Raw genomic sequence first — 57009 nt, forward strand, 5'->3', positions numbered from 1 at the left:
GGGGGGGGGGGGGGGGGGGTGGGGGGGGGGGGGGGGGGGGGGGGGGGGGGGGGGGCGGGGGGCGGGGCCCCGCCCCCCCCCCCGCCCTGCGGGACGACTGCCCACAGCAAGGGGCTATTTCAAGCCCCTCCGGCGCTTGAGGAGCGGGGTCCGGGGCGGAGCCCCGAGGCGGGGTGCAGGGGCGCAGCCCCGCGGGGGTCCGGGGGCAGAGCCCCCGAGGGGGTGCAGGGGGCGGAGCCCCCGCTCGGGGTCCGGGGCGGAGCCCCGGGAGCGTGACCTCCCTACCCCCACCCCCGGAGGGTTTGGGGAAGGGGCGGGGTGGGGTCAGAGCAGCCCCAGCCGCATCGCGCTGGTCACCGCCGCCGTCCGGTCATCCACCCCCAACTTCCCGAAGATCCGCACCACATGCGTCTTCACCGTCGACTCCGCGACGAACAACCGCCGCCCGATCTCCGCGTTCGTGCACCCCTCGGCCGCCAGCCGCAACACCGCCACCTCCCGCTCGGACAACCGCGGCCGCTCCGGCTTCGTACGGAGCTGGTCGACCAGCCGGGCCGCGACCGAGGGCGCCAGAACCGTCTCGCCCCGCGCCGCCGCCCGTACCGCCTGGGCCAGTTCGCCCCGCGCCAGGTCCTTGAGCAGATAGCCCGCCGCCCCCGCCTCCACCGCCCGCAGAATGTCCCGGTCCGTTTCGTACGTCGTCAGGACGATCACCCGGCACGGGAGGTCCGCCGCGGTCAGCCGGCCGATGGACTCCACCCCGTCGCCGCCGGGCATGCGCAGGTCCATCAGCACGATGTCCGGCCGGAGCTCCGCGCACAGCGCCTCGGCCTGCGGGCCGTCGGACGCGTCGGCCACCACCTCCAGATCGGGCTCGGCGGCGAGCATCCCGCGCAGGCCCTCCCGTACCACCGGGTGGTCGTCGGCGAGCAGGATGCGGATCACGGAGAACTCCTCAACGGCGTTGCGGGGACGGGAAGTCGGACGGTGACCGTGGTGCCGCCGCCCGGCGCGCTGCGGACCTCCGCGGTGCCGCCCACCTCGGCGGCGCGGGCCCGCAGCCCGGCGAGGCCGTACCCGGTGCGCGGCGCCGAGGTCGAAGCCGCCGCCCTCGTCCCGTACGGAGACGGTCAGCGCGGCCCGGCCGTATGCGAGGGCCAGCCGCACCGGGGCTCCGGGGCCCGCGTGCCTGCGGGCGTTGGACAGGGCCTCCTGGCAGGAGCGCAGGGCCACCACTTCGAGTCCGGCGGGCAACTCCCGTACGGCGCCCGTGACTTCGAGCCCGGCCGGGGGATCGTGCCGGGCCGCGAGACGGCGTACCGCATCGGGAAGGGAGGTCCCGTCCAGGTCGGCGGGGGTGCCGCCGGCGACCAGGGCGCGGGCCTCGGCGAGGTTCTGGCGGGCGGTGGACTCCATCAGGTCGAGATGGCGGCGGGCCAGCGGAACGTCGTGGTCCAGTTCCGACTGGACGGCCTGCACCAGCATCAGGACGCTGGTGAAGCCCTGGGCGAGGGTGTCGTGGATCTCCCTCGACATCCGCTCCCGCTCGGCGAGCGCGCCGCGTTCCGCCGAGAGCCGGGCCACCTCCTCCCGGCTCGCCTCCAACTCGCCGATCAGGGACGCCCGTTCCCTGCTCTGCTCGATGATCCGGATGATCCAGGCGCCGAAGAAGCCGGAGAAGGCCAGCGTCGCCACCGCGAAGACCGCGTTGAAGAAGACCAGGTGCGCGCCGGGCCGCCAGATCAGCGCCCAGCCCGCGACGGGGACGACGTTGACGATCGCCATCGTGATCAGCGCGCGGCGCAGCGGCAGGAGCATGAAGCAGGGCGGTGCGAGCGCGAAGGCGATGAGCCGGGTCTCGCCGACCAGGAAGGCGGGCGGCAGGAAGATCACCACCGAGGCGATGACGTAGCGCAGCGACTGCCGCTCGTCGGCGCCGTCGCTGAGCATCGCCGGACGCCCGGCCCGCAGGTACCAGGGGATCAGCAGCGACATCAGCGCCACCGCGGTGATCCGGTACCCCAGCGCCGGGACGTCGGTGCCGAGCACGAACACCGCGGTCGTCAGCCACACCACCGCGAAGTACGCGTCCCACGGCAGGAACGAGCGGTCCCACACGTGGGTGTCGCGCGCTCCCGCCGCCCGTGCGAACCCGGTCAGCCGTCGCTGCGGCTCTTCCACCTGAAGGTCAGCACGCACAGCAGCAATCCTCCAATGCACCAGGCGCCGAGGACCAGCGCGATCCGTCCGAATTCCCAGTTCCCCGCCTGTTCGAGCACCGCGGCGGACTGCGGCAGGAACACCCCCCTGAAGCCCTGGCACATCCACTTCAGCGGGAAGAGCGCGCTGATGTCGAGCAGCCAGTTCGGCACGGTGCCCACCGGGATGTAGACGCCGGAGATGAACTGGAGGACCAGGAAGGGCAGTACGACCACCGAGCTCGCGCTCCTGCCCGACTTGGGCAGGCTGCTGATCGCGATGCCGAGCAGCGCGCAGCCGGTGATGCCGAGGACGAAGATCCAGGAGAAGTCCAGCCACTTCGTCGCGGTCGACGGCAGATCGAGCCCGAACAGGGTGGAGCCGAACAGCAGCAGCACGCCCGTCTCGGCGACACCGGTGGCGAGCACCAGCCAGACCTTGCCGAGGAAGTACGCGGTCGGCGGCATCGGTGTGCCGCGCAGCCGGCGCAGCACCTTCTCGTCCCGCTCGATGGCTATGGAGATGCCGAGCGACTGGAAGCTGACCGACATGATGCCCGCCGCGATCATGCCGGCGGCGTAGAGCTGCGAGGCGGTGATCCCGGCGTCCTTGACCTGGCTGCTGAAGATCGACGCGAACAGGGCGAGGAAGACGACCGGGAAGGCGAAGCTGAAGATCACCTGGTCCCGCTGGCGGACGAACTGCCTGATCTCCAGGGCGCCGCGGCTCAGGCCGAGCGACCAGGTGCCCGGCAGCCGGGGTTTTGCGGTGCGGGACGGGGCGAGCGTGCGGGTGGCGGTCATCGCGCTTCCTCCTGCTGTGGGCCGAGCTGCCCGGTGAGCCGCAGATAGACGTCCTCCAGGGTGGGGCGGCCGACCCTGAGGCCCGGGATCTCGCCGTCGAATCGGTGCATGAGCGCGGCGACGGTGCGGGTCGGGGTCTCGGTGCGCACGCTGCGGGCCGAGCCGTCGGGCTCGGTCCACTCGACGGTGGCGCCGGTGCCGAAGCGCTGCCGCAGCTGGGCGGGTTCGCCCTCGGCGACGACCTTCCCGCCCGCGATCACCGCGAGCCGGTCGGCGAGCGCCTCCGCCTCCTCCAGGTAGTGCGTGGTGAGGACGATGGTGGTGCCCTCGTCGGCGAGCAGCCGGATCAGCTCCCAGAACTGACGGCGGGCCGCCGGGTCGAAGCCGGTCGTCGGCTCGTCCAGGAGCAGCAGCTCCGGGTCGCCGATCACGCCGAGCGCCACGTCGAGCCGCCGCCGCTGGCCGCCCGAGAGGCTCTTGATCCGGGCATCGGCCTTCTTCTCCAGGCCGACCAGCGCGATGACCCGCTCGGGATCGCGCGGCGCCGGATAGTAGCGGGCGAAGTGGTGCACGCTCTCGCGGACCGTGAGCTCGGCGGGCGCCGACTCGTCCTGCCACACGATGCCGACCCGCGAGCGCCAGGCCCGCCCGGCGGTCGCCGGATCCGCGCCGAGTACGCAGACCTCGCCGCCGTCCCGGTCGCGATGGCCCTGCAAGATCTCCACCGTGGTGCTCTTGCCCGCCCCGTTGGGGCCGAGGATGCCGAAGACCTCTCCGCGCCGGATGCCGAGGTCCAGTCCGTCGACCGCGGTGACCTCGCCGTACTGCTTGCGAAGTCCGCGTACGTCAACCGCCAGTTCTGTCATGGCAAAGAGCGTCCCGCGGTACCGGCGGCTCCGGCACCCTCGTGCGTACCTCCTTATGTCCATCGAACGGTGGACAGCGCCCCGGGTGCGGCAGAATGAGGCTGCCCAGCAGGCCGAAACGATGACGGGATGACGGACCGGCGCTATGACCACAACAGTTGACGACGTCTCCTCCGACTCCGACCACCGGGAGGTGAGCACCAGGGGGACGATCGGCGGCACCCGCGCCTTCGCCTGGCTGCTCGTGATCACCGGCGCGGCCGGACTGCTCGCGGCCTGGGTCATCACCCTCGACAAGTTCAAGCTCCTAGAGAACCCGAACTTCGTGCCGGGCTGCAGCCTCAACCCGGTGGTGTCCTGCGGCAACATCATGAAGAGCCATCAGGCAGCGGCCTTCGGCTTCCCGAACCCGATGCTGGGCCTGGTCGCGTACGGCATCGTCATCTGCGTCGGCATGAGCCTGCTGGCGGGCGGCCGCTTCCGCCGCTGGTACTGGCTGACCTTCAACGCGGGCACGCTGTTCGGCGTCTGCTTCGTCAGCTGGCTCCAGTTCGAGTCGCTGTACCGGATCAACTCGCTGTGCCTGTGGTGCTGCCTGGCGTGGGTCGCCACCATCCTCATGTTCTGGTACGTGACGTCCTTCACCCTCCGCAAGGGCCTGCTGCCCGCGCCGCGCTGGGCGAAGAACTTCCTGTCCGAGTTCACCTGGGTGCTGCCGGTGCTGCACATCGGGATCATCGGGATGCTGATCCTGACCCGCTGGTGGGACTTCTGGACCAGCTGACCGGCGGTTTCGCAGCGCCGAGGGCGTTGTCAGTGCGGTGACATAGGGTTCTTGACGTGGAACCCGACCTGTTCACCGCAGCCGCAGAGGACCGCCAGGAGAAAGACCCGGCGGGCAGCCCTCTGGCCGTACGGATGCGCCCGCGCACCCTGGACGAGGTGGTCGGCCAGCAGCACCTCCTGAAGCAGGGCTCGCCGCTGCGGCGGCTGGTGGGGGAGGGCGCCGGCGGGCCCGCCGGTCCGTCCTCGGTGATCCTGTGGGGCCCGCCTGGCACCGGAAAGACGACGCTCGCGTACGTGGTGTCGAAGGCCACGAACAAGCGGTTCGTGGAGCTCTCCGCGATCACCGCCGGGGTGAAGGAGGTCCGCGCGGTCATCGACGGCGCGCGCCGGGCCATCGGCGGCTTCGGCAAGGAGACCGTCCTCTTCCTGGACGAGATCCACCGCTTCTCCAAGGCCCAGCAGGACTCGCTGCTCCCGGCCGTCGAGAACCGCTGGGTCACCCTGATCGCGGCGACCACGGAGAACCCGTACTTCTCGGTGATCTCCCCCCTCCTGTCCCGCTCCCTCCTGCTCACCCTCGAACCGCTGACGGACGACGATCTGCGGGCCCTGGTGCGGCGGGCGCTCACGGAGGAGCGAGGTCTCGGCGAGGCGGTCACCCTGCCCGCCGACGCCGAGGCGCACCTGCTGCGCATCGCGGGCGGCGACGCGCGCCGGGCGCTGACCGCGCTTGAGGCCGCGGCCGGTTCGGCCATCGCCAAGTCCGAGCCGGAGATCACCCTCCAGACCGTCGAGGAGACCGTCGACCGGGCCGCGGTGAACTACGACAAGGGCGGCGACCAGCACTACGACGTGGCGAGCGCGCTGATCAAGTCGATCCGCGGCTCCGACGTCGACGCGGCGCTGCACTACCTGGCGCGGATGATCGAAGCGGGCGAGGATCCCCGCTTCATCGCCCGGCGCCTGATCATCTCCGCGAGCGAGGACATCGGCCTGGCCGACCCTACGGCGCTGCCGACGGCGGTGGCCGCGGCCCAGGCCGTCGCCCTCATCGGCTTCCCCGAGGCGGCCCTGACCCTGAGCCACGCCACCATCGCGCTGGCGCTCGCCCCGAAGTCCAACTCCGCGACGACCGCGATCGCCGCCGCGATGGAGGACGTACGCAAGGGCCTGGCAGGCCCCGTCCCGCCGCACCTGCGCGACGGCCACTACAAGGGCGCGGCCAGACTGGGCCACGCGCAGGGGTACGTCTACCCGCACGACGTACCGGGCGCGATCGCGGCCCAGCAGTACGCCCCGGAGGCGGTGGCGGACAAGCGCTACTACGAACCGACGCGCTACGGAGCCGAGGCGCGGTACGCGGACGTGGTGGAGAAGGTACGGGAGCGCCTGGGCCGGGCCCAGGAGTAGCCCCGGGCCCGCGGGGGCCACGCCCTGTCGCCCTAGGGGGTGTCCGCCGCCGCGAAGAGCTGGTGCATCGCACGGCGCAGGGCCGTGATGTCGCCCACCGGCTCGGGGAAGTCGAAGCGCGCGTCGAAGGTGTGGCCGTCGGCTCCGGTGAAGCGGACCCGCAGGCCGAACCGGTCGAGCGCCAGCGGGGTGACCCGGGCCACGTCCTTCCGCTCCACCACGGAGCACAGCCGCCGCAGCTGCTCGCCGTGCGCCGAGTCGAGATGCTGGAGCAGCTCGGTCTCGTGCCGTACCAGCGGATCGGGCTCGGCCGCGGCGAACTCCTCGGCCTCCACCGCGCTCGCGCCCCACAGGTCGTCCACGTACGCCTCGCCGATTTCGAGGCGCAGCGTCGTGCGTCCCGGCCCCGCCCGGCCGGGCACCCGGGTCAGCCATCCGGAGATCCACGCGCGGCCCCGGATGCGGTGGGGGACGGACACCGGAGCCACGTCCGTGATCTCCAGAACCGCCGGGACCTCGTCGTCCTGCGCGTGGGCGGCGGCCCGTACGGCCGGGGCGTCGGCGGGGACGACGAGGAAGAGGTCGCCGTCCGGGCCGACGCTGTGGACGTCGGTCATCAGCTGCTCGGGACGGGCCCCTGCAAGGCCGGGAATGAGCAGCGCCGACGAGCAGGTACTATGTACGAGAGTTCGTGTGCGCTCGGCTGCTGACGGCATCCGTGCGATTTCAAGTCCGCTGGGACGCGGCTGACCACGATCTGATCGGACCTCCGTCACGTGCCCGGCTCCAGGGGAGCCGGTGGAGTCGACTCCTCCCGAGGGAGCAGGGTCGGCCTTCTTCGTGCTGTCCGTGATGTGACTGGTGTTCCCCGGACGCGACATGCGATCTCCTTGAGTAAGGTGAGCCTAACCTAACCCAACCATGGAGGTTTGGAGAACGTGCCTAACCAGTCGCGTCCCAAGGTCAAGAAGTCTCGTGCGCTCGGCATCGCGCTGACGCCGAAGGCCGTCAAGTACTTCGAGGCCCGCCCCTACCCGCCGGGCGAGCACGGCCGTGGCCGCAAGCAGAACTCGGACTACAAGGTCCGTCTGCTCGAAAAGCAGCGTCTGCGCGCCCAGTACGACATCAGCGAGCGCCAGATGGCGCGTGCCTACGACCGCGCCAAGAAGGCCGAGGGCAAGACGGGCGAGGCGCTGGTCGTCGAGCTTGAGCGCCGCCTCGACGCCCTGGTTCTGCGTTCGGGCATCGCCCGCACCATCTACCAGGCCCGCCAGATGGTCGTGCACGGTCACATCCAGGTCAACGGTGGCAAGGTCGACAAGCCGTCGTTCCGCGTCCGTCCCGACGACGTCGTGACCGTCCGTGAGCGCAGCCGCGAGAAGGTCCCCTTCCAGGTTGCCCGCGAGGGTGGCTACGCCGGCGAGGGCGAGACCCCGCGCTACCTCCAGGTGAACCTGAAGGCCCTGGCCTTCCGCCTGGACCGCGACCCGAACCGCAAGGAAATCCCGGTCATCTGCGACGAGCAGCTCGTCGTCGAGTACTACGCCCGCTGATCCGGACGCAGTACCGGAGCCTCAGCGCTTCAGCCCGCCGTCCCCCCGCTCCGCACGGAGCGGGAGGCGGCGGGCTTCCGCATGTCCGGGCCCCTCGTGCGGCGGCGCCCCGGAGGCCCGCGCCGCGCGCGCCGGAGCCAACTCCCGTACGCCGCCGCCCTCGTGGCCCAGCGCTCGCGCCACCGCCGCGGCCGTATCGAGCCGGGCGCCGCGCCGCCGGTGCTCCAGGTACACCGTGTCCCCGAGCCGCTCCCTGGTCCGCTCCTCGCACAGCACATGGGCCGCGTAGAAGTACGCCGAGCCGAACAGCGGCAGACCCACCGACGGCCAGATCCGCTCGGCGGCCCCTTGCAGCACGGCCGCCTCCACCGGATCCCCGGCGTCCACCGCGACCAGCGCCAGCATCTCCAGGGTGAGCACCGTGCCCACCAGATCGTGGAAGGCGTGGTTGACGGCAAGGGTCTCCCGGAGCAACCTCCGCGCGCGCTCGCCCTCCCCGCCGTGCCAGGCCGCGTACGCCAGGACGTACAGCGCATAGGCGCGGGCCCAGCGCTCCCCGTGGTCCTCGCAGGCCGCCACGGCCTCCTCGCAGAGCGACACCGCTTCGTCGAGCCGGCCCCGGAAGCCCGCCGCCATCGCCAGCTCGATCCGGCACATCAGGACATTGCTGCTGAGCTCGCCGACCTCCTCGTAGCCGGCCAGCGCCGCGCGCAGCAGTTCCTCGGCGCGCGGCAGGTCGTCGGTGACCAGGGCCAGACAGCCGGTGCGGTGCACCGCGTACGCCGCGGCCACCGCGTCGCCGCCCGCCTCGGCCCCCTCGCGGCACTCGTGCAGCGCGGCGATCGCCGCCACCGCGTCGCCCTGGAGCACCGCCACATGGCCGAGCACCCACAGTGCCTTGAGGCGTGAACTGTCGTACTCGCTCTCGGCCTCCAGGGCGTTCGCGAGCCAGTGCCGACCCTCCGAAAGACGCCCGCAGCCGACCCAGTAGAACCAGAGCGTGCCCGCCAGGTACTGCGCCAGGTGCGCGTCCTGCGCACACTGCAGCGAGAAGTCCATCGCGGCCCGCAGATTGGGGAGTTCGCGCTCCACGCGCGCAGCGACCTCCGCCTGGCGTGGGCTGAACCAGTCCAGCTCGCACCAGGTGGCCAGACCCAGGTACCAGTCGCGGTGGCGCCGGTGCAGCCGGTCCGCGTCGCCCGTCGCCGCCAGCCACTCGGCACCGTACTCGCGCACCGTGTCGAGCAGCCGGTAGCGGACGCCGTCCGGGGCGTCCTCGCGCACCACCACCGACTGGTCGACCAGCTCGCCCAGCACGTCGAGCACCTCCTCCTGCGGCAGATCGGGGCTCACGCAGATGTACTCGACGGCCTCCAGGTCGAAGGGCCCGGCGAACACCGAGAGCCGGGCCCACAGCAGCCGCTGCTCCGGGGTGCACAGCTCATGGCTCCAGCCGATGGTCGTCCGCAGCGTCTGGTGGCGCGGCAGCACACCCCGGCCGCCGCCGGCCAGAGCCGGAACCGGTCGTCGATCCGGCGCAGCAACTGCTCCACCGAGAGCGCCCCGAGCCGTCCGGCCGCCAGTTCGAGGGCCAGCGGAATCCCGTCCAGGCGGCGGCACAGCTCGGCGGCCGCCGCCTCGTGCCCGCCGGTCGGCCGCTCGCCCGCCCGGCCCTCGGCGGCGCGGTCGCAGAAGAGCCGTAACGCGTCCTCGTCGTTCAGCGGCGCCAGCGCGAGCACCTGCTCGCCCTCGATCCTCAGCGGCAGCCGCCCCGCGGCGAGCACCCGCAGCCCGGGAGCGCCCCGCAGCAGGTCCCGTACGAGGCCGGCGCAGGCGTCCACCAGCTGCTCGAACCCGTCCACCACCAGCAGGAGTTGACGGTGCGCGAGGTGGTCCAGCAGCACCTCGCGCGGCGCTCTCGCGGTGTGGTCGGTCAGGCCGAGGGCCTCGGCGACGGCGTGGTCGAGCAGGCCCGGGTCGCTCAGCGCGGACAGCTCGACCAGTCGTACGCCGTCGAAGTACCGTTCCTGCTCAGCCAGGGCGGCCGCGGCCCGCAGCGCGAAACGCGTCTTGCCGACCCCGCCGACGCCGGTCACCGTGACCATGCGCGCTGCGGAGAGCAGTCGGTCCAGCCGGGCCAGTTCATGATCCCGGCCGACGAAGCGGTTCAACTCGGCGGGCAGATGGGAGCGCATGGAACACGCAGCGTACTCAGGGGTGTGCACTGCGTACAATCCGCTTGCCCGAGCCCGGCCGCGGCGGCCCGGAACGCGGTACGGGAAGCCACCCCCGGCGCGATAGGGTCGGAGGACGACTTTTTTCGAGTTCCGACGGGTTGCGGGGAGCGGTGCAAGTGTCCGGTGGAGAGGTGGCCGGGATCCTGGTGGCCGTCTTCTGGGCGATCCTGGTGTCCTTCCTCGCGGTCGTTCTCGTGAGGCTGGCCCAGACGCTCAGGGCGACGACCAAGCTGGTCGCGGACGTGACCGAGCAGGCGGTCCCGCTGCTCGCGGACGCCTCCACCGCGGTGCGCTCCGCACAGACCCAGCTCGCCCGGGTCGACGCCATCGCCTCGGACGTCCAGGAGGTCACCTCCAACGCGTCCGCGCTCTCCACCACGGTCGCCTCCACCTTCGGCGGACCGCTGGTGAAGGTGGCGGCCTTCGGGTACGGGGTGCGCCGGGCGATCGGGCGCAAGGGTGCCGCCCCGGCCGATGTGCCCGAGGGACCGAGCCGCCGTCAACGAGGCAATGACGCCAGTCACACCGTGATCGTCGGGCGGACCGTGCCGTCCGCGCGGCGGTCGAAGCGAAAGGGCTGACGCTGCGATGTTCCGCCGTACGTTCTGGTTCACCGCGGGCGCGGCCGCCGGCGTCTGGGCCACCACCAAGGTCAACCGGAAGCTGAAACAGCTCACCCCGGAGAGCCTGGCCGCGCGCACCGCCGACAAGGCGGTCGAGGCCGGCCACCGGCTCAAGGACTTCGCCCTCGACATCAAGTCCGGCATGGCGCAGCGCGAGGCCGAACTCAACGACGTCCTGGGCATCGGCGAGAGCGAGCCGCGCGAACTCCCCGCGCAGCGCCGCCTCGTCGCCATCGAGACCACGAAACAGCAGTACACCAAGCATTCGTACAACCGGAATGAGGACCACTGATGGAGTCGGCCGAGATTCGCCGCCGCTGGCTGAGCTTCTTCGAGGAGCGCGGGCACACCGTCGTCCCTTCGGCGTCGCTCATCGCGGACGACCCGACTCTGCTGCTCGTCAACGCGGGCATGGTCCCCTTCAAGCCGTACTTCCTCGGTGAGACCAAGCCGCCCGCGCCGCGCGCCACCAGCGTGCAGAAGTGCGTGCGCACCCCGGACATCGAAGAGGTCGGCAAGACCACCCGGCACGGCACGTTCTTCCAGATGTGCGGCAACTTCTCCTTCGGCGACTACTTCAAGGAAGGCGCCATCAGTTACGCCTGGGAGCTGCTCACCAGCCCCGTGGCGGACGGCGGCTTCGGCCTGGAGCCGGAGAAGCTCTGGATCACCGTCTACCTCGACGACGACGAGGCCGAGCAGATCTGGCGCGAGAAGATCGGCGTGCCGGCCGAGCGCATCCAGCGCCTGGGCAAGAAGGACAACTTCTGGTCCATGGGCGTGCCCGGACCGTGCGGACCCTGCTCCGAGATCAACTACGACCGCGGCCCCGAGTTCGGCGTCGAGGGCGGCCCGGCCGTCAACGACGAGCGGTACGTGGAGATCTGGAACCTGGTCTTCATGCAGTACGAGCGCGGCGCCGGCGAGGGCAAGGAGGACTTCCCGATCCTCGGTGACCTGCCGTCGAAGAACATCGACACGGGTCTCGGTCTCGAACGCCTCGCGATGATCCTGCAGGGCGTGCAGAACATGTACGAGACCGACACCCTGCGCGTCGTCATGGACAAGGCCACCGAGCTGACGGGCGTCCGCTACGGCGACAAGCACGAGTCCGACGTCTCGATGCGCGTCGTCGCCGACCACATCCGTACGTCCGTGATGCTCATCGGCGACGGCGTGACCCCCGGCAACGAGGGCCGCGGCTACGTGCTGCGCCGCATCATGCGCCGCGCCATCCGCAACATGCGGCTGATGGGCGCCACGGGTCCGGTCGTCCAGGACCTGGTCGACGTCGTGATCAACACGATGGGCCAGCAGTACCCGGAGCTCGTCACCGACCGCAAGCGCATCGAGACCGTGGCCGGCGCCGAGGAGGCCGCCTTCCTCAAGGCCCTGCGCGGCGGCACCAACATCCTCGACACCGCCATCACCGAGACCAAGGCCACCGGTGGCACGGTGCTGGCCGGCGACAAGGCGTTCCTGCTCCACGACACCTGGGGCTTCCCGATCGACCTCACCCTGGAGATGGCCGCCGAACAGGGCCTCTCGGTGGACGAGGACGGCTTCCGCCGTCTGATGAAGCAGCAGCGCGACCAGGCCAAGGCCGACGCCAAGGCCAAGAAGACCGGTCACGCCGACGTGTCCGCCTACCGCGAGGTGGCCGACCGGTCCGGCGAGACCGACTTCACCGGCTACACCCACACCGGGAACGAGTCGACCATCGTCGGCCTGCTGGTCGACGGCGTGCCCTCGCCGGCCGCCACCGAGGGCGACGAGGTGGAGGTCGTCCTCGACCGCACCCCGTTCTACGCCGAGGGCGGCGGCCAGCTCGCCGACCAGGGCCGGATCAAGCTCGACACCGGCGCGGTCATCGAGATCCGCGACGTGCAGAAGCCGGTTCCCGGCGTCCACGTCCACAAGGGTGTCGTGCAGGTCGGCGAGGTGACGGTCGGCGCGTCCGCGTACGCCGCCATCGACACCAAGCGCCGCCGCGCCATCGCCCGCGCCCACTCCGCCACGCACCTCACCCACCAGGCGCTGCGCGACGCGCTCGGCCCGACGGCCGCCCAGGCCGGCTCCGAGAACTCGCCGGGCCGCTTCCGCTTCGACTTCGGTTCGCCCGCCGCCGTTCCCGGCACGGTCCTCACCGACGTCGAGCAGAAGATCAACGAGGTCCTGGCCCGCGAGCTGGACGTGCAGGCCGAGGTCATGTCGATCGACGAGGCCAAGAAGCAGGGCGCCATCGCCGAGTTCGGCGAGAAGTACGGCGAGCGGGTCCGCGTCGTGACCATCGGCGACTTCTCCAAGGAGCTGTGCGGCGGCACCCACGTCCACAACACCGCCCAGCTGGGTCTGGTGAAGCTGCTCGGCGAGTCGTCCATCGGCTCCGGCGTGCGCCGCATCGAGGCCCTGGTCGGCGTCGACGCGTACAACTTCCTGGCCCGCGAGCACACGGTCGTCGCCCAGCTCCAGGAGCTGGTCAAGGGCCGCCCCGAGGAGCTCCCGGAGAAGATCTCCAACATGCTCGGCAAGCTGAAGGACGCCGAGAAGGAGATCGAGAAGTTCCGCGCCGAGAAGGTGCTCCAGGCCGCCGCCGGTCTCGTGGAGTCCGCCAGGGACGTACGCGGTACGGCGCTGGTCACCGGCCAGGTGCCGGACGGCACTTCCGCCGACGACCTGCGCAAGCTGGTCCTCGACGTGCGCGGCCGGATCCCCGGGGACCGCCCGGCGGTGGTGGCCCTGTTCACCACGGCCAACGGCCGCCCGCTGACCGTCATCGCCACCAACGAGGCCGCCCGCGAGCGCGGACTCAAGGCCGGTGAGCTGGTCCGTACCGCCGCCAAGACCCTCGGCGGCGGCGGTGGCGGCAAGCCGGACGTCGCGCAGGGCGGCGGCCAGAACGCGGACGCGATCGGCGACGCCATCGACGCCGTCGAGCGCCAGGTCGCCGAGACCGCCTGATGCGACGAGGACGCCGACTGGCGATCGATGTCGGCGACGCCCGGATCGGGGTCGCCTCGTGCGACCCCGACGGGGTGCTCGCCACGCCGGTGGAGACCGTGCCGGGACGCGATGTCCCGGCCGCCCACCGGCGGCTGCGGCAGCTCGTCGCGGAGTACGAACCGCTCGAAGTGGTCGTCGGGCTGCCCCGCTCCCTCAACGGGGGCGAGGGCCCGGCGGCGGCCAAAGTCCGCGTGTTCGCCCAGGAGTTGGCGCGCGGCATCGCGCCGGTCGGGGTGCGTCTCGTGGACGAACGGATGACGACGGTGACGGCGAGTCAGGGGCTGCGCGCCTCCGGCGTGAAGTCCAAGAAGGGCAGGTCCGTGATTGACCAGGCCGCCGCAGTGATCATCCTTCAGAACGCGCTGGAGGCCGAACGGGTGTCGGGCAACGCCCCCGGCGAAGGCGTCGAAGTGGTTATCTGATCGCGATACGGTAACGTTCCGCGCGATGCGGAGGCATTCGAACAGTCGCCGCACAGTAAAAGAGGCGGACCGTCCGGATGCCTCGCGGCTCTAGGGGACCGATGACTGAGTATGGCCGGGGCGCAGGCTCCGAACCGTGGCACCCAGAGGATCCCCTCTACGGGGACCAGGGGTGGGGAGGGCAGCAGGCTGCCTCCGGTCAGGCTCCGCACGGCGGCGGGCAGCAACCGCCGCAGCAGTACCACCCGCAGCAGCCGCAGGACCAGTACGCGCAGCATCCGCAGGGCCAGTACGTTCCCCAGCCGCACTACGCCGAGCAGCCCCAGCAGGGCTACCCGCAGCAGCAGTACCCGGCGCAGCAGCAGTACCCGGACCGGTACGCACAGCAGCAACAGCAGCCCCAGCAGCAGTACAACGGGGGCTGGGACACCGGCCAGCAGGCCGCCATGCCGTACGCGGGCCCGCAGCCCGATGCCTACCCCAACGGCTATGCGGGCGAGGGCCATGACTTCTACGGCACGCCCGAGGCCTATCCGCCGCCGCAGCCGCCGGGCCAGCGGCAGGCGCCCACCGTGCCTGAGGTCCCCGAGCAGGGCCAGGAGTGGAACGCGGAGCCGGAGCCGCAGGAGGAGAACCACCCGTTCTTCACCGGCGTTGACGACAGCGAACGTGATGACGGCGATCCGGGCTCCGGCGGCAGCACCGGGGACGGCGGCGGCCGCGACCGGCGCGGCAAGACCAAGAAGAAGGGCAAGAGCGGACGCGCCTGCCTGGTTCTGACGGTCATCTTCGCCCTCGGTGTGGGCGGGGTCGGCTATTTCGGCTACGAGTTCTACCAGAGCAAGTTCGGCGCGGCCCCCGACTACGCGGGCGCGGGCACCGGCGAGACGGTCACCGTAGAGATCCCGACGGGTGCGGGCGGCTCCGAGATCGGCCAGCTCCTCAAGCAGGCCGGTGTCGTCAAGAGCATCGACGCCTTCGTCCAGGCCCAGAACGACAACCCCAAGGGCAAGACGATCCAGGCCGGCGCCTACACCCTGCAGAAGGGCATGTCCGCCGCCAACGCGGTCGCCCTGATGCTCAACCCGAGCAGCCGCAACGCGCTCATCATTCCCGAAGGCAAACGCAACGCCTGGGTCTACCAGCAGATCGACCAGCGGCTCGGCGTCCCCGACGGCACGACCAAGGACGTCGCGTTCAAGAGCGCCGACAGCCTGGGCCTGCCCGACTGGGCCAAGGGCCACAAGAACGTCAAGGACCCGCTGGAAGGCTTCCTGTACCCGGCGAGCTACCCCGTCGCCAAGGGCATGAAGCCCGCGGACGTACTGACGAAGATGGTCAACCGGGCCAGCTCCGAGTACGGCAAGCAGGACCTGGCCGCCGAGGCCAGGAAGCTCGGTGTGGACGGCCCCTGGCAGGTCATCACCGTCGCCAGCCTCGTGCAGGCGGAGGGCAAGACGCCCGACGACTTCCAGAAGATGGCCGAGGTCGTCTACAACCGCCTCAAGCCGTCCAACACCCAGACCAACCAGAAGCTCCAGTTCGACTCGGCGTACAACTACCTCACCGGCAAGAGCAACATCAAGATCAGCGAGTCCGAGATCAACAGCAACCCGGACCCGTACAACACCTACCGGCAGCGGGGCCTCACCCCGGGGCCGATCGGCAACCCGGGCAGCGAGGCGCTGGCCGCCACGCTCAACCCGACCACGGACGGCTGGCTGTACTTCGTGGCCGTCGACGGCGAGCACAAGACCGAATTCGCCAAGACCTACAGCGAGTTCCTCCAGCTCAAGGGGAAGTTCAATGGCCATACCGGCCAGTAGCGGGGCGCGCAGGGCGGCTGTCCTCGGCTCGCCCATCGCGCACTCGCTCTCCCCGGTCCTGCACCGGGCCGCCTATGCCGAACTCGGCCTCGGCCACTGGTCGTACGACCGTTTCGACGTGGACGAGGCCGGGCTCCCCGGCTTCGTCGCGGAGCTCGACGCGTCCTGGGCGGGGCTCTCGCTCACGATGCCGCTGAAGCGGGCGATCATCCCGCTGCTCGACGGGATCAGCGCCACCGCGGCCTCGGTCGAGGCGGTCAACACCGTCGTCTTCACCGACGACGGCCGTCGCCTCGGCGACAACACCGACATCCCCGGCATGATCGCGGCCCTGGGCGAACGCGGCGTGCGCACGGTCGGGTCCGCCGCCGTGCTCGGCGCGGGCGCGACCGCCTCCTCGGCGCTCGCCGCGCTCGCGCGCATCTGCACCGGTCCGGTCACGGCGTACGTGCGCAGCGAGGCGCGGGCCGAGGAGATGCGCGGCTGGGGCGAACGGCTGGAAGTCGACGTCCGCACCGCCGACTGGTCGCGGGCGGCGGAAGCCTTCGAGGCGCCGCTCGTCATCGCCACCACCCCGGCCGGCACCACCGACGCCCTGGCCGCGGCCGTACCCGAACACCCCGGCACCCTCTTCGACGTGCTGTACGAACCGTGGCCGACCGCGCTCGCGGCCGCCTGGGCCGGGCGCGGGGGAGCCGTCGTCGGCGGCCTCGACCTCCTGGTGCACCAGGCGGTGCTCCAGGTCGAGCAGATGACGGGCTGTGCGGCGGCCCCGCTCGACGCCATGCGCAAGGCGGGCGAAGCGGCTCTGGCCGCCCGTTAGCGACTCCTGAGCCGTTTTCGAGTCCGTCTGGTGGACCTCCGGCCGGGTCATCGGTCCGGACATGGGAGGATCAGGGGTGGCGGGCCAGGGCCGCGCACCCGGTCGCGCCGTCGCAGTTCCAGGCGCGAGCATGAGGAGCACCGTTGAGCAGGTTGCGCTGGCTGACCGCTGGGGAGTCCCACGGACCCGCACTTGTCGCGACGCTGGAGGGTCTTCCCGCCGGCGTGCCGATCACCACGGAGATGGTGGCCGACCACCTGGCCCGGCGGCGGCTCGGCTATGGACGCGGCGCCCGCATGAAGTTCGAGCGCGACGAGGTGACCTTCCTCGGCGGCGTGCGGCACGGTCTCACCATGGGCTCGCCCGTCGCGGTCATGGTGGGGAACACCGAATGGCCCAAGTGGGAGCAGGTCATGTCGGCCGATCCCGTGGCCCCGGAGATCCTCGCCGAGCTGGCCCGCAACGCCCCGCTGACCCGGCCCCGCCCCGGCCACGCCGACCTCGCGGGCATGCAGAAGTACGGCTTCGACGAGGCCCGGCCGATCCTGGAGCGCGCCAGCGCCCGGGAGACCGCCGCCCGCGTCGCACTCGGCGCCGTGGCCCGCTCCTACCTCAAGGAGACGGCCGGCATCGAGATCGTCTCGCACGTCGTGGAGCTGGCCGCCGCCAAGGCCCCGTACGGCGTGTACCCGACCCCCGCCGACGTCGAGAAGCTCGACGCCGACCCGGTGCGCTGCCTGGACGCGGACGCGTCGAAGGCGATGGTCGCCGAGATCGACCAGGCCCACAAGGACGGCGACACCCTCGGCGGTGTGGTCGAGGTGCTCGCGTACGGAGTGCCGGTCGGCCTCGGTTCGCACGTGCACTGGGACCGCCGTCTCGACGCGCGTCTCGCCGCCGCCCTCATGGGCATCCAGGCCATCAAGGGTGTCGAGGTCGGCGACGGCTTCGACCTGGCCCGGGTGCCCGGCTCGCAGGCCCACGACGAGATCGTCCAGACGCCCGAGGGCGTCAAGCGCACCTCCGGCCGCTCCGGCGGCACCGAGGGCGGCCTCACCACCGGTGAACTGCTGCGCGTACGGGCCGCGATGAAGCCCATCGCGACCGTGCCCCGCGCGCTCGCCACCATCGACGTCGCCACCGGCGAGACCGCCAAGGCGCACCACCAGCGCTCCGACGTGTGCGCCGTACCGGCCGCCGGCATCGTCGCCGAGGCCATGGTCGCGCTCGTCCTCGCGGACGCGGTCGCCGAGAAGTTCGGCGGCGACAGCGTGCCCGAGACCCGCCGCAACGTCCGCTCGTACCTCGACAACCTGCAGATCCGGTGAGCACCGGACCGCTGGTCGTGCTGGTCGGGCCGATGGGCTCCGGCAAGTCCACCGTGGGCGCGCTGCTCGCCGAGCGGCTCGGCGCGCCCTACCGGGACACCGACGCCGACATCGTGGCCGCCCAGGGCCGGGAGATCTCGGACATCTTCATCGAGGACGGCGAGCCGCACTTCCGCGACCTCGAACGGGAGGCGGTACGAGCCGCGCTCGCCGAGCACACGGGCGTGCTGTCCCTCGGCGGCGGCGCGATCCTCGACGAGTCGACGCGCGCGCTGCTCGCGCCGCTCCCCGTCGTCTATCTGTCGATGGACGTGGAGGAAGCGGTCAGGCGCGTCGGCCTGAACACCGCCCGGCCGCTGCTCGCCGTCAACCCGCGCCGGCAGTGGCGCGAGCTGATGGACGCGCGGCGCCATCTGTACACCGAAGTCGCCCGTGCGGTCGTCGCGACCGACGAGCGCACCCCCGAAGAGGTCGCCCAGGCGGTCCTCGACGCACTGGAGTTGAAGGACGCATGACGGAGCAGGCACCCACCCGGATCCAGGTCGGCGGCACTGCCGGGACGGAGCCGTACGAAGTGCTCGTCGGCCGGCAGCTGCTGGGCGAACTGCCCGGACTGATCGGCGACAAGGCGAAGCGGATCGCGATCATCCACCCGGAGGCCCTGGCCGGCACCGGTGACGCGATCCGCGAGGACCTCGCGGCCGAGGGCTACGAGGTCATCGCCATCCAGGTGCCGAACGCCGAGGAGGCCAAGACCGCCGAGGTCGCCGCCTACTGCTGGAAGGCGCTCGGCCAGTCCGGCTTCACCCGCACCGACGCCGTCATCGGCGTGGGCGGCGGCGCCACCACCGACCTGGCCGGTTTCGTCGCCGCGACCTGGCTGCGCGGCGTGCGCTGGATCTCGGTGCCGACCACCGTGCTCGGCATGGTCGACGCGGCCGTCGGCGGCAAGACCGGCATCAACACCGCCGAGGGCAAGAACCTCGTCGGCGCCTTCCACCCGCCGGTCGGCGTCCTGTGCGACCTGGCCGCGCTGGACTCGCTGCCGGTGAACGACTACGTGTCGGGCATGGCCGAGGTCATCAAGACCGGCTTCATCGCCGACCCGGTCATCCTCGACCTCATCGAGTCCGACCCGGCCGGCGCCCGCACCCCCGAGGGCCCGCACACCGCCGAGCTCATCGAGCGCTCCATCCGGGTCAAGGCCGAGGTGGTCTCCAACGACCTCAAGGAATCGGGTCTGCGCGAGATCCTCAACTACGGCCACACCCTCGCCCACGCGATCGAGAAGAACGAGCGCTACAAGTGGCGGCACGGCGCGGCCGTCTCCGTCGGCATGGTCTTCGCGGCCGAACTCGGCCGCCTGGCAGGGCGGTTGGACGACGCGACCGCCGACCGGCACAGCGCCATCCTGGAGTCCGTCGGCCTGCCGCTCACTTACCGCGGCGACCAGTGGCCCAAGCTCCTGGAGAACATGAAGCTGGACAAGAAGTCCCGCGGCAACCTGCTCCGCTTCATCGTCCTGGACGGCCTCGCCAAGCCGACCGTCCTGGAGGGCCCGGACCCGGCGGTGCTGCTCGCCGCGTACGGAGAGGTCTCCGCGTGAGCCGACGGGTGTTCGTCCTCAACGGCCCCAACCTGGGCCGCCTCGGCTCCCGCGAGCCCGACGTCTACGGCGCCACCACGTACGCGGGCCTGGTCGAGGTCTGCGAAACGCTCGGCAAGGAGCTCGGCTTCGACGTCTCGGTCCGCGAGACCAACGACGAGGGCGAGCTGATCGGCTGGCTGCACGAGGCCGCCGACGGCCGGATCCCGGTCGTCATCAACCCGGGCGCGTTCACCCACTATTCGTACGCGATGCGCGACGCGGCCGCCCAGCGCACCGCACCGCTCATCGAGGTCCACATCTCGAACCCGTACGCCCGTGAGGAATTCCGCCACACCTCGGTGATCGCACCGGTCGCCACCGGCACCGTCGCGGGCTTCGGCATCGGCTCCTACCGCCTGGCGCTGCGCGCGCTCGCCGACGAAATCGACAGCTGACGGGCACTGTTGCCGCTCCCCGGCCGTTCACACTGTGACGGCCGGGAGAGGTACGGTTCTGCACCGGGCCGTCCGACGCCGACGGGCGCCCGACCAGCGCCAGTTGCCTGTACGAGACGGAGTGGCACCGGATGCAGCACGCAGGGGGGGCTCCACTGCCGCCGCCCCACGCCCCGGGGCAGCCCCCGCACGACTGGGCCCAGGGCATCGAGCCCGAGCGGACGGCCCCGCTGCGACCGGGCGCGCCCCCGGCCGGCCCGCCCGCCCCGATACCGGAGCCGCCGCCGTACCAGCCCGGCCCCCCGCCGCGGCCCGAGCCGACGACCGCACAGCTCCCCACCACCCCGCTTCCGCAGGCTCCCCACCACCCCGGGGCTCCGCACGCGCCGGGCCGCAGCAGCCATCCGGGGACGCCGCAGGCGCCCGGACCGGGATGGCGCGGGCCCGCGCCGCAGCACGCTCCGGCGCCGCCGTCCCGCGACACCACCGGCCACGTCTCACTGCCGCCCGGCGGCCCGGTCCCGATGCCGCAGGCGCCCGAGGGGACCGGGGCGACCACGCTCGCGGTGCTGCTCATCGGCCCGGCCGGGGCGGGCAAGACGACCGTGGCGCGGTACTGGGCGCAGCACCGCCGGGTACCGACCGCGCACATCAGCCTTGACGACGTACGCGAATGGGTGTGCTCGGGGTTCGCCGATCCGCAGGCGGGCTGGAACGACCACTCCGAGGCCCAGTACCGGCTGGCCCGCCGCACCTGCGGCTTCGCGGCGCGCAACTTCCTCGCCAACGGGATCTCGTGCATCCTCGACGACGCGGTGTTCCCCGACCGGCCGGTCGTGGGCCTCGGCGGCTGGAAGCGGCACGTGGGGCCGGGCCTGCTCCCGGTCGTGCTGCTGCCGGGCCTCGAAGTCGTCCTGGAGCGCAACGCGGAGCGGACCGGCAACCGCCGCCTCTCGGACGAGGAGGTCGCCAAAATCCACGGCCGGATGGCCGGCTGGTACGGCTCGGGCCTCCCGATCATCGACAACTCCCAGTACGACGTCCCCACAACGGCCCGCCTCCTGGACGACGTCCTGGCAAGAACCATCGCCAGCCCGCCGAACTGGTAGTCCCGCCAGGAACCCCCGGGGCCTGGTCGGCGATAAGGAGCCCGTCCGGCGATTGCGGACGAAGTACCGGTGGCCCGGACGAGGGGGCCGGGCATCACCCAGCCCCGCGGGGGAGCATCCCCGAGCCCGTCCGGCGAGTGAGGACCACAACGGACCGGCCACCGGGGCGGCCCCCGGTCGGACGCGCAGAATCAGCCAACCCCCGCCCCCGCTCATACGCTCAAGGCATGTCAGAGGTGTTCGCGGTGCGCCGCGGCTGGCTGCGGGACCGCTGCGCGGCCGCAGGCAGCGCGGCCGCTTTGGTCTCCCGCCCGGCCAATGTGCGCTACCTGGCGGGCGGCGCCCCGCCCGGCGCGGTCCTGCTGATCGGCCCCGCCGAGGACGTCCTGCTGTGTCCGGGCACACCGTCGGGCGATCTCATCGAGGGGCACCTGGACGAGCAGCTGCGCCTCATCGTGCTGCCCGCCCCCGGCGGCGACCCCGCCGTCGCGGCCGCCGACCTCGCCCGGACCAGCGGAGCAGACTCGCTCGCCGTGGAGGAGCACCACCTCTCGGTGGCCCGGCACCGCGCGCTCGGCTCGGTGGCGCCCCGGCTGCTCCTGAGCGACCTCGGCAGCGCCGTCGAGCAGCGCCGCCTCGTCAAGGACGAGGAGGAGATCGCCTGCCTGCGCATCGCCGCGGAGATCACCGACCAGGCGCTCGGAGAACTCCTGGAGTCGATTCTCGTGGGCCGTACCGAGCGGCACCTCGCGCTGGAACTGGAGCGCCGCCTGGTCGACCACGGCGCCGACGGGCCCGCCTTCATGACCTCGGTCGGCACCGGTCCGAACTCCGGCCGGGCCGGTCACCGCCCGGCCGACCGACGGGTCGAGGAGGGCGACTTCCTCTCCGTCTGCCTGGGCGCCTCGTACCGCGGATACCGCTGCGAGATCGGCCGTACGTTTGTGATCGGCACCACCCCGGCCGACTGGCAGATCGAGCTGTACGACGCCGTTTTCGCAGCCCAGCGGGCCGGCCGGGAGGCGCTCGTGCCGGGCGCGGAGTACCGCGCGGTGGACCGCGCGGCCCGCCAGGTGCTGGACGCCGCGGGCCACGCGGAGGCCTTCGGGCCGCTCACCGGACACGGCGTCGGGATCGAAATCGACGAGGAGCCGCAGCTCGCACCTGGAGCCATGGGTAAACTGGACACTTGCGTGCCGGTCACCGTCGAACCGGGGGTCCACCTCCCGGGCCGGGGCGGCGTCCGGATCGATGACACGCTCGTCGTACGCCCCGAGGCGGACGGCGGCCCCGAGCTACTCACCATCACGACCAAGGAGCTGCTAGCGCTCTAGCACGCGTACGTGCCCCCGTGTACGTACCCTCGGTCGTCCACCAGCTTTCAGTCCAGGAGATTCCGCAACCGTGGCTTCCACGAACGACCTCAAGAACGGCCTGGTGCTCAAGCTCGACGGAGGCCAGCTCTGGTCCGTCGTCGAGTTCCAGCACGTCAAGCCCGGCAAGGGCCCGGCCTTCGTGCGCACCAAGCTCAAGAACGTGCTCTCCGGCAAGGTGGTCGACAAGACCTTCAACGCCGGTGTGAAGGTCGAGACGGCCACCATCGACCGCCGCGACATGCAGTTCTCGTACATGGACGGCGAGTACTTCGTCTTCATGGACATGGACACGTACGACCAGCTGATGGTCGACCGCAAGTCCGTCGGTGACGCCGCCAACTTCCTCATCGAGGGCTTCACGGCCTCCGTCGCCCAGCACGAGGGCGAGGTGCTCTACGTCGAGCTCCCGGCCGCCGTCGAGCTGGTCATCCAGGAGACCGAGCCGGGCGTCCAGGGCGACCGCTCCACCGGTGGCACCAAGCCCGCCATCCTGGAGACCGGTTACCAGATCCAGGTGCCGCTCTTCATCACCACCGGTGAGAAGGTCAAGGTCGACACCCGTACCAGCGACTACCTCGGCCGGGTGAACAGCTAACCGTGGCTGCCCGGAACAAGGCCCGCAAGCGCGCCTTCCAGATCCTCTTCGAGGCCGACCAGCGCGGTGAGTCCGTGCAGACGGTCCTCGCGGACTGGGTGCGGCACTCGCGGTCCGACGACCGTCAGCCGCCGGTCTCCGAGTACACGATGCAGCTCGTCGAGGGGTACGCGGGCCACGTCGCCCGCATCGACGACCTGATCTCCACGTACGCGGTGGGCTGGACGCTCGACCGGATGCCGGTCGTCGACCGGAACATCCTGCGCCTCGGCGCGTACGAGCTGGTCTGGGAGGACGAAACGCCCGACGCGGTCGTCATCGACGAGGCCGTGCAGCTGGCGAAGGAGTTCTCCACGGACGACTCACCGGCCTTTGTGAACGGGCTGCTGGCCCGTTTCAAGGACCTCAAGCCGAGCCTGCGCCGCGACGACGCCTAGCCGTCCGTCGCACCACCGGCCACGAAGGGCCCGCAGCACTAAGTGCTGCGGGCCCTTCGGCGTTGTCCCGCCCGCCCGTGCGGGTGCGCGAAAACGCCGAAGGGGTGGTCGGGGAAGCGCATGCTTCCCCAACCACCCCGACGGCACGTTTCTGCTGAAGAAGTGTCAGCTCTCTTCGTGGGCGACCGCACGGCGCGCGTCCGCGTCCAGGACGCCCCAGCTGATCAGCTGCTCGGTCAGCACCGAGGGCGACTGGTCGTAGATCACGGCAAGCGTGCGCAGATCGTCCTGGCGGATCGAGAGGACCTTGCCGTTGTAGTCGCCGCGCTGCGACTGGATCGTCGCGGCATAGCGCTGCAGCGGGCCCGCCTTCTCCGGCGGCACGTGCGCGAGGCGCTCAAGGTCGAGGACCAGCTTCGGCGGCGGCTCGGCGGCCCCGCCCGGCGTGGTGCCCGGCAGTAGCTCCTGCACCGGAACTCCGTAGAAGTCCGCCAGCTCGGCAAGGCGCTGTACGGTCACGGCGCGGTCGCCACGCTCGTACGAGCCCACCACGACGGCCTTCCAGCGGCCCTGGGACTTCTCCTCCACGCCGTGGAGGGAGAGGCCCTGCTGGGTGCGGATGGCGCGGAGCTTGGCCCCGAGCTGTTTTGCGTATTCGCTGGACATATAGCTCCCCGGACGCTGTGACAACGTGCGGCTCCGCCGCGCGGCTGTAACTCACTGTGAGGTTACGCAGCGTTACTTGGCCGCGTCAAGCCGAATGGTCCACACCCCCGCCCCAGAGGAGTGACGGACTCCGCCCGGGGCACGCCCTTGCAGGCCACCGCGATTTCCTCCGGCAGACTCACCCGTTCGAGTGAGGGTCCCGTGCCGGGCGCCGGTCGGCCCCTGGTACGGTTGATAAAGCAATTCCGACGTCCTTTAAGGTCCGTCCCGTGAGGCGGAGAAGGAGGTCCGTTTCATATGGACACGCAGCACCCGCACCACCAGCAGGATCCGGCGCACTCCGATGCGGCGCGGCCCGTTCTCGAAGGCCCCGACATCGCCCGCGTCCTGACCCGCATCGCCCACGAGATCGTCGAGCGCGCCAAGGGCGCCGATGACGTAGTGCTCCTCGGCATCCCGACCCGCGGCGTCTTCCTCGCCGAGCGGCTCGCCGTCAAGCTCCAGGAGATCACCGGGCGCAAGACCCCGGTCGGCTCCCTCGACATCACCATGTACCGCGACGACCTGCGTCTGAAGCCCGCGCGGGCGCTCGGCCGCACCGAGATCCCCGGCGACGGGGTGGACGGCCGCCTCGTCGTCCTCGTGGACGATGTCCTCTTCTCCGGCCGCACCATCCGCGCCGCCCTCGACGCGCTCGGCGACATCGGCCGCCCCCGCGCCGTCCAGCTCGCCGTCCTCGTGGACCGCGGCCACCGCGAACTTCCGATCCGCGCCGACTACGTCGGCAAGAACCTCCCCACGTCGCTGCGGGAGACGGTCAAGGTCCAGCTCGCCGAGGAGGACGGCCGCGACGCCGTGCTGCTCGGCGTCAAGCAGACCGCCCCGGCCGGCGAGCAGTAGCCCTTCCCTTCCGTACGGTCCGCACCACGCCGTACGGCCCGCTTCTGCGCGCCCGCACGCCCGAAAACCTCCACCACACCTGGAGAACCCCCAGATGAAGCGTCACCTCATCTCGGCCGCCGACCTCACCCGCGACGACGCCGTACTCATCCTCGACACCGCGGAGGAGATGGCCCGGGTCGCCGACCGGCCGATAAAGAAGCTCCCCACCCTGCGCGGACGCACCGTCGTCAACCTCTTCTTCGAGGACTCGACGCGGACCCGGATCTCCTTCGAGGCCGCCGCCAAGCGCCTCTCCGCCGATGTCATCAACTTCTCCGCCAAGGGCTCCTCGGTCTCCAAGGGCGAGTCCCTGAAGGACACCGCGCTGACCCTGGAGGCGATGGGCGCCGACGCCGTCGTCATCCGCCACCACGCCTCCGGCGCGCCCTACCGGCTCGCCAACTCCGGCTGGATCGAAGGAGCCGTCGTCAACGCGGGCGACGGCACCCACGAGCACCCCACCCAGGCGCTGCTCGACGCCTTCACCATGCGCCGCCGCCTGGTCGGCAAGGACGCCGGTCTCGGGCGCGACCTGGAAGGCCGCCGCATCACGATCGTCGGCGACGTCCTGCACAGCCGGGTGGCCCGCTCCAACGTGCTGCTGCTGCACACCCTGGGCGCCCAGGTCACCCTGGTGGCCCCGCCCACCCTCGTCCCGATCGGCGTCGAGGCCTGGCCCTGCGAGGTCTCCTACGACCTGGACGAGGTGCTGCCGAAGTCCGACGCGGTGATGATGCTGCGTGTGCAGCGCGAGCGGATGAACGCGGCCTTCTTCCCGACCGAGCGCGAGTATTCGCGCCGCTACGGCCTGGACGGCCACCGCATGGCGAAGATGCCCGAGCACGCCATCGTGATGCACCCGGGCCCGATGAACCGCGGCATGGAGATCACCGCCGAGGTCGCCGACTCCGACCGCTGCACCGCCGTCGAGCAGGTCGCCAATGGCGTCTCGACCCGGATGGCCGTGCTGTACCTGCTTCTGGGCGGCGCCGTCTTCGACAACGAGGCCGCGCCCGCCGCCGGCCACACCCGTACCGAGGAGAGCAAGTAAAGATGAGCAAGATCCTTATCCGTGGTGCGAAGGTGCTCGGCGGCGAGGTCCAGGACGTCCTGATCGACGGCGAGACCATCGCCGCGGTCGGCAGCGGCCTCGAAGCCGGGGACGCGACCGTCATCGACGCCGGGGGCCAGATCCTGCTGCCCGGTCTCGTCGACCTGCACACCCACCTGCGCGAGCCCGGCCGCGAGGACTCCGAGACCGTCCTCACCGGCACCCAGGCCGCCGCGCGCGGCGGCTACACCTCGGTGTTCGCCATGGCCAACACCTTCCCCGTCGCCGACACCGCCGGCGTGGTCGAGCAGGTCTGGCGGCTCGGCAAGGAGTCCGGCTACTGCGACGTGCAGCCCATCGGCGCCGTCACCGTCGGCCTGGAGGGCAAGCAGCTCTCCGAGCTCGGCGCCATGCACGACTCCGCGGCCGCAGTCACCGTCTTCTCCGACGACGGCAAGTGCGTGGACGACGCGGTGATCATGCGCCGCGCCCTGGAGTACGTGAAGGCCTTCGGCGGCGTCGTCGCCCAGCACGCCCAGGAGCCCCGCCTCACCGAGGGCGCCCAGATGAACGAGGGCGTCGTATCGGCGGAGCTCGGGCTCGGCGGCTGGCCCGCCGTCGCCGAGGAGTCGATCATCGCCCGCGATGTGCTGCTCGCCGAGCACGTCGGCTCCCGCGTGCACATCTGCCACCTGTCGACCGCCGGCTCGGTCGAGATCGTCCGGTGGGCCAAGTCGCGCGGCATCGACGTCACCGCCGAGGTCACCCCGCACCACCTGCTCCTCACCGACGAGCTGGTCCGCTCGTACAACCCGGTCTACAAGGTCAACCCGCCGCTGCGCACCGAGCGCGACGTGCTGGCGCTGCGCGAGGCCCTGGCCGACGGCACGATCGACATCGTCGCCACCGACCACGCCCCGCACCCGCACGAGGACAAGGACTGCGAGTGGGCCGCGGCCGCCATGGGCATGGTGGGCCTGGAGACCGCGCTCTCCGTCGTCCAGCACACGATGGTCGAGACCGGGCTGCTCGACTGGGCCGGCGTCGCCGACCGCATGTCCCACAAGCCCGCCCGGATCGGCCAGGCCACCGGCCACGGACGCCCCGTCTCGGCAGGCGAACCCGCCAACCTGACGCTGGTCGATCCGGCATACCGTGGACAGGTGAACCCCGCGGGCTTCGCCTCCCGCAGCCGCAACACCCCCTACGAGGGCCGCGAGCTGCCCGGACGCATCACTCACACCTTCCTGCGGGGCCGGGCAACGGTCGTGGACGGGAAGCTGGCGTGACGTACGCATCACTGATCAATCTGGCCGCCGAGGAGAAGTCGGCCGAGGTGACCAACTGGGGCGGGCGGATCGGCTGGGTCGTCGGACTGCTGCTCTTCGTGGCGCTCGTCTACTGGCTGATGCGCCAGGGCTGGCAGTGGCGCGGCCGCCTCCAGGCCGACCTGCCCGGCCTTCCCACCGTGCCCGAGACGCCGGGCGAGGCGAAACTGAAGCTGAGCGGCCGCTACCACGGCTCCACCACCGCCGGTCAGTGGCTCGACCGGATCGTCGCGCACGGGCTCGGCGTCCGCAGCAAGGCCGAGCTCACGCTGACGGACGCGGGACTGGACGTCGTACGCCCCGGTGCGAACGACTTCTTCGTCCCGGCCGCCCAGCTCCGCGAGGCCCGGCTCGACAAGGGCATCGCGGGCAAGGTCCTCACCGAGGGCGGCCTGCTCGTCGTCACCTGGAGCCACGGCGACAAGCTCATCGACTCGGGCTTCCGCTCCGACCGGGCGGAGCAGCACACCGCCTGGGTCGAAGCCATCAACTCCATGATCACCACCAACACGACGGAAGGCGCCGCACGATGACGACCTCCACCCGGGGAGCCGCCAAAACTCCCGCCGTACTCGTCCTGGAGGACGGCCGCATCTTCCGCGGCCGTGCCTACGGGGCCGTGGGGGAGACCTTCGGCGAGGCCGTGTTCTCCACCGGCATGACCGGCTACCAGGAGACCCTCACCGACCCGTCGTACCACCGCCAGGTCGTCGTGATGACCGCCCCGCACGTCGGCAACACCGGCGTGAACGACGAGGACCCCGAGTCGCAGCAGATCTGGGTGGCCGGCTACGTCGTGCGCGACCCCGCCCGCATCCCGTCCAACTGGCGCTCGCGCCGCTCCCTGGACGACGAGCTCGTCAAGCAGGGCGTCGTCGGGATCTGCGGCATCGACACCCGCGCGCTCACCCGCCACCTGCGCGAGCGCGGCGCCATGCGCGTCGGCATCTTCTCCGGCGCCTGGCTCGCCGAGGACGCCGCGCTGCTCGCCCGGGTCAAGGAAGCCCCCCAGATGGTCGGCGCGAACCTCTCCGCCGAGGTCGCCACCAAGGAGGCGTACGTCGTCCCCGCGATCGGCGAGAAGCGCTTCACCGTCGCCGCCGTCGACCTCGGCATCAAGGGCATGACCCCGCACCGCATGGCCGAGCGCGGCATCGAGGTACACGTGCTGCCCGCGACCGCCACGGCCGAGGACGTGTACGCGGTCGACCCCGACGGCGTGTTCTTCTCCAACGGCCCCGGCGACCCGGCCACCGCCGACGGCCCGGTCTCCGTGATGAAGGCCGTCCTGGAGCGCAGGACGCCGCTGTTCGGCATCTGCTTCGGCAACCAGATCCTCGGCCGCGCGCTCGGCTTCGGCACGTACAAGCTGAAGTACGGCCACCGCGGCATCAACCAGCCGGTGCAGGACCGTACGACCGGCAAGGTCGAGGTCACCGCGCACAACCACGGCTTCGCCGTCGACGCGCCGCTCGACAAGGTCTCCGAGACGCCCTACGGGCGCGCCGAGGTCTCCCACGTCTGTCTGAACGACCAGGTCGTCGAAGGCCTCCAGCTGCTCGACCAGCCGGCCTTCAGCGTCCAGTACCACCCCGAAGCCGCCGCGGGACCGCACGACGCCGCGTACCTCTTCGACCGCTTCGTAGAGCTCATGGAGGGCCAGCGTGCCTAAGCGCTCCGACATCCAGTCCGTCCTGGTCATCGGCTCCGGCCCGATCGTCATCGGCCAGGCCGCCGAGTTCGACTACTCCGGCACCCAGGCCTGCCGCATCCTCAAGGCCGAGGGCCTCAGGGTCATCCTGGTCAACTCCAACCCGGCCACGATCATGACCGACCCGGAGATCGCCGACGCCACGTACGTCGAGCCGATCACCCCGGAGTTCGTGGAGAAGATCATCGCCAAGGAGCGCCCCGACGCGCTCCTGCCCACCCTCGGCGGCCAGACCGCGCTCAACACCGCGATCTCCATGCACGAGCAGGGCGTCCTGGAGAAGTACGGCGTCGAGCTGATCGGCGCCAACGTCGAGGCCATCAACAAGGGCGAGGACCGCGACCTCTTCAAGGGCGTCGTGGAAGCCGTCAAGGAGAAGATCGGCTACGGCGAGTCCGCCCGCTCGGTCATCTGCCACTCCATGGACGACGTCCTCAAGGGCGTCGACACGCTCGGCGGCTACCCCGTCGTCGTCCGCCCCTCCTTCACCATGGGCGGCGCCGGCTCCGGCTTCGCGCACGACGAGGAGGAGCTGCGCCGCATCGCGGGCCAGGGCCTCACGCTCTCGCCGACCACCGAGGTGCTCCTGGAGGAGTCCATCCTCGGCTGGAAGGAGTACGAGCTGGAGCTGATGCGCGACAAGAACGACAACGTCGTGGTCGTCTGCTCCATCGAGAACTTCGACCCGATGGGCGTGCACACCGGCGACTCCATCACCGTCGCCCCGGCGATGACGCTGACCGACCGCGAGTACCAGCGGCTGCGCGACATCGGCATCGCGATCATCCGCGAGGTCGGCGTCGACACCGGCGGCTGCAACATCCAGTTCGCGATCGACCCGGACGACGGCCGCGTCATCGTCATCGAGATGAACCCGCGCGTCTCCCGGTCGTCCGCGCTCGCGTCGAAGGCCACCGGCTTCCCGATCGCCAAGATCGCGGCCAAGCTCGCCATCGGCTACACGCTGGACGAGGTCCCCAACGACATCACCGAGAAGACCCCGGCCTCCTTCGAGCCGACCCTCGACTACGTCGTGGTGAAGGCCCCGCGCTTCGCCTTCGAGAAGTTCCCCTCGGCCGACTCCACCCTCACCACCACCATGAAGTCGGTGGGCGAGGCCATGGCGATCGGCCGCAACTTCACCGAGGCCCTCCAGAAGGCGCTGCGCTCCCTGGAGAAGAAGGGCTCGCAGTTCGACTTCACGGGCCCGGTCGGCACCAAGGAAGTGCTCCTGGAGGAGGCCAAGCGGCCGACCGACGGGCGCATCAACACCGTCATGTACGCGATCCGGGCGGGCGCGACCCAGGAGGAGGTCTTCGAGTCCACGAAGATCGACCCGTGGTTCGTGGACCAGCTCTTCCTCATCAAGGAGATCGCCGACGAGCTGGCCGCCGCCGACAAGCTCGGCCCCGAGCTGCTCGCCGAGGCCAAGCGGCACGGCTTCTCCGACGCCCAGATCGCCGAGATCCGCGGCCTGCGCGAGGACGTCGTCCGCGAGGTCCGGCACGCGCTCGGGGTACGCCCGGTCTACAAGACGGTCGACACCTGCGCCGCCGAGTTCGCCGCCAAGACCCCGTACTTCTACTCCTCGTACGACGAGGAGAGCGAGGTCGCGCCGCGCACCAGGCCCGCCGTGATCATCCTGGGTTCGGGTCCCAACCGCATCGGCCAGGGCATCGAGTTCGACTACTCCTGCGTCCACGCCTCCTTCGCGCTGAGCGACGCGGGCTACGAGACCGTGATGGTCAACTGCAACCCGGAGACCGTCTCGACGGACTACGACACCTCTGACCGCCTCTACTTCGAGCCGCTCACGCTCGAAGACGTGCTGGAGATCGTCCACGCCGAGACCCTCGCGGGCCCGGTCGCGGGCGTCATCGTCCAGCTCGGCGGCCAGACCCCGCTGGGCCTGGCGCAGGCGCTGAAGGACAACGGCGTTCCGGTGGTGGGCACGTCGCCCGAGGCGATCCACGCCGCCGAGGACCGCGGCGCCTTCGGCCGGGTCCTGGCCGAGGCCGGTCTGCCCGCGCCCAAGCACGGCACCGCCACCACCTTCGCGGGCGCCAAGGCCATCGCCGACGAGATCGGCTACCCGGTCCTGGTGCGTCCGTCGTACGTGCTCGGCGGCCGCGGCATGGAGATCGTGTACGACGAGGAGCGGCTGTCCTCGTACATCGCGGAGTCCACCGAGATCAGCCCGACCCGCCCCGTGCTCGTCGACCGCTTCCTGGACGACGCCATCGAGATCGACGTGGACGCCCTCTACGACGGCACCGAGCTCTACCTCGGCGGCGTCATGGAGCACATCGAGGAGGCCGGCATCCACTCCGGCGACTCGGCGTGCGCGCTGCCCCCGATCACCCTCGGCGGCTTCGACATCAAGCGCCTGCGCGCGTCAACCGAGGCCATCGCCAAGGGAGTTGGGGTCCGCGGACTGATCAACATCCAGTTCGCGATGGCGGGCGACATCCTGTACGTCCTGGAGGCCAACCCGCGCGCCTCGCGCACGGTGCCCTTCACCTCGAAGGCGACCGCGGTGCCGCTCGCGAAGGCCGCCGCCCGCATCTCGCTGGGCGCGACCGTCGCCGAACTGCGCGCCGAGGGCATGCTCCCGAAGGACGGCGACGGCGGCACGCTGCCGCTGGACGCGCCGATCTCCGTCAAGGAGGCCGTGATGCCGTGGAGCCGCTTCCGCGACGTCCACGGACGTGGCGTGGACACCGTGCTCGGCCCGGAGATGCGCTCCACCGGTGAAGTCATGGGCATCGACTCGGTGTTCGGCACCGCGTACGCCAAGTCGCAGGCGGGCGCCTACGGTCCGCTGCCGACGAAGGGCCGCGCGTTCATCTCGGTCGCCAACCGGGACAAGCGCACGATGATCTTCCCGGCGCGCGAACTGGTCGCCCACGGCTTCGAGTTGATGGCCACCTCCGGCACCGCCGAGGTGCTGCGCCGCAACGGCATCAACGCCACGGTCGTCCGCAAGCTCAGCGAGGGCGAGGGCCCCAACGGCGAGAAGACGATCGTCCAGCTGATCCACGACGGCGAGGTCGACCTCATCGTCAACACGCCGTACGGCACCGGTGGCCGCCTCGACGGCTACGAGATCCGCACGGCGGCCGTCGCCCGGTCCGTACCGTGTCTGACCACGGTCCAGGCGCTCGCCGCCGCCGTCCAGGGCATCGACGCCCTCAACCGCGGTGACGTGGGCGTCCGTTCCCTCCAGGAACACGCGGAGCACCTGACCGCGGCCCGCGACTAGCCACGAACCAGAGGAGAGGGGGACACCGGAAACGGTGTCCCCCTCTTCATGAGGCTTCATGAGGACAGCCCCTATGTACAAGCTCTTCTTCAACCTCGTCTTCAAGCGGATGGACCCCGAGCGGGCCCACTACCTGGCCTTCCGCTGGATCCGGCTCGCGGCCCGCGTCCCCGTACTGCGTACCTTCGTCGCCGCCGTGCTGGCCCCCCGCCACGAGGAGCTGCGCACCGAGGCGCTCGGCCTGCGCATGCACGGCCCGTTCGGCCTCGCGGCCGGCTTCGACAAGAACGCCGTCGCCGTCGACGGCATGGCGATGCTGGGCTTCGACCACATCGAGATCGGCACGGTCACCGGCGAGCCCCAGCCGGGCAACCCGAAGAAGCGGCTGTTCCGCCTCGTGCCGGACCGCGCGCTGATCAACCGCATGGGCTTCAACAACGAGGGCTCGGCGGCCGTCGCGGAGCGCCTGGCGGCGCGCAAGGCCGTGTTCCGTACGACCGTCGGCGTCAACATCGGCAAGACCAAGGTCGTACCGGAGGCCGAGGCCGCCGCCGACTACGTGAAGTCCACCGAGCGCCTCGCCGCGTACGCCGACTACCTGGTCGTGAACGTGTCCTCGCCGAACACGCCCGGCCTGCGCAACCTCCAGGCCACCGAGTCGCTCCGGCCGCTGCTGACCGCCGTGCGCGAGGCCGCCGACCGCAGTGTCACCGGCCGCCGCGTCCCGCTGCTCGTCAAGATCGCACCCGACCTCGCCGACGCGGACGTCGACGCGGTCGCCGACCTCGCCGTCGAGCTCGGCCTGGACGGGATCATCGCCACCAACACGACGATCGCCAGGGACGGGCTCGGCCTGAAGTCCCCGGCGGACCTCGTCGAGGAGACCGGCGGCCTGTCCGGCGCCCCCCTCAAGGAGCGCTCCCTGGAGGTTCTCAGCCGCCTGTACGCGCGCGTCGGCGACCGGCTGGTCCTGATCGGCGTCGGCGGCATCGAGAACGCCGAGGACGCCTGGCAGCGCATCCTCGCCGGCGCCACCCTGGTCCAGGGCTACAGCGCCTTCATCTACGAGGGCCCCTTCTGGGGCCGCGCGATCCACAAGGGCCTCGCGGCCCGGCTCGCCGCCTCCCCGTACGCAACCCTCGCCGAGGCCGTCGGCGCCGAGACCCGGAAGAAGGCCGCCGCATGATCCCCTTCGGTACCCGACTGCGCGAGGCGATGGACACCCGCGGCCCGCTGTGTGTGGGCATCGACCCGCACGCCTCCCTCCTCGCGGACTGGGGCCTGAACGACGACATCGCGGGCCTGGAGCGCTTCACCCGCACCACCGTGGAGGCGCTGGCGGACCGGGTGGCGGTCCTCAAGCCGCAGTCGGCGTTCTTCGAGCGGTTCGGCTCGCGCGGGATCGCCGTCCTGGAGAAGGCGGTCGAGGAGGCGCGGGCGGCCGGGACGCTGGTCCTGATGGACGCCAAGCGCGGCGACATCGGCTCCACGATGGCGGCGTACGCGGCCACCTACCTGGACCCCGCCTCGCCGCTCTTCTCGGACGCCGTGACCGTCTCGCCGTACCTGGGCTTCGGCTCGCTGCGCCCGGCGCTCGACCTGGCGGCGAAGTCCGGCTCGGGCGTCTTCGTGCTGGCCCTGACCTCCAACCCGGAGGGCGCCGAGGTCCAGCGCTCCACGGCGGCCGACGGCCGGTCCCTGGCCCAGCTGATGCTGGACCACATGGCGGCGGAGAACGCCGGGGCCGCCCCGCTCGGCTCGGTCGGCGCGGTGGTCGGCGCGACGCTGGGCGACGCCGGGGTGGACCTCGACATCAACGGCCCGCTGCTCGCCCCCGGCATCGGCGCCCAGGGCGCGACCCCGGCCGACCTTCCCGGGGTCTTCGGCTCCGCCGTGCGCAACGTGGTCCCGAGCGTGAGCCGAGGCGTGCTGCGCCACGGCCCCGACGTGAGCGCCCTGCGCGAGGCGGCGGCCCGCTACGCGGACGAGGTCCGCGCGGCGGTCCAGCAGGCGTGAGACGTGGCGCAGCCCCGATGTGACATGCGTCGCATCGGGGCTGCGGTCCTTCCGGCGCACCAGAACCGCCGCCGGGCCGGTCGCCGGAGCGGGAAAGCGCCTCGTTCGGGGATGCCGTGGGGTGCGCCCACACGGAACGTTGACAATTTCCTTACTCAAAACCCGGGTGTTTTGTCCGGAAAGTCCTGGTCGGCTGAGGCTGACCAGGACTTTTCGTCTGTTCTCGCTGACTGGAGCGGCCTTGGCCGCTAGTCTCCGACGAGAGCAGACGAGCACGTGCGCGAGTGCGTTGTTCGTTGCTCGCCCTGGTGTGGGGCGACTAGGTTCCTCACCGGTCCCGTATCCGACAGTTCGACATCCGAGGTGACGTAGGCGTGGCTCTTCCGCCCCTTACCCCTGAACAGCGCGCAGCCGCGCTCGAAAAGGCCGCCGCGGCTCGCCGGGAGCGGGCCGAGGTCAAGAATCGACTCAAGCACTCCGGCGCCTCCCTCCACGAGGTCATCAAGCAGGGCCAGGAGAACGACGTCATCGGGAAGATGAAGGTCTCCGCCCTCCTTGAGTCCCTGCCCGGCGTGGGCAAGGTCCGCGCCAAGCAGATCATGGAGCGGCTCGGGATCTCCGAGAGCCGCCGCGTGCGGGGGCTCGGCTCCAACCAGATCGCGTCCCTTGAGCGCGAGTTCGGCGGCTCCCAGGCCTGACGTCTCGGGCATACCCGAGAAGCTGGAATAATCGCCGCATGGCAGCAACACTCCGGGGGACCACCCCCGTACCCCCGGACGCACGTCCGCGGCTGACCGTGCTCTCCGGCCCCTCCGGGGTCGGCAAGAGCACGGTCGTCGCCCATATGCGCAAGGTTCACCCCGAGGTCTGGCTCTCGGTGTCGGCCACCACCCGCAAGCCGCGTCCCGGCGAGCGGCACGGTGTGCAGTACTTCTTCGTGGACGACGAGGAGTTCGACAAGCTCGTCGCCAACGGCGAACTGCTCGAATGGGCCGAGTTCGCGGGCAACCGCTACGGCACCCCGCGCAAGGCCGTCCTGGAGCGTCTCGAAGCGGGCGAGCCCGTCCTGCTGGAGATCGACCTCCAGGGCGCCCGGCTCGTACGAGAGTCGATGCCCGAGGCCCAGCTCGTCTTCCTCGCACCGCCGAGCTGGGACGAACTGGTCCGCCGGCTCACCGGCCGCGGCACCGAGGCGCCCGAGGTCATCGAGCGCCGCCTGGCCGCCGCGAAGGTCGAACTGGCCGCCGAGGCCGAGTTCGATACGACGCTGGTCAACACCTCGGTCGAGGACGTGGCGCGTGAGCTGCTAGCCTTGGTGCGAGTTGTTTGATCGAGTCGTGTGACGTTATTCGGCTCACATCGGTCAACTCGCATCTTCGATCCCCATCGGAAGGCAGAGAGTGTCCTCTTCCATGACCGCGCCCGAGGGCATCATCAACCCTCCGATTGATGAGCTCCTCGAAGCAACCGACTCGAAGTACAGCCTGGTGATCTACGCGGCCAAGCGTGCCCGCCAGATCAACGCGTACTACTCGCAGCTCGGTGAGGGCCTGCTTGAGTACGTCGGCCCGCTGGTGGACACCCACGTCCACGAGAAGCCGCTCTCGATCGCGCTGCGCGAGATCAACGCGGGTCTGCTGACCTCCGAGGCCATCGAGGGCCCCGCCCAGTAGGCACCAGACGTTCCACCACAGGCCCGGCAGCGCGACTGCCGGGCCTGTGGTGTGTCATGGGTACGTACACGCAGACCGAAGGTCGCAGGGCGCGGGGAGAGGCGAATTTTCCGATGGGCAAGCCGAAGGTCGTTCTGGGGGTCAGCGGTGGCATCGCCGCCTACAAGGCGTGCGAGCTGCTGCGGCGGCTGACCGAATCGGGCCATGACGTCCGGGTGGTGCCGACGGAGTCGGCGCTGCACTTCGTGGGCGCGGCCACCTGGTCGGCGCTCTCCGGCCACCCCGTCTCGACCGAGGTCTGGTCGGACGTCCACGAGGTCCCGCACGTGCGGATCGGGCAGAACGCCGACCTGGTGATCGTGGCTCCGGCCACCGCCGACATGCTGGCCAAGGCCGCCCATGGCCTCGCCGACGACCTGCTCACCAACACCCTGCTCACCGCGCGCTGTCCGGTCGTCTTCGCGCCCGCGATGCACACCGAGATGTGGGAGCACCCCGCGACCCAGGAGAACGTGGCGACGCTGCGCCGCCGCGGCGCCGTCGTCATCGAGCCCGCCGTCGGCCGCCTCACCGGCGTCGACACCGGCAAGGGGCGGCTGCCCGACCCCGACGAGCTCTTCGAGGTGTGCCGCCGGGTGCTCGCGCGGGGGAGTGCCGAGCGGGATCTGGCCGGGCGGCATGTCGTGATCAGCGCGGGCGGCACGCGCGAGCCGCTCGACCCGGTGCGCTATCTCGGCAACCGCTCCTCCGGCAAGCAGGGGTACGCGCTGGCCCGCACCGCCGTCGCCAGGGGGGCCAGGGTCACCCTGATCGAGGCCAACACCGGCCTTGTGGACCCGGCGGGCGCGGACGTGGTCCGCGTCGGCACCGCGGTACAGCTGCGCGAAGCCGTCCTGAAGGCGGCCGCGGACGCCGACGCCGTGGTCATGGCCGCCGCCGTCGCCGACTTCCGCCCCGAGTCGTACGCCGCCGGGAAGATCAAGAAGAAGGACGGCCAGGAGCCGGCGCCGCTCGCCCTGGTCCGCAATCCGGACATCCTCGCCGAGATCTCGGCCGACCGGGCCCGGCCCGAGCAACTGGTCGTCGGATTCGCCGCCGAGACCGACGACGTGCTCGCCAACGGCCGCCTCAAGCTCCTACGCAAGGGGTGTGACCTGCTCGTGGTCAATGAGGTCGGGGAGCGCAAGACGTTCGGTTCCGAGGAGAACGAGGCGGTCGTCCTCGGGGCCGACGGCTCGGAGACCCCGGTGCCGTACGGTCCCAAGGAGGCCCTCGCGGACATCGTGTGGGACCTCGTGGGCCAGCGTTTCGGACAAACCGGCACCCCGTCCGGCGCCCGGTCGTAATGCGGTCGGACCGTGTGACTCGGGCGACATCCCGGGCCTCTACGGCGTGTCGATACGACCACTTCCGGAGATCTCCGGACTCCACGGATCGAGACACGTGGTCCAACGAGCAGAACCGACCGATAAACTGGTCTCGGAACGCAGCCGGGCGCAGCTCCCGGCGCGACCTACCATGATCAGCCAGCAGCCGCTGCAACCCCAGGGAGCGTTGTGTCCCGTCGTCTCTTCACCTCGGAGTCCGTGACCGAGGGTCACCCCGACAAGATCGCTGACCAGATCAGCGACACGATCCTCGACGCGCTCCTGCGCGAGGACCCGACCTCCCGCGTCGCCGTGGAGACCCTCATCACCACGGGCCTCGTGCACGTGGCCGGCGAGGTCACCACCAAGGCCTACGCGCCCATCGCGCAGCTCGTCCGCGACAAGATCCTCGAAATCGGCTACGACTCGTCGAAGAAGGGCTTCGACGGCGCCTCCTGCGGCGTCTCGGTGTCCATCGGAGCGCAGTCCCCGGACATCGCGCAGGGCGTCGACACCGCGTACGAGAAGCGGGTCGAAGGCGATGAGGACGAGCTGGACAAGCAGGGCGCCGGCGACCAGGGCCTGATGTTCGGGTACGCCACCGACGAGACCCCCGAGCTGATGCCGCTGCCGATCCACATCGCGCACCGGCTCTCGCGCCGCCTCACCGAGGTCCGCAAGAACGGCACCATTCCTTACCTGCGCCCCGACGGCAAGACCCAGGTCACCATCGAGTACGACGGCGACAAGGCCGTCCGCCTCGACACGGTCGTCGTCTCCACGCAGCACGCGAGCGACATCGACCTGGAGTCGCTGCTCGCCCCCGACATCCGCGAGTTCGTGGTCGAGCACGTCATCAAGCAGCTCGTCGACGACGGCATCAAGCTGGACACGGACGGCTACCGCCTCCTGGTGAACCCGACCGGCCGCTTCGAGATCGGCGGCCCGATGGGCGACGCCGGCCTCACCGGCCGCAAGATCATCATCGACACGTACGGCGGCATGGCCCGCCACGGCGGCGGCGCGTTCTCGGGCAAGGACCCGTCGAAGGTGGACCGCTCGGCCGCGTACGCGATGCGCTGGGTCGCCAAGAACGTGGTGGCCGCGGGCCTCGCCGCGCGCTGCGAGGTCCAGGTCGCGTACGCGATCGGCAAGGCCGAGCCGGTCGGCCTGTTCGTGGAGACCTTCGGCACCAACACGGTCGACAACGAGAAGATCGAGACCGCGATCACCGAGGTCTTCGACCTCCGCCCGGCCGCGATCATCCGCGACCTCGACCTGCTGCGCCCGATCTACGCGCAGACCGCCGCCTACGGCCACTTCGGCCGCGAGCTCCCCGACTTCACCTGGGAGCGCACGGACCGCGTGGACGCCCTGCGCAGGGCCGCGGGCCTGTAACCGAAAACAGCACGCCACGAGGGCCCCGGACCGCGATTCGGTCCGGGGCCCTCGTGTGCCCAGGACTGTCCGCCCGGCGCCGTTGTCAGTCGGGTCTGGTAGGAATTTGGCTGTGAGCAGCGAGAACGAACGGCCGGGTGGGGTGCCGGAGCAGCTTGCGCTCATTCGGGAGAGTGTGCGCAGGGCCAAGGTGCCCAAGGCCAAGCCGCGGACCTGGCGGGGGGCGGCGCTGGCCAAGGAACTGCCGGTCGCGCGGGTCGTGGTGAACAAGGGGGTGCTGCATCTTGATCAGTACTTCGACTACGCCGTGCCCGAGGAGCTGGACGCCGACGCGCAGCCCGGCGTGCGGGTGCGGGTGCGCTTCGGGGCCGGGTCGCGCAACGTGCGGGAGGGGCGCCGGGAGGGCGGCGGGCTGATCGACGGGTTCCTCGTCGAGCGGCGGGCCGATTCGGACTACTCCGGTCCGCTGGCCGCGCTCGCCGGCGTCGTCTCACCGGAGCGGGTGCTCAGCGCGGAGATGCTGTCCCTGGCCCGCGCCGTCGCGGACCGGTACGCGGGCAGCCTCGCCGATGTGCTCCAGCTCGCCGTCCCGCCCAGGAACGCCAGGGCCGAGGCCAAGCCCTCGCCCGCGCCGCCCGCGCCACCGGCCGAGCCGGATGCCGGGACCTGGGAGAGATATCAGCAAGGGCCCGCGTTCCTAAGGGCGTTGGGCAGCGGCGGAGCACCCCGGGCGGTATGGACCGCGCTGCCCGGACCGCACTGGGCCGAGGAGATCGCGCGGGCGGTCGCGGCGACGCTCGCCTCCGGGCGGGGCGCCCTCGTCGTCGTACCGGACGGGCGCAGCGCGGGCCGGGTGGACGCGGCGCTGGCCTCGCTCCTCGGCGAGGGCCGGCATGCGCTGCTCACCGCGGAGCTGGGCCCGGAGCGGCGCTACCGGCAGTGGCTCGCGGTGCGGCGCGGCGCGGTGCGGGCGGTGGTCGGCACCCGCGCGGCGATGTTCGCACCAGTGAAGGACCTCGGGCTCGTCGTGGTGTGGGAGGACGGGGACTCCAGCCACAGCGACGACAACGCGCCGTTCCCGCATGTGCGGGAGGTGCTCGAACTGCGTGCGACGCACGACAAGTGCGCCTTCCTGCTTGGCAGTACGAGCTGCACGGTCGAGGCCGCCCAGCTCGTGCAGAGCGGCTGGGCCGCGCCGCTGGTCGCCGACCGGACGGTGGCGCGGGCCGCCGCGCCGCTCGTACGCACCGTCGGGGACGGGGAGTTGGCGCGCGACGAGGCGGCGCGGGCGGCCCGGCTTCCGAGCCTGGCCTGGCAGGCCGTCCGCGAGGGGCTCAAGAGCGGCCCCGTCCTCGTGCAGGTCCCCAGACGGGGCTACGCGCCGCGGCTCGCCTGCGCCCGCTGCCGTACGCCTGCCCGGTGCGGACACTGTGCGGGCCCGCTGGAGGCACCGGACGAGCGCGAGCTGCGCTGCGCCTGGTGCGGGACGGCGGAGAACGAGTGGCACTGCGCGGAGTGCGGGTCGAACCGGCTGCGGGCCCAGGTGGTCGGCGCCCGCCGGACGGCCGAGGAGCTCGGGCGGGCGTTCCCCGCGGTGCCCGTGCGGACCTCGGGGCGCGACCACGTCCTGGACAGCGTGCCCGGACAGCCCGCGCTCGTCGTCTCCACCCCCGGCGCCGAGCCCGTCGCCGAGGGCGGCTACGCGGCGGCGCTGCTCCTCGACGGCTGGGCGATGCTCACCCGGCCCGACCTGAGGGCCGGCGAGGAGGCGCTGCGGCGCTGGATCGGCGCCGCCTCGCTGGTGCGCGGGCAGGACGAGGGCGGAACCGTGGTCGTCGTCGCCGAGCCGACGCTGCGGCCCGTGCAGGCCCTGGTCCGCTGGGACCCGGTCGGGCACGCCCTGCGCGAACTGGCCGAGCGGGCCGAGCTCGGCTTCCCCCCGGTCTCCCGGATGGCCGAGGTCATCGGAGGCCCCGAGGCGGTCGAGGCCTTCCTGCGATCGGCCCAACTGCCGCCCGACGCCCAGGTGTTGGGGCCGGTTCCGCTGCCCGTCGCCGACCCTCGCCGGGCCCGCAGGCCCGGCGATCCACCGGTCGGGCAGCAGTGGGAGCGGGCCCTGGTGCGGGTGCCGCCGGGCAGCGGGGCCGCGCTGGCCGCCGCGCTCAAGGCCGCCCAGGCCGGGCGGCTGGCCCGCGGCGGCGGCGACCCGGTGCGGATCAGGATCGACCCGCCCGACATCGGCTGAGGCCCGGGACATGGGTGTGCCCCCGCGGAACGTCCGGACGCGAGGGCACGAAAGGCGGCGGCGTGCGCGTGGTCAGCCGTTGCGGGGGCCGGGGAAGGCGCTGGTGCGGACCTCCTCGCGCAGGGACTGGCTGCTCGCCGTCGGCTGCGGCGGCATCGAACGGGCGGCGGGCACCGCGGGCATGGGCGGCAGCGGCGGCAGTGTGCGGGTCACCGCGGTCTCGGCCGGACGCTCGGCGTCGGCCTGGCCCGCACTCTGGGCGCCGGCCCGGCGGGATCCGTAACGGCGGTGCACCGCCTGCTTGGTGACGCCGAGCGCCGAGCCCACCGCGTCCCAGGAGAAGCCGAGGGAGCGGTCGAAGTCCACGGCCGCGGTGACCAGCGTCTCGACGCTGTCCCGCAGTTCCTGGGCGAGCCGTACGGTCGGGGCCGGGGCGCGCCCGTACACGACGAAGCCCGTGGAGGGGCCGGAGCGGCGCGGGCGGTAGACGTTGCCCAACTGCGCGGTGAGGGTGCGCAGTGCGTCCACCTGCCGGCGGACCCGCTCGATGTCCCGCACCAACAGGTGCAGGCTGGCCCGCGCTTGGGCGTCGTGGGTTGCGTGGTCGGCCATGAACAAGCCTCTCGAACCGGCGATGAAAGGGATGGTGAAGACGGTGTTGTTGCTGGGTGGTGCTGGTACTGCGTTGACGTCGGGACTGCGTGGTGCTGGTACTGCGTTGACGGTCGTGCGGGTGCTGAAAAGGCGCGGGCCGCACAAGCGGCCCGGTTCGGTCAATCTCTCTTGACCAACGCGCTACCCGCTGTTGTGGTCACGCTCCGGGGGCGTACGGGCATATGCACAGGGCGCACAAGTGCCCGTACGCCCCTTCCGTGCGGCACCCGGCACCTGCGCGTACGCCCGCCTCCCACGGGCCCATAGACTGGGACGCCGCTCTCGACAAAGCGAGGTAACCCCCAGTGAAGCTCGTCTTCGCAGGCACCCCCGAGGTCGCCGTACCCGCCCTGGACGCCCTGATCGCCTCCGGGCGGCACGAGGTCGCCGCGGTGATCACCCGGCCCGACGCACCCGCCGGACGCGGCCGCCGCCTGGTGGCCAGCCCCGTCGCCGAGCGCGCCGAGGAGGCCGGCATCGAGGTGCTCAAGCCCGTGAAGCCGCGCGACGAGCAGTTCCTGGCCCGGCTGCGCGAGATCGCGCCGGACTGCTGCCCGGTCGTCGCGTACGGGGCCCTGCTGCCCAAGGTCGCCCTCGACATCCCGGCGCACGGCTGGGTCAACCTGCACTTCTCGCTGCTGCCCGCCTGGCGCGGGGCCGCGCCCGTGCAGCACGCGGTCATGGCGGGCGACGAAATCACCGGCGCCGCCACCTTCCTGATCGAGCAGGGGCTCGACTCGGGTCCTGTCTACGGCACGGTCACCGAGGAGGTCAGGCCCACGGACACCAGCGGCGACCTGCTCACCCGGCTCGCGTTCGCGGGCGCCGGGCTGCTCGCCGCGACCATGGACGGCATCGAGGACGGCTCCCTGAAGGCCGTTCCGCAGCCCGCCGAGGGGATCTCGCTCGCCCCGAAGATCACTGTCGAGAACGCGCTGATCGACTGGTCGGCCCCCGCGCTGCGGGTCGACCGGGTGGTGCGCGGCTGCACGCCCGCGCCCGGCGCCTGGAGTGTCTTCCGCGGCGAGCGCCTCAAGCTCATCCAGGCCGCGCTCGTCGCCGACCGCGCCGACCTCGCGCCCGGCGAGCTCTCCGTCGCCAAGAACAACGTGTACGTCGGCACCGGCTCGCACGCCGTGGAACTGCTCTGGGTCCAGCCCCAGGGCAAGAAGCCGATGCGCGGCGCGGACTGGGCGCGCGGGGTCCGGATCGCCCCGGGTGAGCGGCTCGGGGCGGCGGACGTACGCTGAGAGGGTTCGCCCCATCTGATCCGCGGAGCACCTTTCACGTGAACGATTCGCCACCTCGCAGCCCGAACAACAACCCGGGCAAGGGCGGCAAGCCCTACCGCCGCCCCAAGAAGGACCCGGTCCGCATCCTGGCCTTCGAGGCGCTGCGGGCGGTCGACGAGCGCGACGCCTACGCCAACCTCGTCCTGCCCCCGCTGCTGCGCAAGGCGCGCGACGGCGGCAACTTCGACGCCCGGGACGCGGCGCTCGCCACCGAGCTCGTCTACGGGACGCTGCGCCGTCAGGGCACGTACGACGCGATCATCGCGGCCTGCATCGACCGGCCGCTGCGCGAGGTCGACCCGCCGGTGCTCGACGTGCTCGCGCTGGGCGCGCACCAGCTGCTCGGGACGCGGATCCCCACGCACGCCGCGGTCTCGGCGAGCGTCGAGCTGGCCCGGGTGGTGCTCGGTGACGGGCGCGCCAAGTTCGTCAACGCCGTCCTGCGGAAGATCTCGGCGGACGACCTCGACGGCTGGCTGGAGAAGGTGGCGCCCTCCTACGAGGAGGACGCCGAGGACCACCTCGCCGTCGTCCACTCGCATCCGCGCTGGGTCGTCTCCGCGCTCTGGGACGCCCTCGGCGGCGGCCGGGCCGGCATCGAGGACCTCCTGGAGGCCGACAACGAGCGCCCGGAGGTGACCCTGGTCGCCCGCCCCGGGCGCTCCACCACCGACGAACTCCTCGAAGCGCTGGGCGAGGACGGCGGCCTGCCCGGCCGCTGGTCGCCGTACGCCGTGCGGATGGCCGAGGGCGGCGAACCCGGAGCGCTCGACGCCGTACGGGACGGCCGGGCGGGCGTTCAGGACGAGGGCAGCCAGCTGGTCGCCACCGCTCTGGCGAACGCGCCCATCGAGGGCCGCGACGAGCGCTGGCTCGACGGCTGCGCGGGCCCCGGCGGCAAGGCCGCGCTGCTCGCCGCGCTCGCCGCCGGGCGCGGCGCCGCGCTGCTCGCCTCCGAGAAGCAGCCGCACCGGGCCCGCCTGGTCGAGCGCGCGCTGGCCGGCAATCCGGGCCCGTACCAGGTCATCGCGGCCGACGGCACGCGCCCGCCGTGGCTGCCGGGGTCCTTCGACCGCGTGCTGGTCGACGTGCCCTGCTCCGGACTCGGCGCGCTGCGCCGTCGCCCGGAGGCCCGCTGGCGCCGCCGCCCGGAGGACCTGGAGGGCTTCGCCCCGCTCCAGCGGTCGCTGCTGCGCGAGGCGCTGTCGGCGGTGCGGGTCGGCGGAGTCGTCGGGTACGCGACGTGTTCACCGCACCTGGCCGAGACGCGGATCGTGGTCGAGGACGTCCTGAAGGGCCGCGGCGGAGCCCAGCCGGTCGAGGCCGACTGGATCGACGTGCGCCCCCTGATGCCGTCGGTCGCGGGCCTGGGCGAGGGCCCCGACGTCCAGCTGTGGCCCCATCTGCACGGCACGGACGCGATGTATCTCGCGCTGCTGAGGCGCACGGCCTGAGTCCCTCGGTGGGGAGCGGGGCGCCCAGGCGGGCGCCCCGGTCCGCACCCAACACCGGGGCGCCGAGCGGGAGTTGGGGACGGCGCCGGTCCCGGGCGCTCCTCCTCGGCGCCGGTCGCGATCGCGAACTCGGCCTGCCGCCCGCACGGTGAATCCGGGCTCGGCAGCTGTCCGCGCGCGGATGCCGGACGGGTTCGCCCGGCACCGTGGCAGGCAAGTTGCCCAGGGCATGGCAGGCTTGGGGCATGGCTCAGATCAACCCCAGCATCCTCTCCGCGGACTTCGCCAGGCTGGCCGACGAGGCCCAGGCCGTCAAAGGCGCCGACTGGCTGCACGTCGATGTGATGGACAACCACTTCGTGCCGAACCTCACGCTCGGCGTACCGGTCGTGGAATCCCTCAGCAGGGCGACGGACACGCCGCTGGACTGCCATCTGATGGTCGAGGACCCGGACCGCTGGGCCCCGCAGTACGTGGAGGCGGGGGCCGGATCGGTCACCTTCCACGTGGAGGCGGCGGCGGCCCCGGTACGGCTGGCCCGGGAGATCCGGGCCAAGGGCGCCCGCGCGTCGATGGCCCTGAAGCCCGCCACGCCGATCGAGCCGTACGAGGACCTGCTCCCCGAGCTCGACATGCTGCTGATCATGACGGTGGAGCCGGGCTTCGGCGGCCAGTCCTTCCTCGACATCATGCTGCCGAAGATCCGCCGGACCCGGGAGCTGATCAGCAAACACGGACTTGAACTCTGGCTGCAGGTCGACGGCGGCGTCTCGGCCTCCACGATCGAGCGGTGCGCCGAGGCGGGCGCCGATGTGTTCGTGGCCGGTTCGGCCGTGTACGGGGCGCACGACCCGGCCGAGGCGGTGCGCACACTGCGCTCCATGGCCGAACTGGCGACGGCGGGAGCACCCTGGGCATGCGCACACTGAGCCACGGCTCGGTGAACGGGAGCCTGCGGGGCTGATCAAGGACCGTTGGATCTGACAGGATGAACAGCGAGTCCGGTGTGTGAACAGCAGTTGTGAACAGCAGTGAGGAGATCGCGGTGTCTGCAATGTCGGCGGGTCGGTCAGCCCTGCGGATGGGACCCGCGGAGCTGGTGCAGGCGGCGGCCATGGCCCGCCGCTTCTACCTGGAGGGGAAGTCCAAGATCCAGATCGCCGAGGAGTTCGGCGTGAGCCGCTTCAAGGTGGCCCGGGTCCTGGAGACCGCTCTGGAACGTGATCTCGTACGGATCGAGATCCGCGTCCCCGCCGAACTGGACGCGGAGCGCTCCGACGCGCTGCGGGCCCGGTACGGACTGCGGCACGCGGTGGTCGTCGAGTCCCCGGCCGAGGGCGAGGAGACCTCGCCCGACCCGGAGAACCTCGGCGAGGTCGCCGCCGACCTGCTCGGCGAGCTCGTCAGCGAGGGCGATGTGCTCGGCCTCGCCTGGGGCCGCTCCACCATCCACATGGCCGCCGCCCTCGACCGGCTGCCGCCCTGCACCGTCGTCCAGCTGACCGGCGTCTACGACGCGGGCACCGCCGAGCGCGGCTCCGTCGAGGCCGTCCGCCGGGCCGCCCAGGTCTCCGGCGGCGAGGCCCACCCCATCTACGCCCCGATGCTGCTGCCCGACCCGGCCACGGCCGCCGCGCTGCGCAACCAGACCGGGATCGCCCGCGCCTTCGAGTACTTCGACAAGGTGACCGTCGCCGCGGTGTCCATCGGCTCCTGGGAGCCCGGCATCTCCACCGTCCACGACATGCTGACCGACGAGGAGCGGGCGCACTACGCCTCGCTCGGGGTCGCCGCCGAGATGTCCGCCCACCTCTTCGACGCGCAGGGGCGCCGGGTCGGGCGCGACCTGGGCGAGCGCTGCATCACCGTCGAGGCGGACCGGCTGCGCCGGATCCCGGAGGTCGTGGCGATCGCGGGCGGCCAGCGCAAGGCGGCCGCCATCGACGCGGTGCTGCGGTCCGGGCTCGTGACGAGCCTGGTCACGGACACGGCCGCGGCGGACTTCCTCCTGAACGAGACGGGCCCCCAGCCCCGGCCCGCGCTCGACCGCGCGGACCCGGACGGAGTCTGAGACCCCCGGGGGCCCTGGGGACGCGGGGTCAGTACACACGCTCCGCGTTCCCCGCCGACACCAGCCCCGCCACCCGCTGCGCGTCCCGCGCCGACCAACTCCCCGACGCCGTCCACCCGTTGAGGAGCCTGTCCAGGGCGTCCTGGAAGAGGCGGGCACCCACCACGTACAGCTCGGCGAGGCCGTACGCGTCCGTCGAGAAGAGCAGCTTGCCGAACGGGGTCAGTTCGAGGAACTCGGCGAGCACCGCCTCGGAGCGTGCCCCCGTGTACGAGAGCGAGAGGCCCATATCGGCGTACACATGCGGATACACCTGCGCCAGATAGCCCGCGCCGCGGTGGTACGGGTAACCGTGCAGCAGAACCAGACGGCAGCCCGTCGGACGCACGGCCCGGATGAAATCGGTGAGCAGCAGCGGATCGCAGTGGTGCAGCCGCAGGTCGGGGTCGCCGAACCCGGTGTGGAACTGGAGAGGCAGCCCCGTCGTCGCCGCCGACCACAGCAGATGGCGCAGCAGCACGGGTGCCGCGAGCCGGCCCGCCCCGGCCGCCAGCCAGCCGGCGGTGGCCGCGCGGAGCTCGGCGGGGCCCGGCGGCTCGGGGGCGAGATCCAGGCCGTGACGGTATCCGGCGACCGTCTTGAAGCCCGCCGCCGTGCGGGCTGCGGCGCCCACGGCATCGGCGAGGGCCGCCACGAACTCGTCCGGATCCTTCACCCCCGAGGCGGTGCGCTCCGCGAGGTGTTCCAGGCGGACGATCTCGCGCGCCGTTCCCCCGCTCAGCTCGGCGAGCTCCGCCGGGCTCGTCAGATCGCCCGGCAGCCCGGTGTCCACCAGGAACGTGGTGATGCCACTGGCGCTCAGGAGCAGCCGGTTGGCCTCCCGGGCGCCCAGTTCGCGGCGGCGGGCGAGGTACCGCTCCGGCGGGCAGTGCGGTTCCAGGCCGAGCAGCGGCGGGCACCAGCGGCGCACCGCGAAGCCGAGCTGGGTGTCGAAGAAGCTGGTGCCGGGCGCGGCCGGGGCGTCCGACTCGGTCAGGAACGACGCGAAGTCCGCGTCGTCGGGATCCGAGCGCAGCACGCCGTGACAGTGGTGGTCCACCAGCGGCGGCACTCAGTACCTCCCGCGGGTGGCCTCGGCGATCTCCCGCGGCGTACGGCCGTCGAAGAGCTTCGTCTCGGCCTGGCGCACCGCGGTGATCGCCTCGAAGAGCGGATCACCGAGCGCCTCGCGCAGCACCGCCGATTCGGTGAAGTGGCCGAGCGCCTCCGGCAGCGAGGCGGGCAGCCGCCGCTGGCCGTGGGAGTGGACGGGATCGCCCGACACCGGGTCGGGCAGGCGCAGGCCCGCGTCGAGTCCGGCGAGCCCGGCGGCGATCACCGCGCCGGTCACGAGGTAGGGATTGGCGGCCGGGTCGAAGCACTTGACCTCGGCGTTCGCGGCGTCCTCGGCGCCGGGCGGCCCGGCGATGAAGCGCAGCGCCGCCTCCCGGTTCTCCAGGCCCCAGCACTGGAAGGCACCGGCCCAGCGCGACGGCGCGAGGCGGAGGTAGCTCGCGGGGGAGGGGGCGCCGATGGCGAGCAGCGCGGGCAGCGCGTCCAGGACCCCGGCGAGGAAGGCCTCGCTGGCCGCGCTCATCCCGAAGGGCCCCTCGCCGCCCCGGCACAGATTGCGGCCGTCCCGCCAGAGGCTGAGGTGGAGATGGCCGCCGTTGCCCACGCCGTCGGGATCGACCACCGGCCCGAACCAGGCGGTGAGGCCGTGCTGGAGCGACACCGCCCGGATCGTCTCGCGGACCAGCACCGCGAGGTCCGCCGCGCCCACCGGGTCGGCCGGGGCGACCGAGACCTCGAACTGGCCGGGCGTGTACTCCGGGTGGATCTGGAGCACCTCGACGCCCTGCGCCCCGAGGGCGCCGAGCACATCGGCGACGTACTGCGAGCGCTCGACCACCCGCGCCATCCCGTACGCGGGGCCCGCCAGCGGCGGGTCCACGATCCACTCGGTCTCGAAGCCCATCCGCAGCTCGATGCCGCGCCCGGCGGCGCGCTCCGCCATCCGGCGGGCGAACTGCCGCTGGCAGGCGGTGTACGGCTGCCCCGACTGTTCGAAGCGGTCGGCCGGCGCCCACGCCCACCCGGGCTGGGCGGCGAGCACGGTGAGCCGGTCCAGGTCGGGGACGAGCCGCAGATCGCCGTCGGGGCCGCCGATGTGCGGGCTGCTGGTGACCGAGTCGTCCACCAGGTACACGTCGAAGACCGGCGACATGCCCACGCCATGGGCCGCGACGTGCGGCAGCCGGGCGGTCGGCACCACCTTGACGCGGGTGAGGCCCGCCACATCCACCCAGGTCAGCGCGACCGCCCGGACCCCTTCGGCGGTCAGCTGGGCGGCCTCGATCCTGGCCGCCCCCGCCCGCTGCTGCGCCTGCTCCTGCCGTCCCGTGCTGTGACCCTGCTCCACCGGTTCAGTCCCTTCCGTCGCGATGGGGGTCCCCCCTGTCCGCGCGAAGCCGAGAACCTGGGGGACCGACCACCGTCGCGACCGTGTCCGCATCCGAGGCCCTCTTGTCCTCGCGATAGCGCACTACCCGCGCGAAGCGCAGTGTCACCCCTTCCGGGTAGCGCGATGATCTCTGTACGCCGTCGAAGGCCACCTCGACGACGAGTTCCGGCCGCACCCGCACCCCCCAGGGCTCCTCGGCGACCGCCAACTCCCGCAGCCGTTCGGTCTGCCAGGCCAGCACGGCGTCCGTCAGGCCCTTGAACGTCTTGCCGAGCATGGCGAAGGTGCCGTCGGGGCGGCGCGCCCCCAGGTGCAGATTGGAGAGCGTGCCGGTGCGCCGGCCGTGCCCCCACTCGGCCGCGAGGACCACCAGGTCCAGCGTGCGTACGGGTTTGACCTTCAGCCAGGAGGCACCGCGCCGCCCCGCCGCGTACGTCGAGTCCAGCGCCTTGAGGACCACCCCCTCGTGCCCGCGCTCCAGGGTGGCGGCGTTGAACTCCTCGGCCGCGCGCCGGAGTTCGGGATCGGCCGGATCCTCCACCACCACGCGCCGGACCCGCCGGGGCTCGGGCGCGATGCGGGCGAGCTCCGCATGACGCTCCCGTACGGGCAGATCGAGCAGGTCCCGGCCGTCCATCGACAAGAGGTCGAAGAAGACGGGGAGGAGCGGCAGCCGGTCCCGGGCGCCCGCGACGTCGAGCCGGGAGCCGACGCGCGAGGCGATGTCCTGGAACGAGCGGGGCCGCCCGGCCGCGTCCAGCGCGATCACCTCCCCGTCGAGCACCGCCCGCTCGGCCATCAACTCCCTTGCCGCGGCCACCACTTCGGGCAGCCGGTCGGTGATGTCGTCCAGGGTGCGGGTGAAGACCCGTACCGCGTCCCCGTCCTTGTGGACCTGGGCGCGGATGCCGTCGAGCTTCTCCTCGACCGCGCACGGGCCGAGCCGGTCGAGCGCCTCGGCCACGTCCTTCGCGCTCTGCGCGAGCATCGGCAGTACGGGGCGGCCCACGTCCAGACGGAACGCGGCGAGGGCCGCCGGGCCCTGGGCGAGCAGCGCGCGGGCGACCGTGCCGAGCGAGCCGCCCAGCATCACCGCCCGCCGCACCTCGTCCGCGGGCGCCCCGGCCGCCGCCGCGAGACCCTCCGCGGCCGCCGCGTCCAGCGCGCCCTGCCGCACCTCGCCGGTGATCAGCGCGAAGAGGAAGGCCTGCTCCTGCTCGGTGGCCGCCGCCATCAGCTCCCCGGCGAGGCGTCGGCGCTCGCTCTGCGCGCCCTTTCCGGCCAGTGCCGAGATCCGGTCCAGGGCCGCGTCCACCTCCCGGACCGTCAGCCGGGGCGAATCCGCGGGCGGCGGGCGGTCCTTGAGGGTGTTCCAGCCGAGCCCGGTGCGCCGCTGCGGCAGCCGCCCCGCGAGGTACGTCACCACCAGCGGCGCCTCGTCGGGTTCGGTGGCCCCGAAGAGCCGGGCGAGCAGCGCGGACTTCTCCGAGCGCGACGCGGTGGCGGCGATCTCGGCCGAGGTCCTGGCCACGTCGGCGAGCAGCATGGATCCATCGTTGCCCGAAAACATTCACCGACGCATTCGCTCGGGCCGCCGTTCGATGGCAGCATCGGGGCATGATCAACAGGTTTGCCCGGGTCGCCCTCGCCTCCGTGCTGGCGTGCCTCGCCGTGCTGCTCGTCGGCTGCGGCGGCAAGGACAGCGCGAAACCGGCGGGTACCAAGCCCTCCACGACCGCCTCCGCGCCCGCTTCCGCACCCGCCTCCACGCCCGCCTGGGCCAAGGGCAGGGCCACCGTCCCGGCCGCCCAGCTGCCGCCCGAGGCGCAGCGGACCCTCCAGCTCATCGACAAGGGCGGCCCGTTCCCGTACAGCAAGGACGGCGTGGTGTTCGGCAACTTCGAGAAGGCCCTGCCGCAGGAGAAGCGCGGCTACTACCACGAGTACACCGTCGACACCCCCAACTCCCGTGACCGCGGCGCCCGCCGCCTCGTCACCGGCCAGGGTGGCGAGACCTACTACACCGACGACCACTACAAGACGTTCAAGGCGGTGCTGCGATGACGGCCGACCCGTTCGGCGGGCTGCTCGCCGGTGCCCGCGCCGAGGGCTGGGCCACCCAGGTGCTCGACCTCGCCGGGGTCACCGGCAAGGCCGCCCTCATGGACCGCTTCGTCCGCGCCCTGAACCTGCCGGACTGGTTCGGCCGCAACTGGGACGCGCTCGCCGACTCGCTCGGCGACCTCCCGGCCCGCCCCGGCGACGGGCGCGGTCTGCTCCTGGTCGTCACCGGCTGGCAGGGGTACGCCGAGACGCGGCCCGAGGAGTGGGCGATCGCCCGCGAGGTCATGGACGCCGCCACCGGCCCCGAGCTGTGCGTTCTGCTCGCGCTCGGAGGATCGCACTAGGGCCGGGGTTCCGGTCCTGGACGTTCGGCCGGGGCGGCGCAATCGTACGAACATGGGACAATGAACTACGTGCTTTTCCCCTGGCTGAAATGCCTGGGGCCACCTCGATCGACTGGGATGTTCAGCACGTGCGTTTCCTCAACGACATCAAGCCGCCGTACGACCTGACGTACGACGATGTGTTCATGGTGCCGAGCCGCTCCGCGGTGGGCTCCCGCCAGGGCGTCGACCTCGCCTCCCCCGACGGCACGGGCACCACCATCCCGCTCGTCGTCGCCAACATGACCGCGATCGCCGGCCGCCGCATGGCCGAGACCGTGGCCCGTCGCGGCGGCATCGTCGTGATTCCCCAGGACATCCCGATCGAGGTCGTCACCGACGTCATCACCTGGGTCAAGACCCGCCACCACGTCCTCGACACCCCGATCGTGCTCGCCCCGACGCAGACGGTCGCCGACGCGCTGGCCCTGCTGCCGAAGCGGGCGCACAACGCCGGTGTGGTCGTCGACGCCGACCAGAAGCCGGTCGGTGTCGTCACCGACGCCGACCTGACGGGCGTGGACCGCTTCACCCAGCTGTCCGAGGTCATGTCCAAGGACCTGCTCCTGCTCGACGCGGACATCGACCCGCGCGAGGCCTTCAACAAGCTGGACGGCGCCAACCGCCGCTACGCCCCCGCCGTGGACCGGGACGGCCGCCTGGCCGGCATCCTGACCCGCAAGGGCGCCCTGCGCGCGACGCTCTACACCCCGGCCACCGACGCCAACGGCAAGCTGCGCATCGCCGCCGCCGTCGGCATCAACGGCGACGTGGCCGGCAAGGCCAAGCAGCTCCTGGACGCCGGCGCGGACACGATCGTCGTGGACACCGCGCACGGCCACCAGGAGTCGATGATCGCCGCGATCAAGGCCGTCCGCGGCCTCGACCCGCAGGTCCCGATCGTCGCGGGCAACATCGTCGCCGCCGAGGGCGTGCGCGACCTCATCGAGGCCGGCGCGGACATCATCAAGGTCGGTGTGGGCCCCGGCGCCATGTGCACCACCCGCATGATGACCGGCGTCGGCCGCCCGCAGTTCTCCGCTGTCCTGGAGTGCGCCGCCGAGGCCAAGAAGTTCGGCAAGCACGTCTGGGCCGACGGTGGCGTTCGCCACCCGCGCGACGTGGCCATGGCGCTCGCCGCCGGTGCCTCCAACGTCATGATCGGCTCCTGGTTCGCGGGCACCTACGAGTCCCCGGGCGACCTCCACACGTCCGCCGAAGGCCACCTCTACAAGGAGTCCTTCGGCATGGCCTCGGCCCGCGCCGTCAGGAACCGCACCAGCGACGAGTCCGCCTACGACCGCGCCCGCAAGGCGCTGTTCGAGGAGGGCATCTCCACCTCGCGCATGTTCCTCGACCCGGCCCGTCCGGGCGTCGAGGACCTGATCGACTCGATCATCGCGGGCGTCCGCTCCTCGTGCACCTACGCCGGTGCCTCCTCGCTCGCCGAGTTCGAGGAGAAGGCCGTCGTCGGCATCCAGTCCGCCGCCGGTTACGCCGAGGGCAAGCCGCTGCACGCCAGCTGGAGCTAGTACGCACCGTTCGGCGGCCCCCGTGAATCTCCTTGATTCCGGGGGCCGTTGACGTACCGTCAGAGAATTCCGCGGAGGGCCGTCGTCACCGCGGCCGCGATCCTGGCGTGCCCCGAGTCGTCGGGGTGCAGGCCGTCCGCGAGGTCGTCGGGGCCGAGCAGATCCCGGCCGGGCAGCACGTGCAGCCGCCGGTCGCCGCACCCGATGAGGTCCCGGCCCGCCGCCTCCATGGCCCTGCGCAACTCGGCGAGCGTGGCCCCCAGCTGGTTCGGGGACGACTCGGCTTCCGGGCGCAGCACGGGGGAGAGCAGCAGGATCGGAAGGTCCGGATGCCCCAGGCGTACGAGCCGCAGGAACGCCAGCGTCGTCTCGTACAGCAAGTTGGCCGAAAACGGCGTCCGCGACCAGCAGTTGGTGCCGAAGGCGAGCGTGATGACATCGGCCGGCAGCCTCGCGAGCTGTTCGGCGGTGGGGAGTTCGGCGCGGGCCGCGCCCGCGTAGCCGAGGTTCACCGTGTCCAGGCCGAGTGCGCGGCCCGCTACGGCCGGCCAGGCGTGCGCGGGCCGGGTCGACCACCAGCCCTCGGTGATGGAGTCGCCGTGCACCACCCAGCGGGGCCCGCGCGGGGCCGGGGCGATGGCGCCCCCGACCGCGCGCACCGCGACGATCCTCGGGCACTGCGACTCGGGCGGATGCACGGTGAACGGCCCCTTGGAGCGCGGCAGTTGGAGGCGTACGCGCCCTTCCTCCAGCGGCACCGCGGCCGTCTCGGCGAGGCACCGGTCGCCCTGCCAGAGCGCGAAGGTGTGCGCGAGCGCGTGCAGCGCGTCGGCGGGCTCCGGCACCCGGGCGCGGTAGCGGATCTCGACGGCCGAGGCGCCCCGCGCGGTGAACTCGATCCGCATCCCGATGGGCAGCGCGGCCCGCTCCCAGGTGTCCCACGGCAGCCGCATCGCGTCCTTGGGGTCAGCGCGCACCGCCCGCCCCTCGGCGTCCAGCCACGCCACCCCGCGCAGAAAGGGGGCGGGATCCAGCCAGTGCGAACCGGCGGCTCCGCGCCCCTCGGGAACGGCCCGAGGGCCCTGCCCGGCCGCCCGCATCCCGCCCCGCACATCCCGCTCCATGGGGCCGGACCCTGCAACGGGCCGGGCCAGGTGTCAATGGCGCCCGGTGGACGACCGGGAACGGGCGCGACGCACGGATCGAACGTTGATGTGCAACAAACACCCATCCGTCGCCCTTGTGCGCAATGATCAACCGGCGATGCGCAAGGTTGCTGCATTACGACTGGGAAGCAGAAACCCATAAGGTTCTCGCCGTACGTGGAGTGGCGGGGACCGCCTGCTCGGCGGAACCGGCCACGGGAAGGCTCCATGCTGCCCGGAACATCCCTGTATGCGGGATGGTCGGACCGCCGCGGTCACCCACCGCCCGATCGGCAGCGATAAGGAGCCACCTCAGTGTTGGATCACGGCGCAGCGCCACCTTCGACCGACGCCCCCGCCGCCGGGCCCTCGCGCCCCGGCCGCGGTCTCATGCGGCGCAAGCCGGTGGAAGCGCTGGTCGAGGAGGGCGGCCAGGGCGAGGGCGGCTCCCTGAAGCGCTCGCTCGGCATGTGGCAGCTGACCATGATCAGCATCGGTGCGACGCTCGGCACCGGTATTTTCGTGGTGCTCGGCGAGGCCGTCCCCAAGGCCGGACCCGCCGTCACGATCTCCTTCGTGCTCGCCGGCCTCACGGCGCTCTTCTCCGCCCTGTCCTACGCCGAACTGGCGGGCTCGATCCCGGTCGCGGGCTCTTCGTATTCGTACGCTTACGCAACGCTTGGCGAACTCATCGCCTGGGTCTGCGGCTGGTGCCTGATCCTGGAGTACGGCGTCTCGGTCGCCGCGGTGGCCGTCGGCTGGGGCCAGTACCTCAATGAGTTCCTGGACGGCACGATCGGCGTCACCATCCCGGACGCGCTGTCCGCGCCGCCCGGCGACGGCGGGATATTCAACCTGCCCGCGCTGATCGTCGTCGTACTCGCGATGGGGCTGCTGCTCGGCGGCGCCCGTGAGTCCGCCCGCGCCAACACGATCATGGTCGGCGTGAAGATCGCCGCCCTGATCCTGTTCTGCGTGATCGGCTTCATGGGCTTCAAGTCGGGGAACTACTCGAACTTCATGCCGCTCGGCACGGCCGGAGTCAGCGGGGCCGCCTCGACCCTGTTCTTCTCCTACATCGGCTTCGACGCGGCCTCCACGGCCGGCGAGGAGGCGAAGAACCCCAAGAAGGACCTGCCCCGCGCGATCATGCTCTCGCTGGTCATCGTGACCGCGCTGTACGTCCTGGTCGCGTTCGTCGCCGTCGGCGCCCGCCCCTGGAAGCAGTTCCAGGGCTCGGAAGCGGCCCTCGCCGGCATCATGAAGGACGTCACCGGGCACTCCTTCTGGGCCACGCTGCTCGCCGCCTGCGCCGTGATCGCCATCGCCAGCGTCGTCCTGACCGTGCTCTACGGCCAGACGCGCATCCTCTTCGCGATGTCCCGCGACGGTCTGGTCCCCAAGGTGTTCGCCAAGGTCAGCCCGCGCAGCGGAACGCCCGTCGCCAACACCGTGGTCGTGTCGCTGTTCTGCGGCGTGCTGGCCGCCGCGGTGCCGCTCGGCAACCTCGCCGACGCCACCAGCATCGGCACGCTGTTCGCCTTCGCGCTGGTCAACGTCGCGGTCGTGGTACTGCGCCGCACCCGCCCGGACATGCCGCGCACCTTCCGGGTGCCGCTCGGCTGGACCATCCCGGTGTTCGGCTTCCTGAGCTGCGCCTACCTGATGTGGCACCTCTCCCTGATCACCTGGGAGTACTTCGGAGGCTGGATGGTCGCCGGTCTCGTGATCTACTTCGGATACGGCTACCGCCGTTCCAGGCTGGCCACCGCCTCACAGAAGTGATCCACCCGCAGTGCGACTCAATGACCTCGACGAACGCATCGTCCACGCGCTCGCTGAAGACGCCCGCCGCTCCTACGCCGACATCGGCTCGCTGATCGGTCTGTCCGCGCCCGCCGTCAAGCGGCGCGTCGACCGGCTGCGGGCCGAGGGGGCCATCACCGGGTTCACCGTCCGCGTGGACCCGGCGGCCCTCGGCTGGGAGACCGAGGGGTTCATCGAGATCTACTGCCGTCGCAACACCTCGCCCGACGCCATCAAGCGTGGCCTGGAGCGCTACCCCGAGGTCGCGTCCGCCTCCACCGTCACCGGTGAGGCGGACGCGATCGTCCAGGTCTTCGCCTCCGACATGCGGCACTTCGAGCGGGTCCTGGAGCGGATCGCGGGCGAGCCGTACGTCGAGCGCACGAAGTCCGTGCTGGTCCTCTCCCCGCTGCTGCGCCGCTACACCTCGGGGTCGCCCGCCTGACCCGGCCTACTTGGGCTGCGGGTACACCGGCTGCCACGGCAGCACCTTGAAGTCGCCGCTCCCCTCCTTGACCTTCTCGAAGGGGGCCGAGCTCACGCACTTCGGCAGCTGCTGGGTCTCCGCGTCCTTGCCGACCCAGCTGTAGCCGAGCCGGTCGTGCTTGCCCAGGTCGTTCACGGTGACACCGACCCGCTTGCCCTTGAACGGGGTGTTCGAGTCGGTCACGATCCCGGTCACCACGGCGACCTTCCCGCCCGTGAGCAGGCAGTCCACCTTCGCCTTCGCCCAGCCCGACTGCCCGTTCGGGAAGACGTGCCGGAAGCTGAACGTGCCGTACGCCGCCTCCGGGTCCATGTTGTCCTTGGCCGCCAGATGCGCGTCGAAGCTGAACGTGATGTCGTCCCCGGCCGGCCGGTACAGCTTGGCGGTGCCGGTCAGCGCGGCCGCCTCCCGGGGCTTGCCGCCGTCGCCGCCGTTCCCGGCGCCCGACGCCGCTCCGGTGGCTCCGACGGCTGCGGCGGCGATCAGGAGGGCCGCGCCCACGGCCAGGACGCGGGTGCGG

Annotated in this window: 52 protein-coding genes and 2 pseudogenes (1 of these 54 only partly in view); 41 read left to right on the forward strand and 13 right to left on the reverse strand. The window is 71.8% G+C overall.

What is annotated here, in order from left to right; genetic code table 11:
* Nucleotides 1-324: 324 nt before the first annotated feature.
* The 4 genes and pseudogenes from ACIQ8J_RS23360 to ACIQ8J_RS23375 form a co-directional block, all read right to left on the reverse strand.
* Nucleotides 325-945 (reverse strand): response regulator, encoded by a 621-nt coding sequence (locus ACIQ8J_RS23360; protein WP_403266244.1) that lies wholly within the window; start codon nucleotides 943-945, stop codon nucleotides 325-327.
* Nucleotides 942-2160: pseudogene (locus tag ACIQ8J_RS23365) on the reverse strand (sensor histidine kinase). The gene ACIQ8J_RS23360 and the pseudogene ACIQ8J_RS23365 overlap by 4 nt, the downstream one beginning before the upstream one ends.
* A complete protein-coding gene (locus ACIQ8J_RS23370) occupies nucleotides 2157-3002 on the reverse strand; it encodes an ABC transporter permease (RefSeq protein ID WP_403266246.1) in 846 nt (281 codons plus the stop codon). Before ACIQ8J_RS23370 ends, ACIQ8J_RS23365 begins: the two are co-directional and overlap by 4 nt.
* Nucleotides 2999-3868, reverse strand: coding sequence for an ABC transporter ATP-binding protein (locus ACIQ8J_RS23375; protein WP_403266249.1), 870 nt, complete (start codon nucleotides 3866-3868; stop codon nucleotides 2999-3001). Before ACIQ8J_RS23375 ends, ACIQ8J_RS23370 begins: the two co-directional genes overlap by 4 nt.
* Nucleotides 3869-4013: 145 nt before the next feature.
* Between ACIQ8J_RS23375 and ACIQ8J_RS23380 the strand changes: the two genes are divergently transcribed.
* Together ACIQ8J_RS23380 and ACIQ8J_RS23385 are read left to right on the forward strand one after the other, a co-directional pair.
* Complete coding sequence (locus ACIQ8J_RS23380) at nucleotides 4014-4652, forward strand: vitamin K epoxide reductase family protein (protein WP_403266252.1); 639 nt, start codon at nucleotides 4014-4016, stop codon at nucleotides 4650-4652.
* A gap of 56 nt (nucleotides 4653-4708) precedes the next feature.
* Complete coding sequence (locus tag ACIQ8J_RS23385) at nucleotides 4709-6064, forward strand: replication-associated recombination protein A (RefSeq protein ID WP_403266255.1); 1356 nt, start codon at nucleotides 4709-4711, stop codon at nucleotides 6062-6064.
* A gap of 32 nt (nucleotides 6065-6096) precedes the next feature.
* On the opposite strand, the gene ACIQ8J_RS23390 is transcribed toward ACIQ8J_RS23385, so the two are convergent.
* Nucleotides 6097-6780, reverse strand: a complete 684-nt coding sequence (locus ACIQ8J_RS23390; RefSeq protein ID WP_403266257.1) for a DUF2470 domain-containing protein — start codon at nucleotides 6778-6780, stop codon at nucleotides 6097-6099.
* 222 nt (nucleotides 6781-7002) lie between these two features.
* Here ACIQ8J_RS23390 and rpsD point away from each other — a divergent pair, with 222 nt between their 5' ends.
* A complete protein-coding gene (gene rpsD / locus ACIQ8J_RS23395) occupies nucleotides 7003-7617 on the forward strand; it encodes a 30S ribosomal protein S4 (protein WP_053723667.1) in 615 nt (204 codons plus the stop codon).
* Between the two features lie 29 nt (nucleotides 7618-7646).
* Here rpsD and ACIQ8J_RS23400 read toward each other — a convergent pair.
* A pseudogene (locus tag ACIQ8J_RS23400) lies at nucleotides 7647-9812 on the reverse strand (ATP-binding protein).
* Nucleotides 9813-9970: 158 nt separating this feature from the next.
* Between ACIQ8J_RS23400 and ACIQ8J_RS23405 the strand changes: the two are divergent.
* The 14 genes from ACIQ8J_RS23405 to nusB all read left to right on the forward strand — a co-directional run bounded on the left by ACIQ8J_RS23405 (nucleotide 9971) and on the right by nusB (nucleotide 23439).
* Nucleotides 9971-10435 carry a DUF948 domain-containing protein gene (locus tag ACIQ8J_RS23405; RefSeq protein ID WP_403266259.1) on the forward strand — a complete coding sequence of 155 codons (465 nt, stop codon included), beginning with the start codon at nucleotides 9971-9973 and terminating at the stop codon, nucleotides 10433-10435.
* Between the two features lie 7 nt (nucleotides 10436-10442).
* On the forward strand, nucleotides 10443-10769 hold the full coding sequence (locus ACIQ8J_RS23410; protein ID WP_403266262.1) for a DUF6167 family protein: 327 nt from the start codon (nucleotides 10443-10445) through the stop codon (nucleotides 10767-10769).
* Complete coding sequence (gene alaS / locus ACIQ8J_RS23415; RefSeq protein WP_403266264.1) at nucleotides 10769-13438, forward strand: alanine--tRNA ligase; 2670 nt, start codon at nucleotides 10769-10771, stop codon at nucleotides 13436-13438. Before ACIQ8J_RS23410 ends, alaS begins: the two co-directional genes overlap by 1 nt.
* Entirely contained in the window at nucleotides 13438-13902 is a 465-nt protein-coding gene (gene ruvX, locus ACIQ8J_RS23420) for a Holliday junction resolvase RuvX (RefSeq protein WP_399051145.1), read from the forward strand. The genes alaS and ruvX overlap by 1 nt, the downstream gene beginning before the upstream one ends.
* A gap of 101 nt (nucleotides 13903-14003) precedes the next feature.
* Nucleotides 14004-15728: an endolytic transglycosylase MltG gene (gene mltG, locus ACIQ8J_RS23425; protein ID WP_403266267.1), complete on the forward strand. Its 1725-nt coding sequence runs from the start codon at nucleotides 14004-14006 to the stop codon at nucleotides 15726-15728.
* Complete coding sequence (locus ACIQ8J_RS23430) at nucleotides 15709-16551, forward strand: shikimate dehydrogenase (protein ID WP_403266270.1); 843 nt, start codon at nucleotides 15709-15711, stop codon at nucleotides 16549-16551. The genes mltG and ACIQ8J_RS23430 overlap by 20 nt, the downstream gene beginning before the upstream one ends.
* A 143-nt stretch (nucleotides 16552-16694) precedes the next feature.
* Nucleotides 16695-17879, forward strand: a complete 1185-nt coding sequence (gene aroC, locus ACIQ8J_RS23435) for a chorismate synthase (RefSeq protein WP_403266273.1) — start codon at nucleotides 16695-16697, stop codon at nucleotides 17877-17879.
* A complete protein-coding gene (locus ACIQ8J_RS23440; RefSeq protein ID WP_403266275.1) occupies nucleotides 17876-18394 on the forward strand; it encodes a shikimate kinase in 519 nt (172 codons plus the stop codon). Before aroC ends, ACIQ8J_RS23440 begins: the two co-directional genes overlap by 4 nt.
* Nucleotides 18391-19485, forward strand: a complete 1095-nt coding sequence (gene aroB, locus ACIQ8J_RS23445) for a 3-dehydroquinate synthase (protein ID WP_403266278.1) — start codon at nucleotides 18391-18393, stop codon at nucleotides 19483-19485. Before ACIQ8J_RS23440 ends, aroB begins: the two co-directional genes overlap by 4 nt.
* The gene (aroQ, locus tag ACIQ8J_RS23450; RefSeq protein ID WP_403266280.1) at nucleotides 19482-19922 is read left to right on the forward strand and encodes a type II 3-dehydroquinate dehydratase; all 441 of its coding nucleotides are present in this window, start codon (nucleotides 19482-19484) and stop codon (nucleotides 19920-19922) included. Before aroB ends, aroQ begins: the two co-directional genes overlap by 4 nt.
* A 131-nt stretch (nucleotides 19923-20053) precedes the next feature.
* Entirely contained in the window at nucleotides 20054-21031 is a 978-nt protein-coding gene (locus ACIQ8J_RS23455) for a Pro-rich N-terminal domain-containing protein (RefSeq protein WP_403266283.1), read from the forward strand.
* A 227-nt stretch (nucleotides 21032-21258) separates the two neighbouring features.
* Nucleotides 21259-22365 carry a M24 family metallopeptidase gene (locus ACIQ8J_RS23460; RefSeq protein ID WP_403266286.1) on the forward strand — a complete coding sequence of 369 codons (1107 nt, stop codon included), beginning with the start codon at nucleotides 21259-21261 and terminating at the stop codon, nucleotides 22363-22365.
* 70 nt (nucleotides 22366-22435) lie between these two features.
* Complete coding sequence (efp, locus tag ACIQ8J_RS23465; protein WP_403266289.1) at nucleotides 22436-23002, forward strand: elongation factor P; 567 nt, start codon at nucleotides 22436-22438, stop codon at nucleotides 23000-23002.
* Nucleotides 23003-23004: 2 nt separating this feature from the next.
* Entirely contained in the window at nucleotides 23005-23439 is a 435-nt protein-coding gene (gene nusB / locus ACIQ8J_RS23470) for a transcription antitermination factor NusB (protein WP_403266291.1), read from the forward strand.
* A gap of 165 nt (nucleotides 23440-23604) precedes the next feature.
* Here the strand turns inward: nusB and bldD are convergent, their stop codons facing one another.
* The gene (bldD, locus tag ACIQ8J_RS23475) at nucleotides 23605-24105 is read right to left on the reverse strand and encodes a transcriptional regulator BldD (protein WP_403266294.1); all 501 of its coding nucleotides are present in this window, start codon (nucleotides 24103-24105) and stop codon (nucleotides 23605-23607) included.
* A gap of 297 nt (nucleotides 24106-24402) precedes the next feature.
* On the opposite strand from bldD, the gene pyrR reads away from it, so the two are divergent.
* The 14 genes from pyrR (at nucleotide 24403) to ACIQ8J_RS23545 (ending at nucleotide 41098) form a co-directional block, all read left to right on the forward strand.
* Nucleotides 24403-25005 (forward strand): bifunctional pyr operon transcriptional regulator/uracil phosphoribosyltransferase PyrR, encoded by a 603-nt coding sequence (pyrR, locus tag ACIQ8J_RS23480; protein ID WP_403266297.1) that lies wholly within the window; start codon nucleotides 24403-24405, stop codon nucleotides 25003-25005.
* Between the two features lie 94 nt (nucleotides 25006-25099).
* A complete protein-coding gene (locus ACIQ8J_RS23485) occupies nucleotides 25100-26098 on the forward strand; it encodes an aspartate carbamoyltransferase catalytic subunit (protein WP_403266299.1) in 999 nt (332 codons plus the stop codon).
* Between the two features lie 2 nt (nucleotides 26099-26100).
* Complete coding sequence (locus tag ACIQ8J_RS23490) at nucleotides 26101-27387, forward strand: dihydroorotase (protein ID WP_403266302.1); 1287 nt, start codon at nucleotides 26101-26103, stop codon at nucleotides 27385-27387.
* Entirely contained in the window at nucleotides 27384-27959 is a 576-nt protein-coding gene (locus ACIQ8J_RS23495; RefSeq protein WP_403266305.1) for a hypothetical protein, read from the forward strand. The genes ACIQ8J_RS23490 and ACIQ8J_RS23495 overlap by 4 nt, the downstream gene beginning before the upstream one ends.
* Nucleotides 27956-29098 (forward strand): glutamine-hydrolyzing carbamoyl-phosphate synthase small subunit, encoded by a 1143-nt coding sequence (gene carA, locus ACIQ8J_RS23500; protein WP_403266308.1) that lies wholly within the window; start codon nucleotides 27956-27958, stop codon nucleotides 29096-29098. Before ACIQ8J_RS23495 ends, carA begins: the two co-directional genes overlap by 4 nt.
* Nucleotides 29091-32399 carry a carbamoyl-phosphate synthase large subunit gene (carB, locus tag ACIQ8J_RS23505; protein ID WP_403266310.1) on the forward strand — a complete coding sequence of 1103 codons (3309 nt, stop codon included), beginning with the start codon at nucleotides 29091-29093 and terminating at the stop codon, nucleotides 32397-32399. The genes carA and carB overlap by 8 nt, the downstream gene beginning before the upstream one ends.
* A 73-nt stretch (nucleotides 32400-32472) precedes the next feature.
* Nucleotides 32473-33585, forward strand: a complete 1113-nt coding sequence (locus tag ACIQ8J_RS23510) for a quinone-dependent dihydroorotate dehydrogenase (protein WP_403266618.1) — start codon at nucleotides 32473-32475, stop codon at nucleotides 33583-33585.
* Nucleotides 33582-34415, forward strand: coding sequence for an orotidine-5'-phosphate decarboxylase (gene pyrF / locus ACIQ8J_RS23515; protein WP_403266313.1), 834 nt, complete (start codon nucleotides 33582-33584; stop codon nucleotides 34413-34415). Before ACIQ8J_RS23510 ends, pyrF begins: the two co-directional genes overlap by 4 nt.
* A gap of 374 nt (nucleotides 34416-34789) precedes the next feature.
* Nucleotides 34790-35113, forward strand: a complete 324-nt coding sequence (locus tag ACIQ8J_RS23520) for an integration host factor (protein WP_403266316.1) — start codon at nucleotides 34790-34792, stop codon at nucleotides 35111-35113.
* Nucleotides 35114-35151: 38 nt separating this feature from the next.
* Entirely contained in the window at nucleotides 35152-35745 is a 594-nt protein-coding gene (gene gmk / locus ACIQ8J_RS23525) for a guanylate kinase (RefSeq protein ID WP_403266319.1), read from the forward strand.
* Between the two features lie 70 nt (nucleotides 35746-35815).
* Nucleotides 35816-36088 carry a DNA-directed RNA polymerase subunit omega gene (gene rpoZ, locus ACIQ8J_RS23530; protein ID WP_017242218.1) on the forward strand — a complete coding sequence of 91 codons (273 nt, stop codon included), beginning with the start codon at nucleotides 35816-35818 and terminating at the stop codon, nucleotides 36086-36088.
* A gap of 113 nt (nucleotides 36089-36201) precedes the next feature.
* Nucleotides 36202-37434 (forward strand): bifunctional phosphopantothenoylcysteine decarboxylase/phosphopantothenate--cysteine ligase CoaBC, encoded by a 1233-nt coding sequence (gene coaBC, locus ACIQ8J_RS23535; protein ID WP_403266322.1) that lies wholly within the window; start codon nucleotides 36202-36204, stop codon nucleotides 37432-37434.
* A gap of 210 nt (nucleotides 37435-37644) precedes the next feature.
* Nucleotides 37645-38853, forward strand: a complete 1209-nt coding sequence (gene metK, locus ACIQ8J_RS23540; protein WP_403266324.1) for a methionine adenosyltransferase — start codon at nucleotides 37645-37647, stop codon at nucleotides 38851-38853.
* Nucleotides 38854-38965: 112 nt separating this feature from the next.
* Complete coding sequence (locus tag ACIQ8J_RS23545) at nucleotides 38966-41098, forward strand: primosomal protein N' (protein WP_403607938.1); 2133 nt, start codon at nucleotides 38966-38968, stop codon at nucleotides 41096-41098.
* A gap of 72 nt (nucleotides 41099-41170) precedes the next feature.
* Here the strand turns inward: ACIQ8J_RS23545 and ACIQ8J_RS23550 are convergent, their stop codons facing one another.
* Nucleotides 41171-41710 carry a hypothetical protein gene (locus tag ACIQ8J_RS23550; RefSeq protein ID WP_403266328.1) on the reverse strand — a complete coding sequence of 180 codons (540 nt, stop codon included), beginning with the start codon at nucleotides 41708-41710 and terminating at the stop codon, nucleotides 41171-41173.
* Here ACIQ8J_RS23550 and ACIQ8J_RS23555 point away from each other — a divergent pair.
* The 5 genes from ACIQ8J_RS23555 (at nucleotide 41709) to ACIQ8J_RS23575 (ending at nucleotide 46569) form a co-directional block, all read left to right on the forward strand.
* On the forward strand, nucleotides 41709-41885 hold the full coding sequence (locus ACIQ8J_RS23555; RefSeq protein ID WP_403266331.1) for a hypothetical protein: 177 nt from the start codon (nucleotides 41709-41711) through the stop codon (nucleotides 41883-41885). The two genes, ACIQ8J_RS23550 and ACIQ8J_RS23555, sit on opposite strands and share 2 nt — an antisense overlap.
* Before the next feature lie 172 nt (nucleotides 41886-42057).
* Nucleotides 42058-43002 carry a methionyl-tRNA formyltransferase gene (fmt, locus tag ACIQ8J_RS23560; RefSeq protein ID WP_403266334.1) on the forward strand — a complete coding sequence of 315 codons (945 nt, stop codon included), beginning with the start codon at nucleotides 42058-42060 and terminating at the stop codon, nucleotides 43000-43002.
* A gap of 38 nt (nucleotides 43003-43040) precedes the next feature.
* The gene (locus tag ACIQ8J_RS23565) at nucleotides 43041-44498 is read left to right on the forward strand and encodes an RsmB/NOP family class I SAM-dependent RNA methyltransferase (RefSeq protein WP_403266336.1); all 1458 of its coding nucleotides are present in this window, start codon (nucleotides 43041-43043) and stop codon (nucleotides 44496-44498) included.
* 245 nt (nucleotides 44499-44743) lie between these two features.
* On the forward strand, nucleotides 44744-45427 hold the full coding sequence (rpe, locus tag ACIQ8J_RS23570; RefSeq protein WP_403266338.1) for a ribulose-phosphate 3-epimerase: 684 nt from the start codon (nucleotides 44744-44746) through the stop codon (nucleotides 45425-45427).
* Between the two features lie 92 nt (nucleotides 45428-45519).
* A complete protein-coding gene (locus ACIQ8J_RS23575) occupies nucleotides 45520-46569 on the forward strand; it encodes a sugar-binding transcriptional regulator (protein ID WP_403266341.1) in 1050 nt (349 codons plus the stop codon).
* Between the two features lie 28 nt (nucleotides 46570-46597).
* Here the strand turns inward: ACIQ8J_RS23575 and ACIQ8J_RS23580 are convergent, their stop codons facing one another.
* Genes ACIQ8J_RS23580 through ACIQ8J_RS23590 form a run of 3 tightly spaced genes read right to left on the reverse strand, consistent with a single transcriptional unit; the run spans nucleotide 46598 to nucleotide 50618 of the window.
* Complete coding sequence (locus ACIQ8J_RS23580; protein WP_403266343.1) at nucleotides 46598-47680, reverse strand: amidohydrolase family protein; 1083 nt, start codon at nucleotides 47678-47680, stop codon at nucleotides 46598-46600.
* Nucleotides 47681-49030, reverse strand: coding sequence for a glutamine synthetase family protein (locus ACIQ8J_RS23585; RefSeq protein WP_403266346.1), 1350 nt, complete (start codon nucleotides 49028-49030; stop codon nucleotides 47681-47683). It abuts the gene before it with no gap.
* Between the two features lie 4 nt (nucleotides 49031-49034).
* Complete coding sequence (locus ACIQ8J_RS23590) at nucleotides 49035-50618, reverse strand: ATP-dependent DNA ligase (protein ID WP_403266348.1); 1584 nt, start codon at nucleotides 50616-50618, stop codon at nucleotides 49035-49037.
* 71 nt (nucleotides 50619-50689) lie between these two features.
* Between ACIQ8J_RS23590 and ACIQ8J_RS23595 the strand changes: the two genes are divergently transcribed.
* From ACIQ8J_RS23595 to ACIQ8J_RS23605, 3 genes are all read left to right on the forward strand, one after another.
* Nucleotides 50690-51136: a ribonuclease domain-containing protein gene (locus tag ACIQ8J_RS23595; protein WP_403266351.1), complete on the forward strand. Its 447-nt coding sequence runs from the start codon at nucleotides 50690-50692 to the stop codon at nucleotides 51134-51136.
* Nucleotides 51133-51480 carry a barstar family protein gene (locus tag ACIQ8J_RS23600; protein WP_403266353.1) on the forward strand — a complete coding sequence of 116 codons (348 nt, stop codon included), beginning with the start codon at nucleotides 51133-51135 and terminating at the stop codon, nucleotides 51478-51480. Before ACIQ8J_RS23595 ends, ACIQ8J_RS23600 begins: the two co-directional genes overlap by 4 nt.
* A gap of 89 nt (nucleotides 51481-51569) precedes the next feature.
* Nucleotides 51570-53051: a GuaB1 family IMP dehydrogenase-related protein gene (locus tag ACIQ8J_RS23605; protein ID WP_403266356.1), complete on the forward strand. Its 1482-nt coding sequence runs from the start codon at nucleotides 51570-51572 to the stop codon at nucleotides 53049-53051.
* A gap of 59 nt (nucleotides 53052-53110) precedes the next feature.
* On the opposite strand, the gene ACIQ8J_RS23610 is transcribed toward ACIQ8J_RS23605, so the two are convergent.
* Nucleotides 53111-54175 (reverse strand): GDSL-type esterase/lipase family protein, encoded by a 1065-nt coding sequence (locus tag ACIQ8J_RS23610; RefSeq protein WP_403266358.1) that lies wholly within the window; start codon nucleotides 54173-54175, stop codon nucleotides 53111-53113.
* A gap of 336 nt (nucleotides 54176-54511) precedes the next feature.
* Between ACIQ8J_RS23610 and ACIQ8J_RS23615 the strand changes: the two genes are divergently transcribed.
* Both ACIQ8J_RS23615 and ACIQ8J_RS23620 read left to right on the forward strand, forming a co-directional pair.
* Nucleotides 54512-55981: an amino acid permease gene (locus ACIQ8J_RS23615; RefSeq protein ID WP_403266361.1), complete on the forward strand. Its 1470-nt coding sequence runs from the start codon at nucleotides 54512-54514 to the stop codon at nucleotides 55979-55981.
* 10 nt (nucleotides 55982-55991) lie between these two features.
* Nucleotides 55992-56447: an Lrp/AsnC family transcriptional regulator gene (locus tag ACIQ8J_RS23620; protein WP_053724485.1), complete on the forward strand. Its 456-nt coding sequence runs from the start codon at nucleotides 55992-55994 to the stop codon at nucleotides 56445-56447.
* A 6-nt stretch (nucleotides 56448-56453) separates the two neighbouring features.
* Here ACIQ8J_RS23620 and ACIQ8J_RS23625 read toward each other — a convergent pair whose 3' ends face one another.
* Nucleotides 56454-57009, reverse strand: the 3' portion of a protein-coding gene (locus ACIQ8J_RS23625) for a hypothetical protein (protein WP_403266365.1). 26 nt of this gene lie beyond the right edge of the window; 556 of the gene's 582 nt are visible here — the last part of the coding sequence; its start codon lies off the right edge, out of view — the gene reads right to left on this strand; it ends in the stop codon at nucleotides 56454-56456.

This window comes from Streptomyces sp. NPDC094147 (assembly GCF_044764265.1).
Taxonomy (GTDB): Bacteria; Actinomycetota; Actinomycetes; order Streptomycetales; family Streptomycetaceae; genus Streptomyces.

Bases quoted from the DNA above. Each gene is read 5' to 3' on its own strand.
- gmk (WP_403266319.1), top strand. From the start codon at position 35,152: ATGGCAGCAACACTCCGGGGGACCACCCCCGTACCCCCGGACGCACGT.
- ACIQ8J_RS23610 (WP_403266358.1), bottom strand. From the start codon at position 54,175: ATGGAGCGGGATGTGCGGGGCGGGATGCGGGCGGCCGGGCAGGGCCCT.
- ACIQ8J_RS23550 (WP_403266328.1), bottom strand. From the start codon at position 41,710: ATGGCCGACCACGCAACCCACGACGCCCAAGCGCGGGCCAGCCTGCAC.
- ACIQ8J_RS23590 (WP_403266348.1), bottom strand. From the start codon at position 50,618: ATGCTGCTCGCCGACGTGGCCAGGACCTCGGCCGAGATCGCCGCCACC.
- ACIQ8J_RS23455 (WP_403266283.1), top strand. From the start codon at position 20,054: ATGCAGCACGCAGGGGGGGCTCCACTGCCGCCGCCCCACGCCCCGGGG.
- ACIQ8J_RS23605 (WP_403266356.1), top strand. From the start codon at position 51,570: ATGCCTGGGGCCACCTCGATCGACTGGGATGTTCAGCACGTGCGTTTC.
- ACIQ8J_RS23510 (WP_403266618.1), top strand. From the start codon at position 32,473: ATGTACAAGCTCTTCTTCAACCTCGTCTTCAAGCGGATGGACCCCGAG.
- ACIQ8J_RS23460 (WP_403266286.1), top strand. From the start codon at position 21,259: ATGTCAGAGGTGTTCGCGGTGCGCCGCGGCTGGCTGCGGGACCGCTGC.
- carA (WP_403266308.1), top strand. From the start codon at position 27,956: ATGACGACCTCCACCCGGGGAGCCGCCAAAACTCCCGCCGTACTCGTC.
- ACIQ8J_RS23380 (WP_403266252.1), top strand. From the start codon at position 4,014: ATGACCACAACAGTTGACGACGTCTCCTCCGACTCCGACCACCGGGAG.
- ACIQ8J_RS23390 (WP_403266257.1), bottom strand. From the start codon at position 6,780: ATGCCGTCAGCAGCCGAGCGCACACGAACTCTCGTACATAGTACCTGC.
- coaBC (WP_403266322.1), top strand. From the start codon at position 36,202: ATGGGCAAGCCGAAGGTCGTTCTGGGGGTCAGCGGTGGCATCGCCGCC.
- pyrF (WP_403266313.1), top strand. From the start codon at position 33,582: ATGATCCCCTTCGGTACCCGACTGCGCGAGGCGATGGACACCCGCGGC.
- pyrR (WP_403266297.1), top strand. From the start codon at position 24,403: ATGGACACGCAGCACCCGCACCACCAGCAGGATCCGGCGCACTCCGAT.
- bldD (WP_403266294.1), bottom strand. From the start codon at position 24,105: ATGTCCAGCGAATACGCAAAACAGCTCGGGGCCAAGCTCCGCGCCATC.
- rpe (WP_403266338.1), top strand. From the start codon at position 44,744: ATGGCTCAGATCAACCCCAGCATCCTCTCCGCGGACTTCGCCAGGCTG.
- ACIQ8J_RS23370 (WP_403266246.1), bottom strand. From the start codon at position 3,002: ATGACCGCCACCCGCACGCTCGCCCCGTCCCGCACCGCAAAACCCCGG.
- aroB (WP_403266278.1), top strand. From the start codon at position 18,391: ATGACGGAGCAGGCACCCACCCGGATCCAGGTCGGCGGCACTGCCGGG.
- alaS (WP_403266264.1), top strand. From the start codon at position 10,769: ATGGAGTCGGCCGAGATTCGCCGCCGCTGGCTGAGCTTCTTCGAGGAG.
- ACIQ8J_RS23485 (WP_403266299.1), top strand. From the start codon at position 25,100: ATGAAGCGTCACCTCATCTCGGCCGCCGACCTCACCCGCGACGACGCC.
- ACIQ8J_RS23555 (WP_403266331.1), top strand. From the start codon at position 41,709: ATGAACAAGCCTCTCGAACCGGCGATGAAAGGGATGGTGAAGACGGTG.
- ACIQ8J_RS23430 (WP_403266270.1), top strand. From the start codon at position 15,709: ATGGCCATACCGGCCAGTAGCGGGGCGCGCAGGGCGGCTGTCCTCGGC.
- ACIQ8J_RS23410 (WP_403266262.1), top strand. From the start codon at position 10,443: ATGTTCCGCCGTACGTTCTGGTTCACCGCGGGCGCGGCCGCCGGCGTC.
- ACIQ8J_RS23490 (WP_403266302.1), top strand. From the start codon at position 26,101: ATGAGCAAGATCCTTATCCGTGGTGCGAAGGTGCTCGGCGGCGAGGTC.
- ACIQ8J_RS23600 (WP_403266353.1), top strand. From the start codon at position 51,133: ATGACGGCCGACCCGTTCGGCGGGCTGCTCGCCGGTGCCCGCGCCGAG.
- ruvX (WP_399051145.1), top strand. From the start codon at position 13,438: ATGCGACGAGGACGCCGACTGGCGATCGATGTCGGCGACGCCCGGATC.
- ACIQ8J_RS23595 (WP_403266351.1), top strand. From the start codon at position 50,690: ATGATCAACAGGTTTGCCCGGGTCGCCCTCGCCTCCGTGCTGGCGTGC.
- mltG (WP_403266267.1), top strand. From the start codon at position 14,004: ATGACTGAGTATGGCCGGGGCGCAGGCTCCGAACCGTGGCACCCAGAG.
- ACIQ8J_RS23375 (WP_403266249.1), bottom strand. From the start codon at position 3,868: ATGACAGAACTGGCGGTTGACGTACGCGGACTTCGCAAGCAGTACGGC.